The organism is Micromonospora sp. BS32, from assembly GCF_059089345.1.
Map to the genome: position 1 here is coordinate 57,084 of NZ_JBSSHR010000012.1, position 56,509 is coordinate 113,592.

Genomic DNA, 56,509 nt, shown 5'->3' on the forward strand with positions numbered 1-56,509 from the left:
TCGGTGGCCAGCACCTCCGCCGCGAGCTGTGCGAACATCGGCGCGGCCGGATGCGGCGAGCGGTCCGGCCAGGCCGCCGCGGTCCGCCGGAGCAGGGGCTGCCCGGCGATCGGTCGCCAGCCGATCCGGGGTTCCCGTCGGGCCAGCGCCGCCGGCTCCAACGCCACCGCGCCGCCGGCGAGCAGCAGACCGAAGATGAACTCCGGATTACGGGCGGGTCGGATCCGACCGGGGGTGAACCCGTACCGGCCGCAGGTCCTGAGGACATGGTCGTACCAGCCGGGGGCGGTGGAGCGGGGCGCGGCCACCAGGTCCAGCCCGGACAGGTCGGCCAGCGCCACCTCGCGCGGCCGGGCCAGCGGCGACGCGCGCGGCAGCAACACCCCCACGGGTACGGCCACCGGCGGCCCGAACCGCAGCCCGGACTCCGGCGCCGGATGGTGCAGCAGCCCCACGTCGAGCCGCCCCTCGGCGAGCATCCGCACCTGCTCGGCGCTGGTCAGCTCGTGCAGGTCCACGTCCAGGCCGGGCGCGGTGGCGGCGAGCCGGTCCAGCAGGGCGCGCAGGATCACCGCCGGGGTCTCCGGCGGCACCCCGGCCCGGAACACCCCCAGCGCCCCCTCGCGGGCCTGGCGCATCAGATGTCGAGCCCGCCGCTCGGCGGCGAGCAGCTCGTCGGCCGCGCCGAGCAGCAGCTGACCGGCGGTGGTCAGCCGGACCTGGCGGCGCGAACGGTCGAACAGCTCCACGGCGAGCTCCCGCTCCAGCCGCCGGATCGACTGGCTAAGCGGCGGCTGTGCCATGCCCAGCGCCTCGGCCGCCCGGCCGAAGTGCAGCTCGCGGGCGACCACCACGAAGTGCCGCAGGTGGCGGAGCAGGTCCACGCCCGGACCCTACGGCAGCCGCCGGTTACGGTGCCGGGGTGGCAGTGCAGGAGCGGATCGCGGAGATCTTCGAACGGGCCGGCGTCACCGGGAGCATGCACGTCGTACCCGTGGACGTTGGCGACGGCCGGGACGTCGCGGTCGCGGCCGACCGCCAGACGGTGATCGCGTCGGTGTTCAAGATCCTCCTGGTGCTGGAGTTCGCCCGGCAGGTCGCGGACGGCCAGCTCGACCCGACCGAGCGGGTCCTGGTGACCGCCGGCGACCGGCTCGGCGGCTGGGGGGTGGCCGGCTGCGCCGACGACGTGGAGATCTCCCTGCGTGACCTGGCCTACCTCAGCATGTCGGTGAGCGACAACACCGCCGCGGACGTGCTGCTGCGCCGGGTGGGCGCGGACGTGCTGCCGATGCTCGCCGCCGAGCTGGAACTACCGCGCACCCGGATCGTGGGCGGACCCCGGCAGCTGGTCGAGACGATGCTCGCCGACGTGGGCGCCCCCACCGAGGCCGACTTCGCGCGGATCTTCCCCACCCTGTCCGACGAGCGGGTCCGGGCCATGCGGGTGCTCGACCCAGGGGCGACCACGTCCAGCACCGCCCGGGAGATCACCCGACTGCTCGGGTTGATCTGGCGGGACGAGGCCGGCCCGGCCACCGCCTGCGCCACCGTCCGCGAGCTGATGTCCCGGCAGCTCTCCTGGACCCGGCTGGCCTCCGGCTTCCCGCCGGGCGTCCGGGTGGCCGCGAAGAGCGGCACGCTGCCCGGGCTGCACCTGGAGGCCGGGGTGGCCGAGTACCCCGACGGTGGGCGGTACGCGATGGCGGTCTTCGCGCGCTCCCGACGGCTCTCCACTCGGCGCATCGACGTCGACCTGGCCATGGGTGAGGCCGCCCGGACCGCGGTGGAGGCCCTGCGGGCCCAATGAATTTCCGCCCGCCCCACCCGTCGGACGGCGGCGCTGAGCTGGCCTGATATCCGGACCGATATCGTCCGTCGACCCGTCCGATCTTGGACGCCCGGCGGCGCGCGGTGGTGGGCTGGGAGCCGTCCAGGTACCACCCATGACGGGGAGGATCCACCATGTCCACACCTCAGCTCGACCGCCGCCGCTTCCTGCGGGACACGGCCGCCGCCACCGCCGCGGTGACCGCCGGCGGGCTCGTCGCCGCCGCCCCGGCACAGGCCGCGCCGGTGCGCGCCGCCGCGCCCGCCGCTCGGCGGCCGGGCGTGGTCAGCTTCCGCTGGTGGGGCACCTCCGGCTGGCGGATCGACATCGGCGGGCGGACCGTGCTGGTCGACCCGTACCTCAGTCGCTTCGACACCGGGCTGTTCCGGGGGGCGTTCGACCCGGCCACCCCGTTGACCGTGGACACCGCCGTGGTCGACCGGTACGCCGACCGGGCCGCCACCGTCCTGGTCACCCACACCCACTGGGACCACTTCGCCGACGTGCCGCACATCGCCGCGCGGACCGGCGCGCGGGTCTTCGGCACGCTCACCGCGTACCACCTGGGGCTGGCGTACGGGATCCCGGCGGGGCAGCTCAGCCCGGTCAGGGGCGGCGAGGTGCTGGAGTTCGGCGACCACACCATCGAGGTGGTCGCCGGCCTGCACAGCCGCAACGCCTCGTACTCGGTCGCCTTCCCCGGGGTGCGGGTCAGCCCGCCGGAGCGGCCGGCCACCATCGCCGACCTGCCGGAGGGGGACACCCTGTCCTACCAGGTCCGGGTGGACGGCGGACCGTCGGTGTTCCTCATGGGGGCCAGCGACTTCGTCGAGCGCAACCTGACCGGCCTGGCGCCCGACGTGGCGATGGTGGCGTTGCCGGCGACCGGCTCCACCGCCGACTACGTGCCCCGGCTGATGGCGGCGCTGGACCACCCGAGGGTCGTGGTGCCGGTGCACTGGGACAACTTCGAGACGCCGCTGGCCAACCCGCCGACCGTCGCGCCCGCCGATCGGAAGCGGCTGGACGACCTGGTGGCCGCCGTACGCCAGGTGTCCCCACGCAGCCGGGTGCTGCTGCCCGAGTACGGCACGGCGTACCACTTCTGACGCCACGGCGGCGGGGCCGGGGTCAGCTGACCCCGGCCCCGCCGTGACGCCGCCTCACTTGGCGAGCGGCTGACCCTGCTTGTCCTTGAAGGAGCCGACCAGGATCAGGATGAAGTCGATCAGCGTCCAGATGCCGAGCCCGCCGAGGGTGATCAGCTGGAGAATGCCGGTGCCGACCTTCCCGGTGTAGAACCGGTGCACGCCGAGCGTGCCGAGGAAGATGCAGAGCACCAGGGTGACGACCCAGGACTTCTGGGTGGTGACGGGAGCAGTCACGACGGTCCTTTCTCAGTGGAGACAGCCGCGGGAGCGTATCGGCGGCCGCCCACCGGAGGCAAGATCGCCCGGGAGACGGTCAGCCCGCGGCCAGGTCCCGCAACGCGCACACCGACTTCCAGTTCCGCGTCGTGGCCACCACGCCGAGTTGCTTCTCCAGGTAGGCGTTGGTGAACTTCGAGCGACCGTACCCGCCGTCGGGGAAGTGCAGGTGGACCTCCCGACCGGCCACGGTGAACTCAACGTTCTCCCCACCCGGCACGGCCAGCGCGGCCACCTTCGACTTCGCCGGCCGCTCCGCCAGGAACGCCACCAGCAGCCGCGTCGGGTCGTCCTGCCGCCCGGCGTACGGGCTGACGTCGATCACCGCGGCCAGCTCGTCGGCCGTACGCACCAGCACCGGCACGGTCAGCCCCAGCTCGTCGGCGATCGCCCGCTCGATCCCCGTCGCCAGCGCGCCCGCGTCGGCCTTGGTGCTGCCGAAGACCACGTTGCCGGACTGGAGGTAGGTGCGTACGTCGTCGTGGCCCAGATCGGCGACCAGGCGGCGCAGGTCGGCCATGGCGATCCGGGTGGTGCCGACGTTCACCCCGCGCAACAGCCCCACGTACCGGTTCACGCCGCCTCCTCAATCAGGTACCGGTCGAAGAAGGTGACGATCCGCCGCCGGGCGTCCGTCGCGGACGGCTCGTGCGGCCCGCCGGTCACCCGCACCAGCGCGTGTCCCAGCCGGGTCAGCTCGCCCGGCCGGTGGTCGTTGAGGAACCCGTGCGCCGCCTCCGGATAGACGGTGACCTCGTGCGGGACGTCGTTGACGGTCAGCGCCGCCGCCAGCTCCGTCGGCGCCGTGCGCAGGCTGCGGTCGCGGGCGCCGAAGCTGCCCACCACCGGGCACGCCCCGGCCAGCAGCCGCTCGGCGTCGCGCGGCAGCCGGCCGTAGTTGACGCTCGACGCGGCGTACCCGCCGGTCGGCGCGAGCTGGAGCGCGAAGCTGCCGCCCATGCAGAACCCGATCACGCCGATCCGGCCGGTGCAGTCGGGTCGCCCGGCGAGCCAGGCCCGGGTCGCGTCCAGCTCGTCGAAGGCCGGGCCGTGCCCCTTCATCAGCGTCCGCAGGGTCGCCGGCACACACCGGGCCAGACCGCCCCGGGAGTACAGGTCCGGCGCCACCGCCAGGTAACCCTCGGCCGCCAGCCAGTCGGCCTGCCGGCGGATGTCCGGCGTCAACCCGAACACGTCCTGCACGACGACCACGCCGGGCCGTGGCCGGTCACCGTCCGGTTCGCTCAGGTACGCGGGCAGCGTCCCCCGAGCCGTCGGGATCTGCACGTCGGGCACGGGGGCCTCCTCGCCGGTCGACGTCAGTCCCCGTCAGCCTAGGTACCCGGGGCCGCCCCCGGAAGCGCCGGGCAGCACCGGCCGCCGTTGCGGATGCCGGTCAGAGCCGGCGGATCGCGGTGGAGTTCAGCCGGAAGCCGATGGTCCGGTCGACGATCCGGTCGACCAGCTCGGCCTTGCGCAGACTCGTCACACCGCGCATCTCCAGGGCCGCCGCGAGGGCCTTCAGGTCCTTGGCGCCCCACGGCGACAGGTACGCCGTACCCTCGTCGCGGTTGTCCATGGTGGCCAGGGCCGCGCGGGCCGCGTCCAGGTCGACCGCCGGCGCGGCGGCCCGGCGGGCGGTCGCGGCCCGCGCCGGGGCCGGTCGGGCCGCGGGGACCCGGGGCGTGTCCGCGCCGAACGGCACCACCGCCAGCCGGGCGCGGCCCTCGGCGAGGTCGGTGACGTCGGCCTCCGGCAGCTCCTGGAGGAACTCGGCGACCCGGGCCAGTACGGCGAGGGAGAGCTTCGCGTCGGTCATGCCGCCGCCCTTTCCGGCTGAAGGAGGTCGAGGAACTCGGTGGTGAGCTGGCGCAGCTCGTCGCGGACCACGGGCACGGTGACCCGGTCGCGCAGCACCACCGGTACCCCGCGCGGGGTGTTGCTGGCGAAGAGGCTGACGTTCTCCCGCAGTGCGGTGGGAAAGACCGGCAGGCCGAGGGCGCGGACGTTGTCCATGTAGCCCTGGTGGGCGCTGATCGGCCGCTGCGACATCAGCTGAATCATGGTGAACACCACCCCGGCGATGTCCGGGGCGACCTTGTGGTGCCGGCGGCTGGTGGCGAACCGCCGGGCGTCGGCGTTGTACTGCTCGACCAGCTCCTGCACGTTGCCGTAGAGGTAGTCGATGCCCAGGGTGGACAGGTAGTCGGCCTTCGCGGGGATGACCAGGTGGTCGCTGGCGATGATCGCCGACTGGGTGACCACGTTGAAGTTGGGCGGGCAGTCGATCAGCACCAGGTCGTAGCTGTCCAGCGCGTCGTCGTGCAGTCCCTCGGCCAGCGAGCCGCGGACCCGGAACAGCTCCGCGTCGTACTCGTCGCCGTTGGCCACGCCGCGGGCCAGCGCCAGGTCGATGTCGATCAGTTGCAGGTGGGAGGCGATCAGGTCGAGCCGGCCGGGGCCGCTCAGGTGCGCGTTGACCGGGCCGGGGGTGACCACCAGCTCGCCGAGGCGCACCGCCGGGGCGTCCCCGCGCAGGCCGTCGTACCAGCGCTTCACGGTCCGCTCGTCGCGCAGCCGCTCGCGCCAGTCGTCCGGGTCGTAGAAGCTGAACGTCAGGCTGGTCTGCGGATCGAGGTCGATCAGCAGCACCTTCATCCCCCGGTTCGCCAGCTCGGCGCCGAGGTTGGCGGTCACGGTGGTCTTGCCCACCCCGCCCTTGTAGTTGATCACCGACACGACGTACACCGACGGCACCTCCCCAGACCGGGAACGGTAGCGGTCGCCGCCCCCGCGCGTCAGCCCGGTCGCGGTCCGTCCGGCGGCGACGGGACGGCCGGATTCCGGCCGGCGTGATAGCAAGTCCGGATGCTGCCGCTCGAAGAACTCGCCGCCGGCGCCGCCGTGACGGGCATCGTCCCCGATGGACCGGCGGAGCTGATCGCGGTCACCGCGATCGGTGCGGACACCGTCCGGGTGGTCTACCGCACCGCCGGCGGGCAGCTCGGCGAGCAGATCCTGATGCGCGGCAACGAACCGGCCCTCGACCTGGTGGTCGCCGAGCGGACCCCGTTCGACGCCGACGCCGAGGAGTTCAAGCTGGCCGCCGAGGCGCTGCGGCTGCGCGCCGCCGCACACATCGACCCGATGCTCGCCGTCACCAGCAGCGATCTGGAGCCGCTGCCGCACCAGATCGAGGCGGTCTACGGCCACCTGCTGGACCGGGTGCCGCTGCGTTTCCTGCTCGCCGACGACCCGGGCGCCGGCAAGACCGTGATGGCCGGCCTCTACGCCAAGGAGCTGATGCTCCGCGGCGACCTGTCCCGCTGCCTGATCGTGGCCCCCGGCGGCCTGGTCGAGCAGTGGCAGGACGAGCTGTACGACAAGTTCGCCCTACGCTTCCAGCTCCTCACCACCGAGCTGGCCCAGGCGGTGCCGCGCGGCGAGAACCTCTTCGCCGGCCACCCGCTGCTGATCGCCCGGATGGACCAGCTCGCCCGCAGCGAGCGCTGGCTGGCCGCCCTCGCCGAGAGCCGCTGGGACCTGGTGGTGGTCGACGAGGCGCACCGGATGTCCGCGCACTACTACGGCCGGGAGGTCTCCGCGACCCGCCGCTACCAGCTCGGCGAGCGGCTCGGCGAGGTCGCCGACAACCTGCTGCTGATGACCGCCACCCCGCACGCCGGCAAGGAACGCGACTTCCAGCTCTTCCTCAACCTGCTCGACCCGGACCGGTTCGAGGGGCGCTACCGGGAGGGCGAGCACGACACCGGCGCCGACGGGCTGATGCTGCGCCGGGTCAAGGAGGAGCTGCTCACCCTCTCCGGCACGCCGCTCTTCCCGCCCCGGCGGGCGTACACCGTGCCGTACCAGCTCTCCGCCGCCGAGGCGGAACTGTACGAGGCGGTCACCGCGTACGTGCGGCAGGAGTTCAACCGTGCCGACACGCTCAGCGGGGCGCGGGGCAACACTGTCGGCTTCGCGCTGACCGTGCTGCAACGCCGGCTCGCCTCCAGCCCCGAGGCGATCCTGCGCTCGCTGCGCCGCCGGGCCGCCCGGCTGGCGGAGCGGCTGCGCGAGGCCGAGACCCGGCCGGCCGCGCTGGGCGGCGCCGCCGGCGGCCCGGTCGACCTCGACGAGGCGTACGACGACTTCCCGAGCGCCGAGCGCGAGCAGCGGGAGGAGGAGGTGGTCGACGCCGCCACCGCCGCCCGCTCGGCCGAGGAGCTGCGGCACGAGATCGGGGTGCTGCATCAGCTGGTGGCGCTCGCCGAGCGGGTCCGGCAGTCGGGCACCGACCGGAAGTGGACCGAGCTGGCCGGACTGCTGCGCGGGGCTCCGGAGATCGCCACCCCGGAGGGGCCGCGCAAGCTCATCGTCTTCACCGAGCACCGGGACACCCTCGGCTACCTCTGCGACCGCATCGGCGAGCTGCTGGGCCGCCCCGACGCGGTGGTCGCCATCCACGGCGGGATGGGCCGGGACGCCCGGCGGGCCGTCCGGGCCCGGTTCGCCGGCGAGCCGGACTGCCTGGTGCTGGTCGCCACCGACGCGGCGGGGGAGGGGCTCAACCTCCAGCAGGCCCACCTGATGGTCAACTACGACCTGCCGTGGAACCCGAACCGGCTGGAGCAGCGCTTCGGCCGGATCCACCGCATCGGCCAGCGGGAGATGTGCCACCTGTGGAACCTGGTCGCCGCGAACACCCGGGAGGGCGAGGTGTTCCAGCGGCTGCTGGCGAAGCTGGAGGAGCAGCACGCCGCCCTGCGCGGGAAGGTCTTCGACGTGCTCGGCGAGGCGTTCGAGGGCGAGCCGCTGCACCGGCTGCTGCTCGACGCGGTCCGGCACGGCGAACGGCCCGAGATTCGTGACCACCTGCGCCAGGTGATCGACGCGCGGGTCGGTGAGGCGGCCGCGCGACTGCTCGACGAGCGGGCCCTGCACGCCGACCTGCGCGGCGGCGCCGACGCCCGGCGTACCCGGGTGGACCTGGAGGAGGCGCGGGCCCGCCGGTTGCAGCCGTACTACGTGGAGGGCTTCTTCCGGGACGCGTTCGCCCGGGCCGGCGGGCGGCTGGCGGTCCGGGAGGCCGGCCGGTACGCCGTCCCCGACGTGCCCCGGGCGGTGCGCGAGCGGCGCACCCGGACCGCGCCGATCCCGCTGCGCTACGAGCGGGTCTGCTTCGACCGGGCGGCCACCCGGCTCGACGGCCGGCCGACCGCCGAGCTGCTCGCCCCCGGCCACCCGCTGCTCGACGCGGTGGTCGCCCACACCCTCGACCGGTACGCCCCGGCGCTGGAGCGCGGCGCGGTGCTGGTCGACCGGCTCGACCGGGGCGAGGAGCACCGGCTGCTCGTCGCGGTGGGCGAGGAGGTGGTGGACAGCCGCGACCGGGTGGTGGCCCGGCGGTTCGGCTACCTGGAGCTCTGGCCCGACGGCCGGCACCGGGACGGCGCGGCGCCCTTCCTCGACTACGCCGCCCCGGAGGCCGCCGAGCAAGGCGTGGTGGCGCATGTGCGCGGCTCGGGCTGGCCGGCCGACGCCCGCGAGGTGGCCGAACGCTGGGCCACCGGCCAACACCTGCCCGACTGGTACGCCTCGGTCAGCGCCCGCCGCCGGGAGCTGGTCGAGCGGACCCGGGGGCAGGTGCGCGACCGGCTCGACCGGGAGATCGCCCACTGGCGCGCCGAGGCCGACCGGCTCGCCGGGCAGCTCGTGCCGGACGCCAGCGTCCGGGAGAAGCGCCGGCACGCCGAGCAGCGGGTCGGCGAGCTGACCGGCCGCCGGGAGCGGCGGCTGGCCGAGCTGACCGCCGAGGCGCACACCCAGGCCCGGCCGCCGTCGGTGGCGGCGCTGGCGCTGGTGCTGCCGCAGGGGCTGGTCGACCGCCTCCTCGGCCGGACGGTGAGCGTCCCGGACACCACCGAGGCGGAGCGCCGGGCGGTCGAGGCGGTGCTGCGGGCGGAGCGCGCGCTGGGCCGGGAGCCGGAGCTGATGGCGCACCACAATCCGGGCTACGACATCCGCTCCACCGACCCGGACGGGCACCTGGTGCACATCGAGGTGAAGGGGCGGGAGCCGGGCGCGGCGGACTTCTTCGTCACCAACCGGGAGATCCGGGTGGGCCAGAACGCCGGTGACTACCGGCTGGCCCTGGTCGAGGTGGACCCCGACCGGCGCCCCGGCTCCGAGGAGGTGCGCTACCTGCGCCGGCCCTTCGCCGACGAGAAGGTTTCCGCGCTGGTGAGCCGGGTGCAGTTCAAGTGGGCCGACATGTGGCAGCGCGGCGGCGTGCCGTCCTGATCCCCGTCCGGGACGGACTGTGTCTCGCGTTCGTGACAAACCTGTGACCCGGCAGGGGGTTCGCATCCACTGTCGCAAGTGGTTGCCTGAAGGCAACATTCCCCTGATCAGCGACCGTATGGCCGCAGTGTCCAGGGCGCGAGAGTGTTACACCGACGGCGGTGGCCGGAGCTGATCACCGCCCTCCTTCAGGAGGCATCCGCGTGCGAATGAGACGACCGAGTCGGATCGCGGCCATGGTGGCGAGCGTGACCGCGCTCGCCTTCACGGCCTCGGCCCCGGCGAGCGCCAACGACCACGAGAACCTTCCCGGCGAACCGACCATCACGCTGCCGATCAACGACAGCGCAGCCGGCGGCACGTACCAGCAGGACTTCACCCGGGTGTACGCCAACACCACCCCCGACGGCACCCCGGTCTACATCTACGTCCCGGTCGGCACCCCGCTCAACGGCACCGCGCCGACCGGCGTGGCCAGCCTCGACCCGCAGTTCGACCACAACCCGGCCGACGAGTTCACCCCGTGCGCCACCGCCACGGCGGCGCAGTTCACGCTCACCCAGGCGCAGATCAACTACGTCGGCGACAAGCTGGCGAACCAGATCGTCGCGGTGGACGAGGAACACTTCGGCCCGATGGACGCCGCCGACCCGGACGAGCCGGCCAGCGACTCGCTGGTGATGGTGCTCTACAACATCCAGGACGACGCGTACTACGACTGCGCGGTCAACTCGTACACCGCCGGGTACTTCGCGCCCGACTTCATCGAGACCAACGGCATGAACGTGATCGTGGTCGACGCCCTCGACTGGGCCAACCGGGTCGGCCCGAACACGTCGCCGTGGCGCGACGCCAACCCGGCCAACGACCGCCCCGAGCTGTACGAGGGCACGGTCGCCCACGAGCTGGAGCACCTGCTGCACAACTACAGCGACCCGGGCGAGCTCTCCTGGGTCGACGAGGGGCTGGCCGACTTCGCCATCTTCCTCAACGGCCTGGACGCCGGCGGCTCCCACCTCAGCAATCACCAGGTCTTCTACGAGGAGACGTCGCTGACCCGCTGGGGCGGCAGCCTGGCCAACTACGGCGCCGCGTTCACCTACTTCCAGTACCTGTGGGAGCAGGCCGGCGGCAACGGCGACGGCACCTACACGCCGGACAAGCAGTACGACGGTAGGGCCGGTGACCTGCTGATCAAGATGATCTTCGAGGAGCAGGCCGACGGCATGACCGGTGTGCAGAACGCCATCGACGACTTCAACGCGCTGCCCGGCCCGGACCTGCGCAGCGCGGCGGACCTGTTCCGCGACTGGTCGGTGGCGGTCTACCTGGACGACGAGGACTCGCCGATCTACGACATCAAGGCCTTCGACTTCGGCAACCCGGCCGACACGTCGTGGACCATCGACATCGCCGACGACGTGTTCTGGGGCGGCCGGGGCAGCTACAACGGCGCCACCCCGGACGCCAAGTGGGCCCGGCTGAAGAACCGGCCGGACACCACCGCGGTGCCGTTCGGCATGTCGGTCGAGCGGTTCCGCAACCCCGGCCCGACCGTCGCGCTGACCTTCGCCGGCGACGCGCAGACCGTCATCGCCCCGCACAGCGCCCCCGACCACTGGTACGCCGGCTACGAGAGCCAGTCCGACAACATCCTCAACGTCGACACCGCCGCCCCGGTCACCTCGCTGGACTTCTGGAGCTGGAACTTCATCGAGGAGGGCTGGGACTACGGCTTCGTCGAGGCCCAGGTCGGCGGCAACTGGGTCACCGTGCCGCTGCGCAACGACGCCGGACAGGTCGTCACGACCAACGAGGACCCGCACGGCAACAACACCGAGGGCAACGGCCTGACCGGCACCTCGGGCGGCGAGTACTTCGTGGACGACCCGGAGTACGTGCACCTCACCGCGGTCCTGCCGACCAACACGACGGACGTGCGGTTCCGGTACTCCACCGACGCCGCGTACCTGGACACCGGCTGGTTCGTGGACGACGTCCGGGTCAACGGCGCCGCCGCGACGCTCTCCTCCCCGGCCGGGGACTGGTTCCTTACCGACGGTGTGCAGGACAACAACTGGACCGTGCAGATCGTGGCCCACTGCGACCTGACGCCGGGCACCACCTCGGCGGGGGAGACCACCGACGGTGCGGGCAACTGGGTCTACCGGTTCACCGGGGACCAGTTCGCCCGCAGCGGCTTCAACACGAAGTGTGCCAACGGCAACCAGGACGACTTCGCCGTCCTGATCTCCAACCTGCCGACCGGTGACCTCACCTACCTGGACGCGGACTACACGTTCCGGGTGACGAACACCGGCAACAAGAAGTAGGTCGTACCACCACCGGGTGGGCCCGCGCCGCACGTCGGCGCGGGCCCACCGCCCGTACGCCTCAGGACCGGCGCCCGCCGCGGTCGGCCAGCGCCGAGCGCCGGTAGCCGTAGAGCGCGTAGATCGCCGCGCCGATCACGAACCAGACCGCGAACCGCAGCCAGGTCACCCGGTCGAGGTAGGTGATCAGCCAGACCGAGAAGACCGCGCCCAGCGCCGGCACCACCGGCATGCCGGGCAGCCGGAACGTGCGAGGCGTCTCGGGGTGGCGGTAGCGCAGCACGATCACCGCGATGCAGACCACCACGAAGGCCAGCAGGATGCCGATGTTGGTCAGCTCCGCCGCCTGCCGGATCGGCAGGAAGCCGGCGATCAGCGCCGAGCCCGCTCCGACGATCCAGGTGACCCGGGTCGGCACCCGCCGCACCGGGTGGACCTTCGCGAACCAGGCCGGCAGCAGGCCGTCCCGGCTCATCGAGAACCAGACCCGGGTCACCCCGAGCATGAAGGTGAACATCACCGTCAGGATCCCGATGATCGCGCCGACCGCGATCACGCTGGCCAGCCCGGAGAGCCCCACCGAGGCGAACGCGGAGGAGAAGCCGCTCTCCGGGTCGATCTCCCGGTAGTTCTGCATGCCGGTGAGGACCAGGGTGGCCAGCACGTACAGCACCATCGAGATGACCAGCGACCAGATGATCGCCTTGGGCATGTGCCGGCGGGCGTCCTTCGACTCCTCGGCGGCGGTGCTCATCGCGTCGTACCCGAAGACGGCGAAGAAGACGGTGGCCGCGCCGGTGAACGCCCCGCTGAGGCCGAACGGGAAGAACGGCGAGTAGTTCGCCGTCTTCACGTGGAAGAAGCCGACCACGATGACCAGCAGCACCACCGCCACCTTCAGCCCGACCACGAACGTCTCGAACCGGGCCGCGGTTTTGATGCCCAGCGTCAGCAGGAACGCGATGAGCAGGCAGAGCACCACGGCGAAGAGGTCGACCACGTGCCCGTCGCCGGTGCCGGGGGCGCCGAGCATCCAGGCCGGCAGCTCCGCGCCGAGCTCGCCGACGAGGAAGCTGAAGTAGCCGGAGATACCGATGGCCACCACCGCGACGATCGCGGTGTACTCCAGCAGCAGGTCCCAGCCGATGAACCAGCCCACCGCCTCGCCGAGCACCGCGTAGCCGTAGGTGTAGGCCGAGCCGGCCTTCGGGATCATGCCGGCGAACTCGGCGTACGACAGCGCGGCGGCCGCGCTGGCCAAACCGGCGATGAGGAACGACACCAGTACGGCCGGCCCGGCCGTCTCGTTGGCCACCGCCCCGGCCAGGGCGAAGATGCCGGCGCCGATGATGCCGCCCACGCCGATCGCGGTGAGCTGCCACAGCCCGAGCGAGCGGGACAGCCCCTCCTCGGTCTCGTCCTCGATGGCCTCGACAGGTTTCCGGCGGAACATCCCGCTCATCGAGGACCCCCTTCTCCTCGGCCGGTCACTCGACGACCGGGAGCACCACCTCGTTGTGGCGCAGGAACCAGGGCTTCCAGGGTGGGTCGAAGCGGGCGTACCGGATCGCGCCGGTCGGTTGCAGGCCGACGGCGGTGACCGCCCGGCCCAGCGCGGTGGCCCGCTCGCCGAACGACCTCTCGGTCCACCGGCCGGAGAAGCGCATCGCCGCGGCGAGCTGATCGGGAATCTCCCGGACGGTGATCCGTGGGTCCTCCGGCTCGGGCGCGGTGGCCGCGGTGAGCTCCGCCGGCAGCACGAAGCGGACCAGCCAGCAGTCGATCTGGTCGGCCTCTTCCTGCACGACCGGCGCGGTCATCGCGATCTTCTCCGGCCGGGCCGGCTCCTGGACCACCGGCGCGGTCATGTTCACCCGACGTCGGGACCGGTTGGCGCCGGAAATGTACGCGGCCAGCGGCCGGAACGCGGCGTTGCCCGCCCCGACCAGGTCCCCGGCGACCCGCAGCTCGGCGACCAGGTGGGCCGGATACCGGCGCAGCTCGAAACCGGGGTGCCGGTCCACCACCCGGTACGGCTGCTGCTCGGTCATCGGCACGCTCCCCGGCGAGTGGACTCTTCTCCTCACGCTACCGCCCGGCACCGGTTTCCTCCCCGGGAAGCGGATCGTCCGGGTCCTGGACGCTCAAGCGAGGGGTACAATCATTTCTGGTTGTATCGCGAATGAAAGTATCGGCGGTGAGCGCGTGGACGGATTCGTCGGCCGTGCCCGAGAGCTGGCCAGCCTCGACGGCATGCTGAGCAAGGTGAGACGGGGTGGCCGGGCCGGGCGACCCGGGCGCGCCCTCTTGATGCGCGGACGGCGGCGGGTCGGCAAGTCCCGGCTGGTGGAGGAGTTCGTCGCGCGGGCGGGGGTGCCACATCTGTTTTTCACCGCGTCCGCGCAGCCCACGGTCGCCGCCGACCTCGCCCTCTTCGTCGAGGCGGCCGCCGGCTCGGACCTGCCTGGCGCCCACCTCTTCGCCGGCCAACGCCCGGCGACCTGGGACGCCGCCCTCACCCTGCTCGCCGGCGCGCTGCCGACCGACCGGCCCAGCGTGGTCGTCCTCGACGAGCTGCCGTACCTGATCGCCACCGATCCCGGCTTCGAGGGCACCCTGCAGAAGGTGTTCGACCGGGAGCTGTCCCGGCTGCCGGTGCTGCTCGTCTGCGTCGGCTCCGACCTGGCCATGATGGAGGCGCTGAACGACTACGGCCGACCGTTCCACCAGCGGGCCACCGAGATGGTGATTCCGCCGCTCAGCCCGGCCGACGTGCGGGACATGCTGGGCGTCTCCGCCGCCGACGCGTTCGACGCCTACCTGGTCTCGGGTGGTCTGCCGTTGGTCCTCGACGAGTGGCCCACCGGCGCGTCGGTGCCCGACTACCTCGCCGACGCCGTCACCGACCCGACCTCGGCCCTGCTGGTCAGCGCGGAACGGGCGCTCGCGGCCGAGTTTCCCCCGCAGTCCCAGGCCGGGCTGGTGCTGCGGGCCATCGGCTCCGGGGAGCGGACCTTCACCCTCGTCGCGCGGGCCGCCGGCGATCTGCCACAGGCCTCCCTCAATCGTGCGCTGCGGCTGCTGGTCGCCAAGCGCATCGTCGAGGTGGCCACCCCGCTCTCCACCCGGCCGTCCCGCGAGACGCGCTACACGGTCGCCGACCCCTACCTGCGGTTCTGGCTGTCGTTCCTCGGCCCCCACCTGCCCGAGATCGAGCGGGGGCGGGGCGACCTCACCCTGGCCCGGATCATGACGTCGTGGACGTCCTGGCGGGGACGGGCGGTCGAGCCGGTGGTGCGGGAGTCGCTGCGTCGGCTGCCCGCCGGCGACCTGCCCGCCGACACGAACGTCGTCGGCGGCTACTGGACGCGTACCAATGATCCGGAGATCGACCTGGTCGGCGCCGACCGATCCCCGGTCGCCCGCCGGATCACCTTCGTCGGGTCGGTGAAGTGGTTGGAGAGTCGGCCGTTCGGCGCCCACGACCTGGGGCGGCTCGCCGTGCACCGCGCGTTGCTGCCCGGCACCGACGAGCGCACCGACCTGGTCGTGGTGTCCCGCAGCGGCACCGCCGTGGACGGTGTGCGGGTCGTGGGGCCGGAGGAGCTGCTCACCGCCTGGCGGGATTGAACTTCTGCCGGTCACGGTCCGTACCAATGCCTGAGGATGCGCTGCGGCGATTCCGCCGCTGACGCTGCCGAGCTGCGGGAGGCCTACCGTGCGAGTTGGTGAGCAGTCGACGGATCCCATCGATCAGATTCTTGGCGAGGTGCCGGTGCCGGCGCCGTTGACGCCCGAGGACGTCCGGCTCGCGGTCCGGGCGGTGGTGGTGCACGCCGCCGAGGAGTGGCCCAACGGGCCGCTGTGCCGCAACGACGGCGCGACGTACCCGTGCCGGCTGCACCGCTGGGGCCGGCGGGTGCTCGAGACGCACGGGCTCAACGAGCGCCAGATCGACGCGCTGGTCCGGCACGGCAACCCGTTCGTGCACGTGCCGTTCCCCTTCACGTACACCAGCGCCGCTGCCCCGGCGCGGACCGACCGGCCCACCGTCTATCCGACCCGCGGCCAGACCGGCCGGGCCGCCGCACCGGGGATCCGGCCCGCCATCCGGCCCGGCGGTCCCGGACGGCCGGTGGCGCCCCCCGCCACCGTGCCGCGCTGGCCCCGGGCGAGCTGAGCGGAGGTACGACCGCCGGCGTCGCCCGGGTGCCACGAGGTCGGCCCGGCCCCGGGATTCCCCTCCCCGGGCCGGGCCGGCACCGACGCTCCCCGGTTCACCCGCCGGAGGCCACCCCGCAGTCCGGGGCGGACCAGCTGGTCCGGTTCGCCGTGCGGTCGTTGTTGTTCTCCCGCCGGGAGTCCACGTGCACGTGGTCGTCGTGGCCGGGGTAGCCCGGGCCGTAGATGCCGCTGAACCCGTGGCTGCGCGCGCTGCCGGCGATCTGGCACAGCGACCGCGACGGGGAGGTCACGTCCGCGGCGGTGCCGTAGAGGTGCTGGCTGTCCGACGCGCCGCCGACCTGCCGGTTGCAGGCCGAGCTGCGGAAGCCGCTGTTGACGTAGAGCGGCCGGTCGCCCAGCCCGCGCCGGAGCGCCTCCAGCTTCCACATGGTGCGTACCGCGTTGGCCTTCGTCTGGCTCGCCGTGAGCGGGCCCCCGCTCCACCCGCCCTGGCCGCAGCCGCCGTCCAGCTCGCCGTAGTTGAAGTGCGCCGGCGTGCAGTCGTTGTCCTGGAGCTGGTAGAGCTTGTTGAACGTCTGCGGCCCGGCGACGCCGTCGCCGCTGAGCCCGTATGCGGCCTGGAACCGGCGTACGGCGGCGGCGGTCTCCGGTCCGTAGACCCCGTCGATCCGGACGATCCCGCCGGTGCCGGCCCAGCCGGCGACCCGGATCTGCAACTGGCGGACGTCCGCCCCGGAGCGCCCCTGGTAGAGGTTGCGCTGCCAGGTGTAGCAGCCGTCGGCGTGGGCCGCTGGTGCGGCGACCACCGTCGCGATCGCGGCCCCGGGCAGTGCCAGGGCGAACGCGACGAGTGCCCGTTTCAGGGTATGTACGCGCACAGAAGTCCTCCCGATAGGAGAGCGATTGGGGTGGGACCGGGACATCGACCGGGACGTCCCGCGGTTTCCACCCTGACACCTTCGGGACGGGTTGGTGACGATAAAAGAGAATTGTCCTCGCGATTGACGGTGGCTGGGCATCGCCTGTGAATTAGGGCGAATTGCGAGACGCCCATCCGTGACAGGAAGAACGTCGGCCCGCAGTCGGGCACGGAATTCGTGAAATGGCGACAAAGGGCTGGCCAGGGCCCCGGGGTGTGTCGCTCGGCCGTCCCGTACCGGTAACGTCGGCGCGGGTACGGGGGAGGTGGACGTGGCGCGTGGTGGCGTCTTCTGCGTCGAGGGGCAGTGGCACCGGGATCTCAACGAGCGCGGCTCGGTGCTGCCCACGCTGGAACTCCTCGAACGGCTCGGTCGGATCCGGTTCATCCACAAGGACGCCGCGACCCGTGACGAGCTCTTCTACTTCCTCGACCGCTGGCTGCTCAAGCAGTACGCCGACTACCGCGTCGGGTTCTTCGCCATGCACGGCGAACCGAGCCGGCTCTGCCTCACCGACTGGGATTCGGTGGAACTCGCCGACGTGGCCGAACGGATGGCCGGCCGCTGTGAGGGCCGCCGGCTCTATTTCGGCAGCTGCTCGGTGCTGCGCGCCCCGGACGCCGCGCTGCGCCACTTCCTCGACGTGACCGGAGCGGCCCTGATCTGCGGTTTCACCCGCGAAGTCGACTGGGTCGAATCGGCCGCCTTCGAAACCGTGCTGCTCGACGTGCTCGCCAACGGCCAGCGTCACAACGCCGCCGAGCTGCGCATGGGCTCGGCGCACTGGGCGCCGCTGGCGGCGTACCTCGGCTTCCGGGTGATCTACGCCAACGGCCGCGCCTGGCGGCCGACCGCCCGGCCCCGGGTCCCCGCCCAGACCGACGCCGGCCGGGTCGCGGGCCGGGCGGCCCGGTGAGCGCCGCCGCGGCCCACCGTCCGGCGGCGGCCCGACGGCCTGGTAGAACCGTGGCATGGCACGCAGCATCGCGAGCAACACCCGGGTCGACCGGGACGCCCTGATCGACTTCATCCGGCCCCGGCACAAGGTCCTGCTCATCACCACCCGGGCCGACGGTCGCCCGCAGACCTCACCGGTCTCCTGCGGCGTCGACGCGGCGGGCCGACTGGTGATCTCCACCTACCCGGAGCGGGCCAAGGTGGCCAACATCCGGCGCGATCCACGGGTCTCCGCCTGCGTGCTCTCCGACGACTGGAACGGTCCCTGGGTGCAGGTCGACGGCACCGCCGAGGTGCTCGACCTGCCGGCGGCGTTGGAGCCGCTGGTGGAGTACTTCCGCAGCATCTCCGGCGAGCACCCCGACTGGGACGAGTACCGGGAGGCGATGACCCGGCAGGGCAAGTCGTTGATCCGGGTCACCGTCGAGCGGTGGGGCCCGATCGCCACCGGCGGCTTCCCGGCCCGGCTGGCGGACTGACCCTCAGTACGCCGCGGTGAAGCGCATGTTCTCGAAGCGCGGGTCCTCGATCTCGTCCACGATCGCCACGGCCAGGTCCTCGTAGGTCAGCACCGAGCGCCCCTGGTCGTCGGCGACCGGGTGCTCGGTGCCCGTGCGGTAGCTGCCCGTGCGCTCGCCCGGGTGGAACTCCACCGGCGGCGGCGAGAGGTACGTCCAGGTCACCCCGTCGGCCGAGGAGCGGTAGAGGGCCAGCGCGTCGGCCTGGCCCAGCGCCGAGTCCCGGTACTCGTCGGGGAACTCCGGCTCGTCCAGGAACCGGGTGTCCTTCGACGTCAGCAGGGTGGCGCCGCCGCCCACGTGGATGATCCGGGGTGGGTTCGGCAGGTCCCGCAGCACGGTCACCAGGTTCTCCGCCGCGTCCCGCCAGAGCGCCCGCTCGCCGCCGCCGATCGCCACCACGATCACGTCGGTTTCCGGGGCCAGCTCCCGTACGCTCTGCGCCGACGTCGCGTCCCCGGTCACCACCTTCACCCCGGTGGGCAGCCAGGTGACCGACTCCGGGCGGCGGACCGCCGCGGTGACCCGGTGCCCCCGACCGGCCGCCTCGGCGACGATCCGCGCGCCCGCGGTGCCGCCGGCGCCGTACACCACCACGTTGCTCATGCCGGCACTCCGCTGCGCTCCGTGCCGCCATGAGGCACCACCGCGCTGAGCCTGACGGTTCGCTCGCTGCGCTCGCTCATGCCGTCCAGGCTATGGACCGGCCGCGCCGCCCGTCGCCGGAACGGCTCAGTCGATCAGGGCCGAGTAGACCAGCTGCCGCAGCTGGGAGCGGAGCGGATAGGTGCTCGACGGCATGAGCTGGGTGAACAGCAGTGCGGTGACCTCCTCCACCGGGTCCACCCAGAAGGCGGTGGAAGCCAGCCCGCCCCAGTAGAACTCGCCGACGCTGCTCGGCACCCGGGCCGGCACCGGGTCCTGCACGACGGCGAAGCCCAGGCCGAAGCCGATGCCGTCGAGCACGGTCTCGGCGAACCCCTCCGGGTGGAACGAGGCCAGGTCGCCGCCGCCGGGCAGGTGGTTGCGGGTCATGAAGCGCACCGTGCGGGGGGAGAGCAGGCGGACGCCGCCCAGCTCGCCGCCGCGCAGCAGCAGCTGGGTGAACAGGTGGTAGTCGGCCGCCGTGGAGACCAGCCCGCCGCCGCCGGAGAACCAGCCCGGTCGGGCCAGCGCGGCGGCCCCGATCCGGTCGGCGCGAACCGCCTGGCCGGTGGCCGGGTGCGGGGTGTAGAGGGCGGCCAGCCGCTTGGCGTCCGGCTCGTCGACCCACCAGCGGGTGTCGGTCATCCCCAGCGGGGTGAAGATCCGCTCGGTGAAGAACTCGTCGAGGCTCTGCCCGGAGACCACCTCGACCAGCCGGCCCAGCACGTCGGTGGAGACGCCGTAGTTCCAGCCGGTGCCGGGCTGGAACAGCAGCGGCAGCTTCGCCAGCCCGGCGGAGGCGCCCGCCAGGTCCAACCCCGGGGGTACGCCGAGGTCGTAGCCGGCGGCCCGGTAGAGCGCGTCGACCACCGAGGTCTGCGCGAAGCCGTACGTCAGGCCGGAGGTGTGGGTGAGCAGGTGCCAGACCCGGATCGGCTCGACCGCCGGCACCGTGTACGGCTTGAGGGCCGAGCCCTTGTCGAAGACCCGCACGTCGGCGTACTCCGGCAGCCAGCGGCTGATCGGGTCGGTCAGCTCGAACCGGCCCTCCTCCCAGAGCATCATCGCCGCGACGGTGGTGATCGGCTTGGTCATCGAGTAGATGCGCCAGAGCGTGTCCTGCTCCACCGGTGCGCCGGCCTCGACGTCGCGCAGCCCGTACGTCGAGGAGTGCGCGATCTCGCCGCGCCGGGTAACCACGACCTGCCAGCCGGCCAGCCGTCCGTCGTCGACGTAACGGCCGAAGTGTGCGTCGATCCGCGCCAGCCGGGCGGGGTCGAAGCCGATCAGGTCCGGGTCGGTGCTGCGTGCCACGCTCACGCCGCCGAACCTACTAGCCGGTACGCCAGGGCGGAAGGGTGGTCGGCCACCGTCGGTGGGGCCACATAGTGTGGGCCGATGCCGGAGACCATCGAGGACGTCACGTTCCGCCACGACGACTGGTACGCGGAGGAGCTGGTCGACCGGCACTTCGTGAACTGCGTCTTCCACGACGTGGACCTCACCGAGGCGACCAGCCGGGGTGCCTCCTTCACCGGGTGCACCTTCGGCACGGTGCGGTTCAACGCGTCCCGGCACGTCGACTCGGCCTTCACCCGCTGCGTGTTCAAGCGGTGCAACTTCTTCGAGGCCGAGTTCACCGGCTGCAAACTGGTCGGCAGCACCTTCGCCCAGTGCGAGTTGCGACCCCTGCGGGTCGACGGCGGCGACTGGTCCTTCGTCGCGCTCCCCGGCGCCGACCTGCGCGGAGTGAGCTTCACCGACGTGCGGATGCGCGAGACGGACCTGACCGGCGCGAACCTGACCGGCGCCACGGTGACCCGGGTCGACCTCTCCGGGGCCCAGCTGCACGCGGTCCGGCTGACCCGGGCCGACCTGCGGGGCAGTGACCTGACCGCGCTGGACCCGACGACCGTCGAGCGGGCGGGTGCGCGGATCGACGCCGAGCAGGCCGTCGTGCTGGCCCAGGCGCTCGGCTTCGAGCTCGGCTGACCTAACTGAACGGAAACATTCCATCACTACCGCTTGGTAACGAACTGGAAACGCCCACCCGCTCGCATATGGCGCATCCCGTCGCACGATGGAAACGTGAAGCCGCTCACGCCGCGCCCCCGACTCCCCGCGCGGTCCCGGCGTAGAGCGGGGGAGTGACATCGTGACGGACGACGGGATCGTGCGGATCGGGCCGGGTCCGAGCCGCCGCACGGCGCGCCGGGTGGCCCGCTCGCGGCAGCGGCGGCGCTGGGCCCTGGGCGGGGCCGCCGCCCTGGGCTGCCTGGTCGGGCTGGCGGCGTACGTCGGGTCCGGCCCGCAGGCCCCGCCGCCCGACGCGGACGTGCTGCCGGCCGCCCTGCCCACGCCCGTGTCGACACCGACCGCGGTGACCGGGGTGGGCCAGCCGACCGAGGCGGGCTTCGCCTCACCGGGGCTGCGGCCCCGGGAGCGCACACCCTCGCCCACCGCCACCCCGTCGCCCGCCTCGCCGTCGGCGACACCCAGCCCCACGCCGACCATCCCGACCCTCGACGTCGGCGCCGCCGACGTGCCGGCCGTGGTCGACCTGACCGGGCTCGGCGGCCGGGACTGGGTGCACTGGGGACTGCGCGGCACCGACCAGGTGGTCCGCAAGGGGGGCGGCACCGGCGAGATCCGGGACGAGGGCGGCCGGGGCGAGCGCGGCAGCTACGACACCAACCCCGAGTTCTTCCGCTGGCACGACGGCACCCCGGACGAGACGGTCGAGGGGACGGCCACCGGCGTGCACGTCTGCGGCGTGGGCAACGGCTTCGCCCTCTCGGTCGCCGGCAGCGGGCAGGACCGCACGGTTGACCTCTTCACCGGCGTCTGGATGGCCCGCGGCCGGCTGGACGTCCGGCTCTCCACCGGCGGGCCGACCCGCAGCCTGCGACTGGAGGACCCGCACACCACCCACACCGCCCGGTTCGTCATCCGGTTCCGCGCCCAGCCGGGGACGAAGCTGCTGGTCAACTGGACGGTGGAGGAGACCTTCGGCGGCTGCGGCAACGTCGACCTCTCCGCGGCCGCGCTGCGCTGACAGTTCGCCCGGTCGCCGACACCCCGCCGGAGTAGCGTGGGCGCGACGGTGCCCCACGATCGCGGGAGGTAGGCGGATGTCGACGAGCGAGCAGGTGCTGGACAGCCCCGAGGGTTGGGTGGCCGACCACATCCGCCGGTACGTCGAAACCGACGGCGCCGAGGGGCACGAGTGGCGTCCCGGCGTCTTCACGCTGCTGCTCACCACCCGGGGCCGCAAGAGCGGCAAGCTGCGCCGGACCGCGCTGATCTACGGCCGGGACGGCAACGACTACCTGGTGGTCGCCTCGCAGGGCGGTGCGCCGCAGCACCCCGCCTGGTATCTCAACCTGCTCGCCGACCCCGAGGTCGAGGTGCAGGTGGGCGCGGAGAGGTTCACCGCCCGCGCCCGTACCGCCGGGCCGGAGGAGAAGCCCCGGATGTGGCAGACGATGATCGCCGCCTGGCCGGCGTACGACGAGTACCAGACCAAGACCGACCGGGAGATCCCGGTGGTGGTGCTGGAACGGGTCTGACCCCTACCCGGCAGGTAATCGACGCGCGTCGGCGGCCGGCGCAGACTCGTCCCCAGCGGCCCGCAGGCGACGGGCCGGCCGACCACAGGGGAGGACCCGTGCCCGCCTTCGCGCTCGCCCACCTGCGTACCCCGCAGATCAACGAGGACGTGCTGGAGTACATCGAGCGGATCCAGTCCACGTTGGACCCGTACCAGGGACGGTTCCGGGTGCACGGGGCCGAGGTCGAGGTCATCGAGGGGGAGTGGCCCGGCACCGTGGTGATCGTCGAGTTCCCCGACGTGGAGAGCGCCCGCGCCTGGTACGCCTCCTCGGCGTACCAGGAGATCCTGCCCCTGCGGACCCGGCACATCGAGGGTTCGACGCTGATCGTCCAAGGGGTCGGGCCGGACTACGACGCCGGCCGCACCGCCGCCCGGCTGCGCCAGGCCATCGGCTGACCGGACGCGCCGGCCCCCGCGTCCCACGGGGGGACGCGGAGGCCGGCGCGGTCTCAGCAGACGATCGGCTTCACCCAGGAGCACTCGACGCCCTCCGGGACGCGCGGCGTCTCCGGCGCGGCCGGCGGCGCCAGCCGCGCGGTGGTCACGCTCTTCTCGGTGTACGAGGCCAGCGCGATCGCAATCTGGTCCTCCAACCCCTTCACCGAGGAGGCCAGGTAGTTGTTGAGCACGATGGAGAAGGCCAGCACCCGGCCGTCGGCGTCGGTGACGTAGCCGGAGAGCCCGGACACCCCGGTCAGGCTGCCGGTCTTGGCGTGCACGTTGTTCGCCGCCGGGGTGCCGCGCATCCGGCTGCGCAGCGTCCCGCCGACGAAGCGCTCGGCGTTGCCGGCGATGGGCAGGGCCGCGTACCAGGTGTCGAACCAGGGTTCCTGGCGGACCGCGGCGAGCAGGGCGGTGAACTCGCCCGGCGGGATCAGGTTGCGCCGGGACAGACCGGAGCCGTCGCGCTGGCGCAGCCGGCCGGTGTCCATCCCGGCGTTCGCGACGTACTGGCTGATCGCGGTGAGCCCGGCCGTCCAGGTGCCGGAGCCGGAGATGACGCGGCCGATCTCCTTGGTCAGCACTTCGGCGTGGCCGTTGTTGGAGAGCTTGAGGAACGGCACCATCAGCTCGGCGAGGGTCATCGAGTCGTGCCGGGCCACCGTGGCGGCGCCCTCCGGGGTCGCCTCGCCGAGCACCGTACGGCCCAGCACCCGGACCCCGTGCCGGCGCAGCGCGGCACGGAAGATGTCGGCGGCGTACCCGGCCGGCTCCCAGACGGTCATCCAGTCGCTGGACGGCTCGTCGCCGACCGCGATCTGCCCGGTGACCACGACGGTGTTGCCGCCGTGCTCCCGTTCGAAGGAGATGGTGGTCCTGCCCTCGGCGACCGTCTCGGCCCGGTTGTCGATCCGGACGTAACCGTTGGGCGGGGTCATGGTGACCACCGGCGGCGCGCCCGCGGTGCTGGCCGGGGCGGCGTGCACGATCACGTTGCCGGCGTCGTAGTCGGTGTCCGGCGCCACGGTCAGCGCGGAGACCTGTGCGGCGTAGTAGTACGACTCGTCGTCCCAGGTCCAGTCCGGACCGAGGCGGGTGCGGTCGTACCGGGTGTCGTCGGCGACCAGGTTGCCGGTCACCACCCGTACGCCGTCCGCGGCGACCTGGGCGGCGAGCGTGTCGTAGTCGGCGGCGAGCATCGTCGGGTCACCGCCGCCACGCAGGTAGAGGTCACCGGAGACCAGGCCGGCCCGGCGGGTGCCGCCGGTGTGCACGTCGGTGGTGAACCGGTGGCCCGGGCCGAGCAGTTCCAGCGCGGCGGTCGAGGTGAGCAGCTTGGTGTTGGAGGCGGGCACCAGGCGGCGGTCGCCGTTGCGGTCGTAGAGGGTTTCTCCGGTGGCGGTGTCCATGACGACCACGCCGGCCTGCGCCCCGTCGAGCCGGGCGTCGGCGAGGATCGCGTCGATGGTGGCGTGCAGCCGGGTCGCGGCCGGGGTCGGCGACTCGGCGGTGGCGGGGAGCGCGCCGGCGGCGGCCGCGGTGGCGACCAGCGTGACCAGCGCGACCGTCCGGGAAAAGAGACGACGATGCATGCGTCGACGCTGCCATGGAGATTTCCGCCAGGCAAGACTCTGGAGCGAAGGTTTTTTCCGCAAGCTGCGGTCTGGCCAGGACCGACGACCACAGCGGAGCCCGTCGGCACCAGCGGCACCACGGGCCACCCGGGGTGCCGAGCGGCATCGTCCACGCCTCCAGCGTATGGACGGTCACGACGCTGAGAAGCGGAAACGGCGAAGGCGCCCGCCGGTGTCGACAGATCCCGCTCTATTTGACGGACGCCCCGACAGGGGGCACCGTGGGTGATGAGGGCGGTACCAGGCGCCCGGATTCGCCCGGCGATGACCGATTCGCTGTCAGGCGCGCGCCGCCGACATGAGCGCGACGTCCCGATCCCGAGAAATCCACGAGGAGTTCCGCCATGCTCACCATGACCGACAACGCCGTGCTCGTGATCCGCGACCTCGCCGTCCAGCAGGACGTCGCCGAGGACGGCGGGCTGCGCATCGCGGCCGACACCGACGCTGGTTCGCTCACCATCGAACTGGTGCCCGAGCCGACGCAGGGCGACCAGGTGGTCGACGCCCAGGGCGCGCGCATCTTCCTCGACCCCGACGCGGCGGAGCTGCTCAATGACACCTCCGTCGACGCGGTCGTCGACGACGAGGGCGTGGTGCAGTTCGGCTTCACCGAGAAGGAGTGACTCAGCCGGCCCGCCGGGTCTCGCCGCCCCGGTGCGGCCGCGCGGGTCGCCCGCGCTCGGGGCCCTCCGGCCACGACCCGCGCCCCGGGTCGTGCGCCGTACGCCTCAGCGTTCCCAGCACGTACGCCAGGTGGTGGGAGGTGCTCCACGCCGTCCAGTTCGTCGGGGAGCCGACGCCGGCCGCCCGTCGGGCCCGGCGCAGCAGCTCGTGGTCGCCCCAGGAGAAGCCCGCCCCGTCCGACGGCCAGTACGGCGCGGCGACCAGCGTGCGGCACAGGTCGGCGAAGCGCTCGTCGCCCCGGCCGCCCCGCCGCGACCAGCGATAGACCCACCAGGCGCCGTCGGCCGTGTACCGCACGGTGGGCAGCCGGTCGCCCGGCGGATCACCACCGGGCACGGCCGGGGCGACGCCGTAGTCGCCGTACCCGACGCCCAGCTCCGCCAGGCGTCGCCAGAGCAGCCAGTCCCAGCGGTCCAGGCGTACCGGCTCGTCGGTGGGGAGCCGGGACACCGCCGGTGGCATCCCACCGGCGGCCACGGTGACCGTGCGCCAGCTGTGCCGGCGCGCCCAGTCCACCAGCCGCCGCAGCCGGGGCTCGGCGACCCGCAGGTCCGCCGGGCAGCACACGTCCGCGGCGTCGACGATCAGGTCGCACTGCTCCGGAACCAGCCGGGCGTACCGCCAGATCCGCTCCACCGCCGTGGTGGTCGCGTGCGGACCCGCCCGGTCCTGGCCGGCCCGCAGCCGGACGACCGCCCGCCCGGCGTACGCCCGCGCCGCCGTCCCGTGTGCCACCAGCCGCTCGTCGCTGTCGGCCAGCCCGATCACCGGCACCACCGGTACGCCCCACCGGGCCAGCTCGGTCTCGGTCGCGTCGGGCAGGGCGGAAACGTCCACGGCCGGCAGCAGCCCGGCCGGCAGCCGGCCCAGCAGGTCGACCACGCCGGCGTCGACGACTGCGAGGTCGAGCACCGGAGCGAGCAACGGGGCCGTGGCACTGTCGAGGTGACCCAGCGCCTCCAGCTCGCCCCGACGGCAGGCGAGGATGGGGCGGTAGACCGGTCCCGCCACCCGACCCCCGTGGGTGGGCACCATACTTCAATCTAGCCAGACATTCGTCACCGTCACAGGGTCCAACGGCCCCCACGGCACGCAATCGGTGCTGGGGAGCCGATTCGTCCCGCTCCCACCCGCCGGTCGGGGCCTGGTCGGCATTGGCCGGGGTCGACGTCGCGGACCGGCCGTTCCACCTGGCGGTACTGGCCCTGAGGGGCCCGACCGTACCCGGAGACGAGCGCACGGCGCCGCCCGACCCAGGGGTCGTCACGTCGCCGCGCTCCGGCCGTCTCCCACCACCGCAGCCATCCGGCGGTACGCCAGCGGGGACCTGGCTCAACCGGCGTTGTCGCGCCGGTTGGAGTACCCGATCCCCGTTACCACCGGGACCAAACCTCCACCCGGTGGGGAATTCCACCATCTGCCAGTCCCGGCGTGATCCGGGTCCACGGCGGGTATGAGCGCGCCATGGAGCATTTCACGATCGCGACCGTGGCCCAGAAGAGTCCGGACTTCCGCCGGGTGCTCTGGACCGGTGAGAAGACCCAACTGGTGATCATGACCATTCCGCCGGGCGGCGAGATCGGTGAGGAGGTCCACGAGGGCATCGACCAGATCCTGACCTTCGTCAGCGGCACCGGTGAGGCACGGGTCGCGGGCGAGAAGAAGGAGGTCGCCCAGGGCGACCTGGTGGTCGTGCCCGCGGGGACGAAGCACAACTTCGTCAACACCGGGCCGAACCCGCTGGTGCTCTACACCGTCTACGGGCCGCCGGAGCACGCCGACCAGGTGGTGCACCGCACCAAGGAGGAGGCCGACGCGGCGGAGGCGGCCGGCGAGGACGAGCCCCCGACGTCCTGACCCGGGAGCGGCCCGGTCTGATCCGGGTCGCGCCGGGTACCCGGCGCCGGTGGACCAGCCGGCGATCTCCGACTACGCGTTCCTCTCCGACAGCCGCTCCGGCGCGCTGGTCGGGCGGGACGGCGGGATCGACTGGTGGTGCCCGGACCGCTTCGACGCGCCGTCGGTCTTCGGCCGGCTGCTCGACCCGGACGCCGGCCACTGGCGGCTCGCCCCGCTGGGCCCGGCCCGGGTCGAGCGGTCGTACCTGCCGGACACGCTGGTGCTGCGCACCGTCCACCACACTCCCGAGGGGAGCGTCGCGGTCACCGACGCGCTCGCCGCCGAGCTGGGCGCCCGGGGGCACGAGTTGGGCATGAACTCGCCGGCGGTGCTGCTGCGGGTGGTGGAGGGGCTGAGCGGGCGGGTCCGGGTCGGTCTGGACTTCGCGCCGCGCCCCGAGTACGGCCTGCTCACGCCGTACCTGCACGAGCAGCCGGACGGGGCGGTGCTGGCGGCGGCCGGCCCGGTCACGCTGACCCTGCGCAGCACCGGGTTGGCCCTGCGGGCCGGGCGTGACCGGGTCCGGCACGAGTTCGAGGTGGACGCCGGGGAGCGGGTCGGCTTCGACCTGGCGTACGCGCCCGCCTACGGCGCCCCGCCGGCCCGGATGGACCCGCTCGTCGCCATCGCCGAGACCGTGCAGGCCTGGGAGGCGTACCGGGAGAGCCACCGGTACGACGGCGAATTCGCCGCCCAGGTCCGGCACAGTGCGACCGTCCTCACCGGCCTGACGTACGCGCGCAGCGGCGCGGTCGCCGCGGCGCTGACCACCTCGCTGCCGGAGCGGATGGGCGGGGACCCCAACTACGACTACCGCTACTTCTGGCTGCGCGACTTCTCGATGACCATGCGCGCGCTCTGGGTGGCGGCCTGCCCCGACGAGGCCGACCGGCTCTTCGCCTGGGCGGCCCGGTCGATCGGGCGGATCGGCGACCAGCCGGTGCCGGTGCTGTTCGGGCTGGAGGGGGAGCGCGACCTCTCCGAGCACGAGTGCGTCCACCTGCGCGGGTACGCCGACAGCCGGCCGGTGCGGATCGGCAACGACGCCTGGCGGCAGCGGCAGCTCGACGTGCCCGGGGAGGTGATCTCGGCGGTCTGGCGGCTGCACGACTACCTGGGCGACACCTTCGCCGAGGAGCTCCGGGAAATGGTGGTCGGGCTGGCCGAGCAGGTGGCCGCGACGTGGCGGCAGCCGGACCGGGGGATGTGGGAGACCCGGGACACCGAGCGGCACTACCTGTCGTCCAAGGTGCTCTGCTGGGTGGCGCTGAACCGGGCGGTGCAGCTGGCGCCCCGGCTCGGGGAGCGGGCCGACGTGCCGCGCTGGGCGGCGATCCGGGACGAGATCCGCGAGACCGTGCTGCGGGAGGGCTGGAACGAGCGGATCGGCGCGTTCACCGGGGCCTTCGGGTCGGCGGAGCTGGACGCCTCGGCGCTCTTCCTGCCGGTGGTGCACTTCCTGCCGGCGACCGATCCCCTGATGCGGTCGACCATCGAGGTGGTGGAGCGGGAGCTGGGCACCGACGAGGGCCTGGTGCGCCGCTGGAACACCGACCCGGCCGGCTTCGTGCTCTGCTCGTTCTGGCTGGTGGAGTGTCTGGTGCTGGCCGGGGAGCGGGAGCGCGCCCGGCGCCTGTTCGAGAAGGTGCTCGGGTACGCCAACGACGTGGGGCTCTTCGCCGAGCAGATCGACCTGGGCAGCGGCGTCCAGTTGGGCAACACCCCGCAGGCGCTGTCCCACATCGGGTTGATCAACGCGGCCTGGCGGTTGACCGATCCCACCACGGACTGAGTGGCCGGCGGGACCCGGCAACACCACCACCGGCGCCCCGCGGACCGGCCGCGCCGAACCTCAGATCACCGGTACGCCGGAGACGTCCACCGTCTCCGGGTACTTCAGCCCCGCTCCGGTGTTCAGCACCACCACCCGCTCGCCGGCCCGGATCCACCCGCCGGCCCGCAGCTGCCGGGCGGCGGTCAGGCAGGCCGCCCCCTCCGGGCAGAGCAGCAGCCCCTCCCGGGCGGCGAAGTCCCGCAGGTCGGTCAGGATCTCCTCGTCGTCGACCGCGAGCGCCGTCCCACTGCTCTCCCGCAGCGCGTCCAGGATCAGCTCGTCGCCGAGCGGGGACGGCACGGTGATCCCGAAGGCCACGGTGTCGGCGTCCTGCCACGGGGTCGCCCGCGGCTCGCCGGCGGCGAACGCCCGGACGATCGGGGCGCAGCCGGTGGACTGCACCGCCACCAGCCGGGGCAGCTTGTCCTCGATCCAGCCCAGCTCGCGCAGCTCGTGCATTGCCTTGTGGATGCCGATCAGCCCGACCCCGCCGCCGGTGGGATAGATGATCACGTCGGGCACCTGCCAGCCGAGCTGCTCGACGATCTCGTACCCCATGGTCTTCTTGCCCTCGAGGCGGTACGGCTCGCGCAGCGTGCCGGCGTCGAAGACCGCGCCGTCCGAGCCGGCGACCAGCTCCGCCACCCACTTCCCGGCGTCGCTGATCAGCCCGTCCACCAGCCGCAGGTCCGCCCCGGCGGCCAGGCACTCCCGACGGCAGATGGTCGGCGCGTCCAGTGGCATGGCGATGGTGGCGCCCATCCCGGCCCGGGCCGCGTACGTCGCCCAGGCCGCCCCCGCGTTGCCGTTGGTGGGCATGGCGATCCGCTGCACGCCCAGCTCGCGGGCCCGGCTCACGCCCACCGCCGCGCCGCGTGCCTTGAACGAGCCGGTCGGCATGAGGCCCTCGTCCTTGACGATCAGGTCGGGGATGCCGATCTCCTGCCCGTACGCCGGGGCGCGCAGCAGCGGCGTCCAGCCCTCGCCCAACGTGGTGACGTGCCGCTCGTCGGCCACCGGCAGCAGCTCGCGGTAGCGCCACAGGTCGGCCGGGCGCAGCCCGAACTGCTCCGGGGTGACCGTGGCGGCCACCGCGTCGAGGTCGTAGCGGGCCAGCAGCGGCGAGCCGCACCCACAGAGGTTGGTCAGCCGGCCGGCGTCGTGCTTGCGGCCGCAGCGCGGACATTCCAGGTGGGTCAGGTTCACGTCGCTCCTCGCCGTCAGCTCACGTCGATGGTCAGCCACCGCCGGCTGGCCCGGCCCGGCTCGTAGACCGAGTCCAACCGCTTGGCGATCACCCCGGGCAGGCCCTGCTGCCGGGCGGTCTCCAGCGCCTCGGCGCCGGTACCTGGGAACCACGGCGGAGTCTGCCAGTGCGGCCCGGCGGGCGCCAGATCGTCGAGCAGCTCACGGCGCTGCGCGTACGGCACGTCGACGCTGGTCACGCCCTCCAGCCAGAGCAGGTCCACGATCAGGAACTGGGCGTCCGGCGCGGCCTTCCCGGCGCGCGCCGGGCGGACCCGGCCGGCGCCGTCGAACCGCACCAGCACGCCGTCCAGCACGGCCTCCGTCGGCGCCAGCGCCTCGGCCAGCTCCCGCAGCCACGGGTACGCCCCGGTGACGTCGGCGTCGTCCGCGTCGCGCAGTCGCAGCCGGCCGCCGGAGACGTACGCCATCGCGCGGACGCCGTCCCAGCGCAGCTCGTACCCCCAGTCGGCCTGGTCCCGGGGGAGCCGGGCGGCCGGGGTGGGACGCATCGGGCGGATCAGCTCCGGCATGCTCGTCCAGCCGGGCGGGGGTGGGTCGGTGCGCCGGACCATCCAGTCCCGGCCGTCCTTGCCGCCGGTGGCGAAGAGGATGTACCGGCCGCTGGTCCGCTCCCCGTCGAGCACCACGACCACCTCGTCGTCCTGCCACTTCTCGCAGGCGTAGGTGCCCCGGTCGTGGATCGTCATCCGGCCGCCGCCGTACTCGCCGGCCGGGATCTCGCCGTGGAAGTCGAGGTACTGCATCGGGTGGTCCTCGGTGTGCACGGCGAGGTGGTTGCGGCCGGTGTCCCGGGGTAGCCCGCGCGGCACCGCCCAGGAGGCGAGCACCCCCTCGTGCTCCAGCCGCAGGTCCCAGTGCAGCGAGCGGGCGTGGTGCTGCTGGATCACGAACCGGGCCTCGCCGGCCCGGCGGCGCCCGCGCGGCGGTTTCCGCGGTACGGGCTCCGGGGTGCGGGCCGCGTCCCGCTTGCGCCGGTACTCCTCCAGCCGGTCAGCCACACCGGCATTCTCCGGCAATCCGCCTGCCTCCGCCGGTTGCCCGGTTCCGGGGCATGTCGTGGGCGATCACGGGTAGAACGGTCGGTATGGACCACGACCAGCCCACCGTCACGCTCCCGGGCGACGTGCGGATGCCCCTGCTCGGCTTCGGCACCTGGCAGGCCACCGGCCAGGCCGGGTACGACGCTGTGCTGGCCGCCCTGGACGCCGGCTACCGCCACCTCGACACCGCCACCATGTACGGCAACGAGAAGGAGGTGGGTCGGGCGGTCCAGGAGAGCGGGCTGCGCCGGGAGGACCTCTTCGTCACCACCAAGCTGCCTCCGGACCGGGTGGGCCGGGAACGGGAGACGATCGAGGCGAGCCTGCGCGCCCTCGACATGGAGTACGTCGACCTGTGGCTGATCCACTGGCCGCCGTCGTCACCGGCGGACAGCATCCCGATGTGGCGGGAGCTGCTCGCCGCCCGGGACGAGAACCTGGTCCGTGCGGTCGGGGTGAGCAACTACAGCACCTCCCAGATCGACGAGCTGATCCAGGCGACCGAGGAGAACCCGGCGGTGAACCAGATCCGCTGGAGCCCGTCGCTCTACGACCGGCAGCGGCACGTCGAGCACCGGGACCGGGGCGTGGTGCTGGAGGGTTACAGCCCGTTCAAGACCAGCGACCTCGCCGACCCGGTGCTGACCCGGATCGCGGCCGCGCACGACGTCTCGCCGGCCCAGGTGGTGCTGCGCTGGCACATCGACCACGAGATCGTCGTCATCCCCAAGTCGGTGACCCCGGAGCGGATTCGCGTCAACTTCGACATCTGGCGCTTCTCGCTGACCGCGGAGGAGATGCGCGACATCGACGCCCTCGGCGGCTGAGTGACCTGGAGGGGAAGGGGCGTGACCGAGCTGGTCGCGCCCCTTCCCTCTGGCGTGGTCGTCAGACACGCGAGCAGGCCACGCCGTTGAGCGAGAAACTGGTCGGCGGCGTGTACGCCCCGCTCAGCGTCGCCTGGTACCCGAAGCTCGTCGACGCCCCCGGCGACAACGTCCCGTTGAAGCTGACGTTCTTCGCGCTGACCGCGGACCCGCTCTGCGTCACGGTCGCGTTCCAGGCGTTGGTGACCTGCTGCCCGGACGGCAGGTTGTAGGTCAGGTTCCAGCCGTTGATCGTCCCGGAACCCTTGTTGGTGATCACCACATCGGCGGTGAAGCCGTTGTTCCACACGCTGGTCGGCGTGTACTTCACCGTGCAGGCCGCACCCGAGGGCGGGGGAGTGGTCGACGGCGACGAGGTGGGCGTCGGCGTCGGCGAGGAGGTCGCGGGCGGGGTGGTCGGCGGGGTGGTGGAGCCGCCGGTGTTGACGCTCTGCGAGAAGGAGTTCACCGCCAGGCCGGCACCGCCCTGCCAGGGCTCGAAGCCGGCCTGGATGCTGCTCAGGTACCAGTCGTTGGTGATCGCACCCCGGTTGCGGGTGTCGTTGATGAACTCCATGACGTCGAAGCTCATGCTCTGGATCGGCGACGGCGCCAGGTAGGAGATGACGTTGTTCTGGCCGTTGCTGCCGCGCCAGACCGCCCAGCTGCGGCCGGCGAGGGTGGTGTTGCCCACCGGCGAGCCGATCGGCTGGATCGAGCCCTGCCGGTTGAACCAGATCATGATCTCCATCTGGTTGACCCCGTCCTTCTTCGGCGTCGGGTCGAGCCAGATGTCGTACGCGGCGTCGTAGCTGGCGCCGCTGACGTAGTTGTAGGAGATGCTGCTCGGCGCGCTGCTGATCGACTTCACCTGGATGGGCATGTTCGTGCCGGGGGAGCAGTTGGTGTAGTGGCAGCCTGCGAAGATCGACGGGTACGACACCGGCGCGCCGTTGGTCGGCGACGAGCCGTCCTGACGGGTGATGCTGAAGCCGGTGCTGGTGACGTTGATGCACTGTTGGGCGGTGGTGCCCCAGCGGTTGTTCTGCACCACGTACCGGTTGCCGATGACCGTCGAGCCGAACTGCTCGCAGATCTGGGTGTCGGCGGAGGCGTTGCCGCCGAGCGCGACGGCGACCAGCGATCCGGCGGCCAGCAGGCCGGCTGTCGCGATGGCCCGGAGTGAACGTTTCATGATGCTCCTTGGACTTCGGCGCGGGGGTGCCGACGTGACGGGGGATACGGGCGGGAGCGCTCCCAAGTTCAGTCGATACATTTACATGTCTGCAACAGGGATGCAACCGAACCGGTTCAGCGAAATCGCGCCGATGGGCCGGCGCTCAGCCGTGTGGAAGTTCTGCGAAAGCCGAACAGCCTCCGGATGGGCCGGGTGAAGCCGCAGCTCAGCCGGGGGTTCAGGGTTTATCGGCGGCATGGACGAGGGCTGGTCGGCCGCGCGGGATGGGAATCCCGTACGTGAATAACCACGACGATCCGAGGATCGTGCGTACAGGGCCGATAGGGCCTTCCGGGCGTCGAACGCGGGGAGTAGTGTCTTGCCTCCAACGCGTGCCGAACCCCTCCGGAGGCGTACACCACCATGGGTGGCTCCCCCCTGCGCATCCTCGTCGTCGGCGCGGGCATCGCCGGCCTGGCCGTGGCCCGGGCGCTGCGGATGGCAGGCTTCCGGCCGGACGTCACCGAGAAGCTCCCGACGAACGAACTCGTCGACACCGGTCTCTACCTGCCCGGCAACGCCGACCGCGCGCTGCGCCGGCTCGACCTGGACGGCCCGGTCCACCGGCTCGGGCAGGTGATCCACCGCCAGCGCTTCCTGGACGCCGCGGGCGACCCGCTCTGTGAGGTGGATCTCGACGCTCTCTGGGGCGGCGTCGGCGAGTGCCGGGCGCTGCCCCGCCGGGACCTGTACCAGGTGCTGCTCAGCGGCGCGGGCGGTGCGGTCCGGCACGGCGCGGAGGTCAGCACGGTGGAATTGCTGCCCGCCGGGGTCGCGGTCACCTTCACCGACGGCACCGGCGACGAGTACGACCTGGTCATCGGCGCCGACGGCCCGCGCTCGGCGGTCCGCGCCCTGGCCGCGCTCGGCGGCCCGCCCCGCCCCGCCGGCCAGGTCGTCTACCGCGGCGTGGTCCGCGACGGCCCCGACGTCACCGACTGGACGGCGCTGCTCGGGCAGCGCGCCGGCTTCCTGGTCGTACCGCTCGGCGCCGGGCGGCTGTACTGCTACGCCGACGAGGCGGGCACGGTCGCCCCGGCCGACCCGGTGGCCCGGCTCGGCGAACTCTTCGGCGACTACGGCGGCCCGGTGCCGGCGGTGCTGGAGTCACTGCGCGACGTGCAGGTCGGCGTCACCGACGAGGTCGAGCTGGGCCGCTGGTACCGGGGCCGGGTGCTGCTGGTCGGCGACGCCGCCCACGCCACCGCGCCGACCCTGAGTCAGGGCGCGGCGATGGCCCTGGAGGACGCGGTGGTGCTCGCCGAGTCGCTCCGGGCGGCCGGCAGCGTCGAGGCAGCGCTGGTGGCGTACGAGAGTCGCCGTCGCCCGCGTACCCGATGGGTGCGGGACCGGACCCGGGACCGCAACCGCACCCGGGACGTGCCGCCGGCGCTGCGCGACCCGCTGCTGCGCGGACGCGGCGGACGAATATTCCGGGAGCACTACCGGCTGCTCGTCGACCCGCTGTAGGGCGGCCGTCCATCCTGCCCCACCACCCCGATCGGCGGTGCCACCTTCCGGGGACTATCCTCCTTGCGGATGACGGCCCGCCGATAACCAGCGCGTGCCGAGCGGGACAACCGAGAACCGGAGGCCATTCGTGACCACCGTCGCACCCAAGCCGGTCGTGACCCGGCCATGGCCGGTCCGAGAGCCGGTCAAGGGGTCGGCCATCGCGCGGCTGCTGCGCACCACGGACGCGAAGCAGATCGGGATCATGTACATGGTCACCGCGTTCGTGTTCTTCATGATCGGTGGCCTGATGGCCCTGATCATGCGTGCCGAGCTCGCGCGGCCCGGGCTGCAGTTCCTGTCGCCCGAGCAGTACAACCAGCTCTTCACCATGCACGGCACGATCATGCTGCTGTTCTTCGCGACGCCGATCGTGTTCGCCTTCGGCAACTACGTCGTGCCGCTGCAGATCGGCGCGCCCGACGTCTCGTTCCCCCGGCTGAACGCCTTCGCGTACTGGCTGTACCTCTTCGGCGGGACGATGGCCACCGCGGGCTTCATCGCCCCGGGCGGCGCCGCCGACTTCGGCTGGTTCGCCTACGTGCCGCTGAGCACCGTTGAGCACTCGCCCGGCGTCGGCGCCAACATGTGGATCGTCGGCCTGGCCATCTCCGGTCTGGGCACGATCCTCGGCGCGGTCAACATGATCACCACGATCCTGACCCTCCGCGCGCCCGGCATGACCATGTTCCGGATGCCGATCTTCACGTGGAACCTGCTGGTCACGAGCCTGCTCGCGATCCTGGTCTTCCCGCTGCTCGCCGCGGCCCTCTTCGCGCTCGCCGCGGACCGGCTGATCGGCGCGCACGTGTACGACGCGGCCACCGGCGGCCCGATGCTCTGGCAGCACCTCTTCTGGTTCTTCGGGCACCCCGAGGTGTACATCATCGCGCTGCCGTTCTTCGGCATCATCAGCGAGGTCATCCCGGTCTTCTCCCGGAAGCCGATCTTCGGCTACAAGGGCCTGGTCGCCGCGACCGTCGGCATCGCCGCGCTGTCGATGAGCGTCTGGGCGCACCACATGTTCGCCACCGGCCAGGTGCTGCTGCCGTTCTTCAGCTTCCTCAGCTACCTGATCGCCGTGCCGACCGGTATGAAGTTCTTCAACTGGATCGGCACCATGTGGCGGGGCCAGATCAGCTTCGAGACGCCGATGCTCTTCGCGGTCGGCTTCCTGGTGACGTTCCTCTTCGGTGGTCTCACCGGTGTGCTGCTGGCCAGCCCGCCGCTGGACTTCCACGTCTCCGACTCGTACTTCGTGGTGGCGCACTTCCACTACGTGCTCTTCGGCACCATCGTGTTCGCCGTCTTCTCCGGCATCTACTTCTGGTTCCCGAAGATGTTCGGCCGAATGCTCGACGAGCGGCTCGGCAAGATTCACTTCTGGCTGACCATGATCGGCTTCCACACCACGTTCCTGATCCAGCACTGGCTCGGTAACGAGGGCATGCCCCGTCGGTACGCCGACTACCTGCCCGGTGACGGCTTCACCACGCTGAACACGATCTCCACCATCGGCGCGTTCATCACCGGTATCTCGACCCTGCCGTTCCTCTGGAACTGCTGGAAGTCGTACAAGACCGGCCCGGTGGTCGAGGTCGAGGACCCGTGGGGCCACGGCAACTCGCTCGAGTGGGCGACCAGCTCCCCGCCCCCGCTGCGGAACTTCGACCGGATGCCGCGGATCCGCTCCGAGCGGCCCGCCTTCGACTACAAGTTCCCGGAGCTGGCCGCTGGCGGCCAGAGCCTGGCCGGCCCGCCCGAGGGTGGCGCCAAGCCGCTGACCAGCGAGTCCAACGGTGGCGCCAGCTACCAGGAGGACACCGCCGGCAACCTCGACCAGCGCTGACCCACCGCGACACGTCCGACGGGCGCCGCACCCCACCAGGGGTACGGCGCCCGTCGCCGTTCTGCCGGTCCGCGCCGCCCCGCTGCTGGTCCACTCCGCCCGGCTGCCGTTCCTCGACGGGGTCGGTCCTTTCCTCCGGCCGCTCGTCGCCGGCCTGACCCGTCATGAGGGCTGAGCCGTCGGCAGGGCCGGCCCCCCGCAGGGCCCCCCCGGCAGGCCCCCCGCAGGGCCGGCCCCTCGGCAGGGCTGAGCCGTTGGCGGGCCCTTGGGCGCGTGCGGGTTCGTGCGCTTTCCACCGACCCAGCGACGACCACTGCATCCGGCACCGGGTTTGTCCCTCCCGCAGGGCGTGATCACGTGGAGCAACGTCCGACGGAGCGAATCCGCTCATGAGCGGTATGACTCTCCGTCATATTTATGACGGAGAGTCATACCGCTGTTGGGGGATACGTTGCCCGGGCGGTCGGGCGAGTAAGTCGGGCTCGGCGCCCGGTCGGCCACCATCGATCCCAATGGGCCCGCTGGCCGCTGGCCCGCTGGCCCGGGAAGGCCGCTGGTCCGGAGGCCCGGAAGGCACGCAGGCCCGGAAGGCACGCAGGCCCGGAAGGCACGTAGGCCCGGAAGGCACGCAGGCACGCAGGCCCGGAAGGCACGCAGGCACGCAGGCCCGGGGGCCCGGGGGCCCGGAGGCCCGCAGGTCCACAGGCCCGGAGGATCCCGTCGGCTCGTGGGGCCGGCGGGGCCGGCCGGTGGGTGTCGTCAGTGGGTGGCGGGGGCCAGGTCGGCGACGGTGGGCTCGACCGGGATGGCGTGCACAAGGTCGGGCCGGGTGGCGGCCTGCCGTCGGTGACGCAGCTCGACAGGCAATACCACGAGGGCCACCAGCAGCCCGAGCGCGCCGGTCACCGCGAAGCCCCACGGCGGCGCGCTCGCGTCGATCACCGCGCCGGCCAGCGGCGCGCCCAGCGCGATGCCGACCGTCACGGCGGAGCCGTGCAGGCCCATCGCCTCGCCGCGTACCCCGGCGGGGGCCAACCGGCTGACCGCGTCGGCGGTGGCGGCGAGCGTCGGGGCGCAGAGCGCGCCGGCCGGGAGCAGTGCCAGGCAGAGCAGCCACCAGTGCCCGCCGCCCAGCCCGACCGGGATGGTGCACGCGGCGAGCGCGGCCACCAGCACCAGCGGGGTGAAGGAGCGGTGGACCGCCCCGTACGCGAACCCGCCGACCAGCGACGCGATCGCCCAGACGGTGAGCACCGCGCCCGTCCAGCCGACCTCGCCGCCGGCCCGCAGCACGGCGACCACGGCGACGTCGGTGCCACCGAGTACCAGGGTCGCGGCGGTGCTCACCGCGAGCACGGCCAGCAGCCGCGGGGTCAGCCACTCCCGCCGGGCAACCCGGGGCCGCGGGCCGGCGGGTTCGGCGGCACCGCGGGTGGGCGGGTTCAGCAGCCAGAACGCGACGCCGGAGGCGACGATGCCGGCGCCGACCAACCAGAGCGTGGTCCGCGCGGAGATGGTGGCGGCCAGGGCCACCGCGACCGCCGGCCCGACCATGAACGACAGCTCCACGGACATCGAGTCCAGCGCGTACGCCGCGCGGCGCTGCTCGGCGGGCACCAGCGCGGCGATCGACTGGCGGACCACCGAGAAGACCGGCAGGGCGAGCAGCCCGGCGAGAAACGCGGCGGGCAGCAGCACCGGGTAGCTCAGCGCCGGGGCGCTGGCCCAGAAGACCGCCTCGGCCACGGTGGTGAGAGCGAGGACCGGGCGTAGGCCGCGCCGGTCGACCAGGCGGCCGAGCAGCGGTGAGCCCACCGCCGCCCCCACGGTCAGCGCGGCGCCGACCAGGCCGGCCGCGCCGTAGCCCCGACCGAGGTCGAGCACGACGAAGAAGGTGAGCGTCACCCCGGTCGCGGTGAGCGGGATGCGGGCCAGCACCGACACCAGCAGCAGGGGGCGGAGCCCGGGCAGCGCGAGCGCGTGCCGGTAAGGCGTCAGGTTCATGATGGTCCGTACCTCCGGCGGTCATCCTCGACCGGAGGTACGACATCGGCAAGCGATTACCGGCTCAAGCGGCCCTGATCACAGGCTTCCCGGAGAGGGTCACCCCGGCCCCGTCCATAGCGCGCAGCGCCACGTCGAGGGTCTGCGCGGCGACGGCGGCGGTCAGGTCGAGCAGCACGGTGGTGGCGAACCGCTCCCGGGCGGCATCCAGCGCGGTGGCCCGGACGCAGTGGTCGGTGGCGATGCCGACCAGGTCGACCCGGTCCACGTCGTGTCGGCGCAGCCAGTCGGCCAGGCATTCGCCGTCGTCGGCGTGCCCCTCGAAGCCGGAGTACGCCGCCGCGTGCTCGCCCTTGTGGAAGATCACCTCGACCCGGTCGGTCTCCAGGTCGGGGTGGAACTCGCTGCCGGCGGTGCCGACCACGCAGTGCCGGGGCCAGGAGTCCACGTAGTCGGGCGGGTTGCCGAAGTGCGCGCCCGGGTCGACGTGGTAGTCCTTCGTGGCGACCACGTGGTCCCAGCGTTCCGGCTCGGCGGCGAGCAGCCGGGAGATGCCGGCCGCGACGCCGGCCCCGCCCGCGACGGCGAGCGAGCCGCCCTCGCAGAAGTCGTTCTGCACGTCCACGATGATCAAGGCGTTGGCCATCGGTCGCTCCTTCGTCAGCTTGCCGGTACCACGGTGACCGGAATGGCCGGGTCACCGCCGGAGAGCTTCAGGCCCTCCCACGGGATGGAGATCAGGCACTGCCGCAGGTGCTCGCGGGACTCGTCCAGGGAGGGCAGCTCGACCGGCTCCCCGTCGATCACGAAGGATCGCTGGAGCAGCCGGTCGTTCGGGCGGCGGTCCGGCACCCCCTGCGGCACGATGACCTCCTCGGTGGCGGTGCCGGTGGGCTTGTGCCGGCGTACCGCCACCTTCCGGCCGCCGATGGTGGCCTTGTGCTCGGAACGCTTGACCACCGGGCGCCCGTCCACCTCGACCAGCTTGTAGACTAGGCCGGCGGTGGGGGCGCCGGAGCCGGTGACCACGGCGGTGCCGGCGCCGTACATGTCGACCGGCTCGGCGGCGAGCGAGGCGATCGCGTACTCGTCGAGGTCACCGGAGACGATGATCTTCGTCTCGGTGGCGCCGAGCGAGTCGAGGAGCTCCCGGGACTGCTGGGCGATCACCGCGAGGTCCCCGGAGTCGATCCGGACGGCCCGCAGCTCCGGCCCGGCCACCTCGATGGCGTTGCGGATGCCCTGGCTGATGTCGTACGTGTCGACGAGCAGCGTGGTGTCCTTGCCCAGCGTGGTGACCTGCGAGGCGAACGCCGCCTTCTCGTCGTCGTGCAGCAGGGTGAAGGCGTGCGCGGCGGTGCCGGCGGTCGGAATGCCGTAGCGCTGCCCGGCGGCGAGATTGGAGGTGAACCGGAAGCCGGCCAGGTACGCCGCCCGGGCCGCGGCCACCGCCGCCTCCTCGTGCGCCCGCCGGGAACCCATCTCGATCAGCGCCCGGCCGCGGGCCGCCGTGACCATCCGGGCGGCGGCCGCCGCGACCGCGCTGTCGTGGTTGAGCACCGACAGCACCAGCGTCTCCAGCACCACGCACTCGGCAAAGCCCCCGGAGACGGTGAGGATCGGGGAGCCGGGGAAGAAGAGCTCACCCTCGGCGTACCCGTCGACGTCGCCGGTGAAGCGATAGCCGGCCAGCCATTCGGCGGCCCGCTCGTCGACCACCCCGGTACGGCGCAGGAAGTCGACCTCCTCGGCGTCGAACCGGAAGTTGCGGATCATCTCCACCAGCCGGCCGGTCCCGGCCACCACGCCGTAACGGCGCCCGGCCGGCAGCCGCCGGCTGAACACCTCGAAGGTGCAGCGGCGGTCGGCGGTGCCGTCGTGCAGGGCGGCGCTGATCATCGTCAGCTCGTAGTGGTCGGTCAGCAGCGCGGGGCGAAGGGTGCTCACCGCCCCAGCCTAGAGTTCACCCTGGCTACCCGCCGTCGTGGCCCGGGATCGACCGCAGGGCCGCGCGCAGCTCGGTCCGCCCGGTGATGCCGAGCTTGCTGTAGACCCGCTGGAGGTGGTTCTCCACGGTGCGGGTGGAGAGGAAGAGCTGTTCGGCGATGGCCCGGCTGGTCACCCCGGCCGCGGCCAGGCCGGCGATCTCGAGTTCCCGCTCGGTCAGCGCCGGCCGCAGCGCGTCCAGCGCCGGGGTGCGTACCCCGTCGCAGCTGCCGAGCAGGGCGCCGAGCCGCTGGTGCGCGGCGGCGGCCGGGGCGGACCGCCCCCGGCGCCGGTCGTGCAGGACGGTCGCGGTCGCCTCGGCCGCCCAGACCGTGAGGTCCAGCGCGGCGAGCCCGTCGGCCACGTCGAGCAGGGCCGGGCCGTCGCCGTCCACGGCGGCGCGGGCGTAGCGGGCGAGCAGCGGCGGCAGCACCCCGTCGACCCGTTCGCAGAGTTCACTCAGCCGCTGCGCCACCGTTCGGCGGCTGCCGTCGGTGCAGGTCGGTCCGACCGGCGCGCTGGCCTGCCCGACCCGGACCAGGTCGTGCAGGACCAGCATCTCGTGCCCGGCGAGCCCGTCGGCGCGCAGCCGGTCGGCCAGCTCGCCGAGGTGCTTGGCGGCCCCGGGCAGGTCGCCGCCGGCCGCCAGCACCGCGCCGCGGGCCTGCTCCAGCCAGGGGTAGAGGACCGCCATGCCGGGGGCGTGGGTCCGGTCGGCCTCGGCCATCGCCTCGGTGGCCTGCCTGGCGTCGCCGCGCAGGGCTGCCGCCTGGGCCCGCTCGGCGTGCGCGAGGCTGGCGTAGACCCGGCTGGTGGCGAGCACCGCGCAGGCGCCGAGGCTGATCGTGAGCGCCTCGCTGCCGCGCCCGCGCAGTCGCGCCGCGTACGCCTGGAGGATCGCCAGGTAGCCGGTGCCCAGCCGGAAGTCGCCGGCGCCGGCGAGGTTCGCGAACTCGTCGGCCACGATCGCGTCGATGCCGGGCAGGTCGCCGGAGAGCGCCAGCCGGGTGCCCCGGGCCAGCTCCATCGCGAGCTGAAGGTAGGGCATGTCGGCGCGCCAGTTCGGTGCCTCCGCCGCCACCCGGTTGATCGCCGCGGCGCTGGACCGGAACCGTCCGCGCGCGGCGTCCAGGTGGGCGATGGTGCAGCGGGCCAGTTCCCGGGCGGCCACCCCGGCCGCCGGGCGGTCCAGCACCGCGCGGCCCAGCCGCAGCGCGGTCTCGGTGTCCAGGCCGTGCAGCCGCATGATCGCCTCGAATGCCCGGACCCGGGCCCGGTCGCCCGGGTCGGCCAGCGTCGCGCCCTGCTCGGCGATCTCCTCCACGGTGGACCGCCGGCTCAGGCCCCAGTAGCTGACCATGCCCCGGGCGGTCAGCCAGCGGCTGCGTCGCCGGTCGTCGTGGACCTCCCCGACGACTGAGTCGAGCACCAGCAGCGCCTCCTCGGGCCGGTCGCCGAACATCAGGATGGTGGCGAGCAGCTCCGCGGCGTCGAAGCCGCCGTCGGCCTCGAGCGCCGCGCGGGCCAGCCGGGTCGCCAGGGGTACGTCGTACCGGGCGAACGCCTGGACGGCCGCGCCGACCAGTTGCCGGGAATCCTGCGCGGTCCCGGAGTCGAGCCGCCACACCGCCACCCGCAGCAGGTCGCCCCGACGTCGGGCGCCCACTTGTTCGAGCAGTTCGGCGAGGCGCGCCTGGAGCCGCCGGGTCCGGGTGACCGGGCAGCGGCGGCGCATCATCTCCCCGTACAGCGGGTGGGCCAGCCGGACGTCGAGCCGCCGGTCGTCGCGGACCACCGAGATGAGGCCGCGCTCCTCGGCGGTCTCCACGTCGGACGGCGCGGCGACCCGGCCGAGCAGGTGCAGGCCGAGGGGTTCGCCGAACGCCACCAGCTCCAGCACCGCCCGCACCCCCGGCTCCAACCGGCCGATCCGGGTGTCGATGAGGTCGGTCAGGCTGGGGGCGAGTTCCAGCCGGCCGGTCCACCGCCAGACGCCGTACCGGCGCTCCAGTTCGCTGCCGCCCGCCGCGGCCAGCACCAGCTCGCGCAGGAGCAGCGGGTTGCCGGCGGAGAGCCGGAACAGCCGGTCGGCGCTGCCGGCGTCGACCGGCCCGTCGAGGATGGCGGCGAGCAGGTCGGTGATGTCGGTCGGACCGAGTGGGGCGAGTTCGGCGTGGTCGACCAGGTCGTCCGTCCAGAGGGCCCGGATCGGCAGCGGGATCTGCTCGCCGTTGCGCAGTGTGCCGAGCACGGTGGTGTTCGGCGCCCGGGCGAGCAGGTGGACCAGCGCGGCCGAGGGCGGGTCGAGCAGGTGCGCGTCGTCGATGGCGAGCACGATCGGCCGCCCGGCGGCCTGTTCCTGGAGCACCTCCACGCCCCAGCGCAGCACGCCGGCGGGGGAGAGGCCCTGGGGCTGGGCGGCGGGGAGGACCTGGGCCAGGCCGCCGAAGGGCAGTGCCGCGGTGGCGGTGCTGGCCGCCACGAACCAGATCGCGTAGCGGTCGGCGGGGAGGGCGGCGACCCCCTCGCGCAGCAGCCGGCTCTTGCCGACGCCGGCGCTGCCGCTGAGGATGAGCCCGCGTCCCTCGGGGCCTTCGACCGCCGACAGCAGACGGTGGAGTTCATCCGTACGGCCGACGAAGCTCCACCGAATCATCGACGCAGCATATCGACGGATTTCCGTCCGCAGGGGCAGCGTTACGCTGCGAAGTTGAGTAATGTGATGGTTACTGGTGAGTATCCGGGGTGCGCTGCTGTTACGGTCACGCCCCGTACTCTTTCCGCATCCGGGTGTCACGGCCCGGACAGTTTCTCGCGGGTGCCTCCACCACCCGCCATCACCGGGAGGCCGCAGCATGAAGCCCGGTCCATTCCCCGGGGTCGACGTGCCCGACGGCGCGCCCCAGGGGCCGGTCGGCCCTGTCGACCTGCCCCGCTGCGGGCCGCTGCCGACCCGGCTCGGGGTCACCGAGCCCGCCCCGGACGAGCCGCTGGCCGTGGTGGCCGCCGGACCGGCCGGCGCCGCCCGGCGGGAGGTGCTCGCCGCCCTGGTGGGCGTCCCGTCCGGCATGCTCGACGTGCCCGTGGGCAGCACCCTGCTGGTCCGGCACGCGCGGGTCGCCACCCGCGCGGCGTACGTGCCGGGCTACCGCCAGCCACACTCCTACGGCGCCGACCAGGCCGCCGCCGGCCCCGCGCTGGCCCGCCCGCCGCGCCGGGTCGAGCTGAGCCTGCCCGAGCCCCTGCTGCGCCACTTCGGGGTGCTGGACACACCCGACACCGACGGCCTGGGCGTGGCCGGTGGCCGGCTGCTTCTCGACGCCGTCGGCCGGGCCGGCGCGCTGCTCTTCGTGATCGGCGCCGACCAGGCCTTCACCGCCGCCGAGCTGGACCTGCTCGCCGAGGTGGCCCGTGCCCCGGTGGCGGTCTTCTTCGTGGTCACCCCGGGCGCGGGCGGCTGGACCGCCCCGGACGGCGCGACGACGACGGAGGACGCGGAGGCCCCGGTGCCGTCGCCCCGGAGCGCGGACCCGACGGTGGACCCGGCCGCGGTCACCGTCGAGGCACACCGGGCGGCGCTGCTCGCCGCCGTGCCGGCCCTCGCCGAGGCCCGCTGGTACCCGGTGCACCGGGCGGGGCATCCCGGCCTGCGCCGGGCGCTGGTCGGCTGGGCCGCCGACGAGGGATTGCGCCGGGCGAGCCTGCAACCGCCCGTGCCGCCCGGGGCGCACGGCCGGGTGGCCGTCCCGCCCGACCTCGACGGCGGGGACTGGTCGGACCGGCTGGAGCGGCAGGTCCGGGCCTGCGCCCGCAGCATCCGCCAGCACCTCGCCCTGGAACTGGCCAACACCCACCTCCGGGTGGTCCAGGAGATCGTCTTCGGGGTGGGCTGTGCGGGGCTGCCGCAGCTGCTCGACCGGGAGATGGAGGCGTTGTCCGTGCTCGCCACCGCCCAGTGCGACCAGGCCGTCCGGGGCATCCTCGACGACGCCGCCGCGCAGGTCTTCGGCGCGCCGCTGGCGGAAGGCGTCCGGCAGCGGATCGCGGCGGCGGTTCGCTGGGGCCTGGGCGACCACCCGGCGGGTCTGGAACTGGATCGGGTGCTCCTGGTCACCAGCACGGCCGGGGTGGCCGGGCTGGCCGGCGCCGGAGCGATCGACGCGCTGGCCGGGCTTCCGGGCGGGGCGCGCGCCGAGGTACTGCCGCCGGTCGGCGTCGCGCTCTCGGGCGGGTGCTGGCAGCACTGGCGCAGCCCCGGCAACGACGACCCGAACGGCGCCCGGTCCTGGGCCCAGCGGGCGCTGCGCGAGGTCGAACTGGAGTTGGCCCGGGAGGTCTCCCGGCGTTTCGAGGTGATCCGTCTCTCGCTCGGCGCGGTGCTCTCCGATGCGCTCGACCACGGCATCCTGCTCGCCTGACCGGGCCGGCGACGCGGTGCCGTCCCGCCCGGTCCGGGCCGCCCAGGAGGGTGATCCGGGTCAGCCCGGCGTTCCGGTTCATCGGTTCGCCGGATCCGGTGGCACGATGGGGGGCATGGCGGCTCCACAGGTAGCACCGGTCGAGACGCCGGACACCGACGAGGTGCCGGTCTCCGACCGGCAATGGGTGACGATCGTCTGGGACGACCCGGTCAACCTCATGACGTACGTGACCTGGGTGTTGCAGAAGCTCTTCGGATACAGCCGGGAGAAGGCCGAGAAGTTGATGCTGGACGTGCACCACAAGGGTCGGGCCGTGGTGTCCAGCGGCGCCCGGGAGCGGATGGAGCACGACGCGTCCCAGCTGCACGCGTACGGGCTGTGGGCGACGGTGGACCGGTCGTGAGCGCGAGGAGTGAGCCGGGGTTGCGAGCCCCGCAGTCGCGAACAGGGCCGGCGCTCGTGAGCGCGAGAAGTGAGCCGGGGTTGCGAGCCCCGCAGTCGCGAACCAGGTCCGCGTCGTGAGCATGTTCCGGCGTCAGAGCGGCCGGTACGTCGCCACCTTCGCGGTCGACGAGGTCCGGGTGCTGCGCAAGGTCGCCACCGAGGTGGTCGGCCTGCTCACCGACGGGTTCGACCACACCGACCCGGTGGTGGGCCGGCTCTTCCCCGACGCGTACCCGGAGGATCCGGCCGGCGCGGCCGAGTTCCGCCGCTACACCGAGGGCGACCTGAAGACCGCCAAGATCGACCAGGCCGGCGCGATACTCGCGGCGCTGCCGGACGAGGCGGGCGGCGAGGTACGGCTGGACGCCGAGGCCGCCGAGGCCTGGCTGCGGGCGCTCAACGACGCCCGGCTGGCGATGGGGGTCCGGCTGGAGATCAAGGACGGCACCGACCTCGGCGAGGAGTTGGACGACGCGGTGGCGGCCGACCCGAGCTCCTCCCGGGTGTTCCAACTGTCGGTCTACGCGTACCTCGGCTATCTGCAGGAATCCCTGCTCAACGCCTTGATCGACTGATTGGTGACGGCCACCACTTCGCAGGTCGTGACCCGGAGAGGTTAGGCTGGTCGGCGTGCTGAGCATCGACCGGTCGATCGTCACGGCGATCGTCGCCCACGCCCGCCGGGACCACCCGGACGAGGCCTGTGGCGTGGTCGCCGGTCCCGCCGGCAGCGACACCCCCACCCGGCACATCCCGATGGACAACGCGGCCCGCTCGATGACGTTCTACGAGTTCGACTCGATGGAGCAGCTGCGGGTGTGGCGGGAGATGGACGACCGCGACGAGGAGCCGGTCGTCATCTACCACTCGCACACCGCGACCGAGGCCTACCCGTCCCGGACGGATATCTCCTTCGCCGGTGAGCCGGGCGCCCACTACCTGCTGGTCTCCACCCGTGAGTCGGACACCGAGGAGATCCGCTCGTTCCGGATCGTCGACGGCGTGGTGACCGAGGAGCCGGTGCGGATCGTGGACGCCGGGGTGGACCCGCACGCCGTGCAGTCGTACATGTTCGGGCAGAGCCCGGCGACGGTCGACTACGAGTGTTCCGGCCGCTGATCCTTCAGCGCCGAACACCCGTTCCGTCCGTCACCGAGGCACACCCGATCAAGGAGTACTACGTCATGGCCATCGAGGTTCGCATCCCCACCATCCTGCGCAGCTACACCGGCGGCGCGAAGGTCGTCGAGGGCGCCGGGGACACCCTGAGCGACCTGCTCAGCGACCTGGACTCCCGGCACGCCGGCCTGAAGGGCCGCCTGGTCACCGAGGCCGGCGCGCTGCACCGCTTCGTGAACGTCTACGTCAACGACGAGGATGTCCGCTTCCTCGGCGCGCTCGACGCCAAGCTCAACGACGGCGACAGCGTCACCATCCTGCCGGCGGTGGCCGGTGGCGCGTTCGGCTTTGCCGCTGCAGCCGCGATCGCCTCGCACGCCGTCGCCCGTCGCGCGGCCGTCGCCGCCCGCTGAGGGCGGTCGTCATGGCGCGGTACGACAGCCTGCTCGACGCCTGTGGCGGCACCCCCCTGGTGGGGCTGCCCCGGCTCTCGCCGACGGTGCCCGAGGGGGCACCGCCGGTGCGGCTCTGGGCGAAGCTCGAGGACCGGAACCCGACCGGCAGCATCAAGGACCGCGCGGCCCTGTTCATGGTGCGCGCGGCCGAGGAGGCCGGCCGGCTCCGGCCCGGTGACACCATCCTGGAGCCGACCAGCGGCAACACCGGCATCTCGCTGGCCATGGTGGCCAAGCTGCGGGGCTACCGGCTGGTCTGCGTGATGCCGGAGAACGTCTCGACCGAGCGGGTCCAGCTGCTCCGGATGTACGGCGCGGAGATCATCTTTTCGCCGGCTGCCGGCGGCTCGAACCAGGCCGTCGCCACCGCGAAGCAGATCTCGGCCGAGCATCCGGACTGGGTGATGCTCTACCAGTACGGCAACGAGGCCAACGCCCGGGCGCACTACGAGACGACCGGGCCGGAGCTGCTGCAGGACCTGCCCACGATCACCCACTTCGTGGCCGGTCTCGGCACCACCGGCACCCTGATGGGCACCGGCCGCTACCTGCGGGAGAAGGTCGACGGCATCCAGGTGGTGGCGGCCGAGCCCCGCTACGGCGAGCTGGTCTACGGGCTGCGCAACATCGACGAGGGGTACGTCCCGGAGCTCTACGACGCCACCGTGCTGAACCGGCGGTTCTCCGTCGGCACCCGGGACGCGGTGCTGCGTACCCGGCAGTTGGTGGAGGTGGAGGGCATCTTCGCCGGCTTCTCCACCGGTGCGATCCTGCACGCCGCCCTCGCGGTGGCGCACGAGGCGGTTCGGGACGGCCGCCGCGCCGACGTCGCCTTCGTGGTCTGCGACGGCGGCTGGAAGTACCTCTCCACCGGCGCCTACGGCGGCACCCTCGCCGACGCCGAGGACGCCCTCGAGGGCCAGCTCTGGGCCTGACGACCGGCTCGGGCCGGCCGGTCTCCGGCCGGCCCGACGGGTGTCACGTTGATGACAACTTCCAGTGGATGATTCTTGCCCCGCCGTCGCTGCGCGTAGGCTGCGCTGCGTGGCGTACGCGTCGGTAGAGATCATCGGCGGGGCTGACACCGGCGTGTCGACTACGGTGGGTTACCACGGGGCAACTCGATGAGACTGACCGTCCTGGGCTGCGCGGGGAGCTTCCCCGGCCCGGAATCCCCCTGTTCGGCCTACCTGGTCGAGGCAGACGGATTCCGGCTCCTGGTCGACTTCGGCTCCGGCTCGCTCTCCACCCTCCAGCGCTACGCCGGCCTGCACACCCCGGACGCCATCCTCCTGACCCACCTGCACTGCGACCACATCCTCGACGCCGTGTCGTACGTGGTGGTCCGCCGCTACGCCCCGGACGGCCCGTACCCGCCCCTGCCGGTCTACGCCCCGCCCGGCGCGCCGGACCGGCTCGCCGCCGCGTACGGCCAGGACGACAGCACCGTCGAGGACGTCTACCAGTTCTACGGCCTCCAGCCCGGCACCTTCCCGATCGGCCCCTTCACCGTCACCGTCGACCGGATGAACCACCCCGTCGAGACGTACGGCGTGCGGCTGGAGCACGGCGGGCGGGTGCTCTGCTACTCGTCCGACACCGCGCCCTGCGACGCGCTGCTGCGGCTGGCCCAGGACGCCGACGTGTTCCTCTGCGAGGCCAGCTACCTCGACGGCATGGAGAACCCGCCGGACCTGCACCTCACCGGGCGGGAAGCCGGCGAGACGGCCACCAAGGCGGCCGTTGGCCGGCTGCTGCTGACCCATCTGGTGGCGGCCTGGGGCAGCGAGGCGCATACCCTGGAGTCGGCCGCCGGCGCGTACGCCGGACCGCTGGAAGTGGTCCGCGCCGGCGCCAGCTACGAGGTCTGACCGGGAGCTCCGCCCCTCCGATACGTCGGCGCGGATTCGTGCGGAAGTGTTCGCCGGTGCGTCAGCGGGCCGTCTTCTGACGCACCGTTGCCGCCCCCACCGTGGGCACCATGCGGATCGCCATCGTGACCGAGTCGTTCCCGCCGGACGTCAACGGCGTCGCGCACTCGGTCGTCCGGACGGCCGAACATCTCGTCGCCCGCGGCCACGAACCGATCGTCATCGCCCCGGCCCCACCGGGCGCACGTCGGCGTCCCGCCGACCGGCTGCCGTACCCGGTGGTCCGGATCCCCAGCGTGCCGCTGCCCCGCTACCAGGGCTTCCGGCTCGGGGTCCCCACCGCCCGGCTCGCCGACGCGCTGCTCGGGCACGCGCCCGACGTGGTGCACCTGGCCAGCCCGTTCGTGCTCGGCGCCCGGGCCGCCACGCTGGCGCGGCGGCACGCGCTGCCCACGGTCGCCGTCTATCAGACCGACGTCGCCTCGTACGCCCGGGCGTACCGGGTCGGCTGGGGTGAGGCGGCGGCCTGGCGGCGGCTCGCCGAGATCCACAACTCGGCGCAGCGCACCCTGGCCCCGTCCACCCGCGCCGCCGCCGACCTGATCGCCAACGGGGTGCAGCGGATCTGGCTCTGGGGCCGCGGCGTGGACGCGGAACGGTTCCACCCGGACAAGCGGTGTGCCGTGCTGCGCCGGTCCCTCGCCCCGGGTGGCGAGGTGCTGGTCGGCTACGTCGGCCGGCTCGCCCCGGAGAAGCGGGTGGACCTGCTGGAGGCGACCTCCCGGTTGCCCGGCGTGCGGGTGGTGGTGGCGGGTGACGGCCCGGCCCGTCGGCAGTTGGAGCGGAGCCTGCCGGGGGTGCGCTTCCTGGGCGTGCAGCAGGGGGAGATGCTGGCCCGCCTCTACGCCAGCCTGGACGTCTTCGTGCACACCGGCCCGCACGAGACCTTCGGCCAAACCGTGCAGGAGGCGGCGGCCAGCGGGCTGCCGGTGGTGGCGCCGGCCAGCGGCGGTCCGGTGGACCTGGTCGAGTCGGGGGCGACCGGGCTGCTGGTCCCGCCCGGCGACGCGGCCGTTCTGGCCGACGCGGTGGCCACCCTCGCCGCCGACCCCGACCGTCGGGCCGCGTACGGGACGGCCGCCCGGGTGGCGGTCGGCCGGCGGAGCTGGACGGCCGTGGGCGACGAACTGATCGGGCACTACGAGGCGGTGCTGGCCGGCGCGTCCGTGTCCGGTCTGACGGCCGCGTGACCGCCGACCTGACCCGGCCGACCCCCGCCGTGGGCACGGGGGCGGCGCGTCCCGGGCGGCAGAGCGGCGCGCGGGGGCTGCGGATCGTCCGGCTGGCCAACTTCGTCACCGCACGCTCCGGCGGGCTGCGCACCGCGCTGCGACACCTCGGCGAGGGGTACCGCGCGGCCGGGCACGACCCGGTGCTGGTCATCCCGGGGAAGCGTGCCGGGGTGAGCCGCCATCCGTGGGGGAGCGTCGTCACCCTGCCCGGGCCGACCGCGCCGGGCACCGGCGGCTACCGGCTGCTGACCGCCCGGCGTCCGGTGGAGCGGCTGCTGACCCGGCTGGCGCCGGACCGGCTGGAGGTCTCCGACCGGTCCACCCTGCGCTGGACCGGTGACTGGGCGCGGGCGCACGGGGTGCCCTCGGTGATGGTGTCCCACGAGTGCCTCACCGGCCTGCTCGGGCAGTGGCGGCTGCCGTCCGGCACCGCACGGGGCGTCGCCGACCGGCTCAACCTGCGCACCGTCGCGTCGTACGACCGGATCGTCTGCACCACCCGCTGGGCGGCCGAGGAGTTCGACCGGATCGACGCCCCGGCCGTGGACCTGGTGCCGCTGGGCGTCGACCTGACCACGTTCCACCCGGACCGGCTCGACCGCGCGCTGCGCGAGCGGTACGCCGACGACACCGAGGTGCTGCTGGTGCACTGCGCCCGACTCTCCACCGAGAAGCGGCCGGAGCTGGCCGTCGACGCACTCGCCGAGCTGCGCCGGGCCGGGGTGCCCGCCGTGCTGGTGATGGCCGGGGACGGCCCGCTGCGCCCCGCGCTGACCCGGCGGGCCGCCGGCCTGCCGGTGCACTTCACCGGCTTCCTGCCCGACCGGGCAGCGGTCGCCGCGCTGCTGGCCAGCGCCGACGTGGTGCTGGCGCCGGGCCCGGTGGAGACCTTCGGGCTGGCCGGGCTGGAGGCGCTCGCCTCCGGTACGCCGGTGGTGGTCAACGCGGCCAGCGCGCTGCCCGAGGTGGTGGGCCGCGCGGGCCTCGCCGCGTACGGCACCGCCGCCTCGATGGCCGGCGCGGTGACCAGGCTGCTGGACCGGCCGGAAAGTGACCGGCGGGTGGCCGCCCGGTCCCGTGCCGAGGAGTTCGGCTGGCCCGCCGCGGTCGCCGGCTTCCTGCGGGTGCACGACGCCGGAGCGGGCCGATCCGGGACCGACGACGGCGCCGCCGTGGCGTGAGGGCACCGGGGGCCGACCGGTACGACCGACCGCATAGGGTGCAGGCATGGCGCGACCTGACGGGCGACAGCCCGACCAACTCCGACCTGTGACCCTCAGCCGGGGCTGGAGCACCCACCCGGAAGGCTCCGTGCTCGTCGAGTTCGGCGGCACCCGGGTGCTCTGCACGGCCAGCGTCACCGAGGGCGTGCCCCGCTGGCGCAAGGGCTCCGGGCTCGGCTGGGTGACCGCCGAGTACGCCATGCTGCCCCGGGCCACCAACACCCGCTCGGACCGGGAGAGCGTGAAGGGCCGGGTCGGTGGGCGTACCCACGAGATCTCCCGGCTGATCGGCCGCAGCCTGCGGGCCAGCATCGATCTGAAGGCGCTGGGCGAGAACTCGATCGTGCTCGACTGCGACGTGCTCCAGGCCGACGGCGGCACCCGGACGGCCGCGATCACCGGCGCGTACGTGGCGCTGCACGACGCGGTCACCTGGCTGGCCGGGCGCAAGGCGCTGGCCGGCAAGCCGGAGAAGGTGATGCACCGGTCGGTGGCGGCGGTCAGCGTCGGCATCATCGCCGGCGAGCCCCGGCTGGACCTCTGCTACGAGGAGGACGTCGCCGCCGAGGTGGACATGAACGTGGTCTGCACCGGTGAGGGCGAGTTCGTCGAGGTGCAGGGGACGGGCGAGGACGGCGTCTTCTCCCGCGCGCAGCTCGACGCCCTGCTCGACCTGGGCGCGTTGGGCTGTATGGAACTGGTCGAGGCGCAGCGGAAGGCACTCGCGTCATGAACAAGGTCCTGCTCGCCACCCGTAACCGCAAGAAGCTCATCGAGCTGCAGCGGATCCTCGACGGCGCGCTCGGCGCGCACCGGATCGCCCTGATCGGGCTGGACGACGTCGAGGCGTACCCGGAGCTGCCGGAGAGCGGCCTCACCTTCGGCGAGAACGCGCTGATCAAGGCCCGAGAGGGCTGCCGGCGCACCGGCCTGCCCACCATCGCCGACGACTCGGGGCTGGCCGTCGACGCCCTGAACGGCATGCCGGGCGTGTTCAGCGCCCGCTGGGCCGGCGCGCACGGCGACGACCGGGCCAACCTTCAGCTGGTGCTGGACCAGATCGCCGACCTGCCCGACGAGCACCGGGGCGCGTCCTTCGTCTGCACGGTCGCGCTGGTGCTGCCCGGCGGCAAGGAGCACCTGGTCGACGGCCGCCAGGCCGGCCGGCTGCTGCGCGCGCCGCGCGGCGAGGGCGGCTTCGGGTACGACCCGATCTTCCTCGGCGACGGCCAGGACCGGACCAACGCGGAGCTGACGCCGGAGGAGAAGGACGCGATCAGCCACCGCGGCAAGGCGCTGCGCGACCTGGCGAAGCTGGTCGCCAAGGTGCTCCCACCGGCCGGCTGACCGGTCACGTACCGGCCGACGGCGGCCCGATCCGTCGCCGGCCGGACGGTCCACCAGCCGGTGTCCCCCTCGACCGGAGAGACGGCCGGCCGCTCAGCGCAGGTTCAGCGTGGTCAGCTCGCCGCCGAGCTCCCGTACAGCCACCCGGTCCTCGATGGCGAGCAGAGTCAGCACCCGTTCCACTTCGGGCAGGGTGGCGTACCGGCCCACCACCAGGCCCGCCTCCGTGTCCAGCTCCTCCACCCAGAGGCCGGCCGGGTTCCAGGTGGTCTGCACGCAGCCGCCGGAGCGGCCGACGCAGGTGAGGAAGTCGTAGCTGAGCGGACGCATGGCTCGCACCAGGGCGAGCAGTTCCGCCAGATCCAGCGGCACCTGCTTGTCCGACCAGCCGGCCTGGTCGCCGGTCACCTCGACGAAGCCGACCGGCTCGGGCGCCGGCTCGCCGGCCGGGGGCAGGCCGCGCAGCCGCCGGACCAGCGCCAGCCCGTCGTGCCGGCCCACGGTCGCCTCCGGCGCACCCGGCTCGGCGTACGCCCCGACGAGCCGGTCCCCTGCCCGCCGGACCGTCACCGACCGGCCCGCCCATTCCAGGCGGACCCGGACAGTGGCCGGCAGCCACGGCAGGTGCAGGGCGGTGAGCCGCCCGGCGGGCACCGGCCCCTCTTTCGGGGCGTGCACCCCGGTCCACTCGCCGAGCAGCTCCACGTCGACCTCAACGTCGCCGTCCACGATGGCCGGTACGGCGGCGAGCCGGCCGGCCCGGCGCCGCCGCCAGTCCAGCGGCACGTGGATCCGGCTGCCGGCGCTGCCGTTCCAGTTGACGGTCAGCCCCTGGGCGCGTAGCGCCGCAGCCACCTCCGCACCGATCTCCACCGCTGAGGTCCCCTCGAACACGCCGTACGCGAGGTACACCCCGGAGCCCTCGGCGCCGCGTTCGGCGTCCTGCTGGTGGTAGAAGGCGTAGCCGCGGGGCTCCACGCTCCGGGGCGCCTCGGCGCCGACCTCGGCGACGCCGCAGTTCTGGCAGCAGGTGAAGTTCTCCCGGGCCATGACGCCGGCCGCGGTGAGGGCCCGGAACGCGGCGGTGAGCCGGTCGCTGTCCGTCACCTCCGGCCAGGTCGCCTGGTCGGCGAGGTGCGCGGTCAGCTCCTCGGCCACCACCGCCCAGGCCAGCTGCTCGATCCGCTCCGGTGCGGCCTCGCCGTCGAGGTATTCCGCCGTCTTCGTGACGATGGCCGCCGCCGGCAGCTCGGCCAGCGCCACCTGCCGGCGGACGAAGGATCGGATCTCGGCGAGCAGGGCGTCGGTGGAGTCCGGGCCGGTCACGTCGTCGGTCACGGGGGCGAACGCTAGCAGCCGGGACCGACGACGCCACCGCTCAGCCCAGCGGGCCGACCTCCCGCTCGATCGCCGCCCGCAGCTCCGGCCCGGCGAGCACCGCCCGGGCCGCCTCCATCACCGGGGCGAGGAAGACGTCCGGCCCGGGCTCGCCGGCGAGCCGGCCGAGCGCCTCGACCGCGGCCCGTCCGGCCGGCGACGGCTCCAGCGGCGCGCGGAGCTGGAGCCCGCGTACGCCGGCGAGCAGCTCCACCGCGAGCAGGCTGGTCAGGTTGTCCAGCACGGTGCGCAGCTTCTTGGCCGCCGCCCAGCCCATCGAGACGTGGTCCTCCTGCATGCCGCTGGTGGGCAGCGAGTCCACCGAGGCGGGCGCGGCGAGGCGGCGGTTCTCCGCGACGATGCCGGCCGCCGTGTACTGCGCGATCATCAGCCCGGAGTTGACCCCGGCGTCGGGGGAGAGGAACGCCGGCAGCTCCCGGTTGCGGGCGACGTCGAGGAGCCGGTCGACCCGGCGCTCGGCGATGGCGCCCACCTCGGCGGCGGCGATTGCCAGGTAGTCGGCGGCGAAGCCGAGCGGCGCCCCGTGGAAGTTCCCGGTCGACTCGACCCGCCCGTCGGGCAGCACCACCGGGTTGTCGACCACCGAGCGCAGCTCCCGCCCGGCGACCGTGTCGACGAAGTCCAGAGTGTCCCGGGCCGCGCCGGCGACCTGCGGCGCGCAGCGCATCGAGTACGCGTCCTGCACCGCGTGCGCCAGGTCGTCGCGGTGCGAGTCCATCACCCGGGAGTCCTGGAGCAGCCGGTGGATGTTCGCCGCCGACGCGGCCTGCCCCGGGTGCGGGCGGATGGCGTGCAACTCCGGCAGGAACGGCCGCTCAGAGCCGAGCATCGCCTCGATGGCCAGCGCGGCGGTCACGTCGGCCATGGTGAACAGGTGCCGGGCGTCGTGGATGGCCAGCAGCAGCATGCCGAGCATGCCGTCGGTGCCGTTGATCAGCGCCAGCCCCTCCTTGGCGGCCAGCGCGATCGGCTCCAGCCCGGCCCCGCGCAGCGCGTCGGCGGCGTCGAGCCGCTCACCGGCCGGGCCGAGCACCCAGCCCTCGCCGAGCAGCACCAGCGCGCAGTGCGCCAGCGGCGCCAGGTCGCCGGACGCGCCGAGCGAGCCGTGCTCCGGCACCCACGGGGTGATGTCGCGGTTGAGCAGGTCGACCAGCGCCTCGGCGACCAGCGGTCGGACCCCGGAGCGGCCGAGGGCCAGCGAGCGGACCCGCAGCAGCATCATCGCCCGGACCACCTCGCGGGGCATCGGCGCGCCCACCCCGGCGGCGTGCGAGCGGATCAGCGCGTGCTGGAGTTCGGCGCGCCGCTCGGGCGCGATGAAGGTGTTGGCCAGCGCCCCGAAGCCGGTGGATACGCCGTAGACGGGGCGGCCGGCGGCCTCGATGCCGTCCACGATGGCCCGGCTGGTCGCCATGGCCTCGACGGTCGCCGGGTCGAGGACGACCTTGGCGCTGCCGCGGGCCACGGCGAGGACGTCGGCGGGGTTGATTCCGGTGGGCTGGATGGTCACGGTCGACATTGCGGCACTCCGTTGTGCAGAACCTGGCGGATCAGGGGAACACCGGGCCGGTAGGCCAGGTGCAGGTGGGTGGGGGCGTCGAGGAGCACGAGGTCGGCCCGGGCGCCGGGCCGCAGCGCCCCGACGTCGTCGCGGCGCAGCGCCGCCGCGCCCCCGGCGGTCGCCGACCAGACGGCCTCCGCCGGAGTCATCCGCATCTCGCGTACGGCGAGGGCGATGCAGAACGGCATCGACGAGGTGTACGACGACCCGGGGTTGCAGTCCGTGGCGAGCGCGACGGTCACGCCGGCGTCGAGCAGCCGGCGGGCGTCCGGGTACGGCGACCGGGTGGAGAACTCGGCACCCGGCAGCAGGGTGGCGACCGTCTCCGAGCCGGCGAGCGCGTCGACGTCGCCGTCGTCCAGGTGGGTGCAGTGGTCGACGCTGGCCG

The 56,509-nt window shown here is 73.3% G+C and carries 52 protein-coding genes (2 of these 52 only partly in view); 29 read left to right on the forward strand and 23 right to left on the reverse strand.

The genetic code is table 11. The features are described 5' to 3' along the window. Positions 1 to 884: the 5' portion of a LysR family transcriptional regulator gene (locus AC5RWQ_RS18820; protein WP_494284013.1), read on the reverse strand. The gene continues 103 nt to the left of window position 1, outside the view; the window shows 884 of its 987 coding nt (coding positions 1–884); the start codon lies at positions 882 to 884; its stop codon lies off the left edge, out of view. Positions 885 to 922: 38 nt separating this feature from the next. Here AC5RWQ_RS18820 and AC5RWQ_RS18825 point away from each other — a divergent pair, with 38 nt between their 5' ends. Both AC5RWQ_RS18825 and AC5RWQ_RS18830 read left to right on the forward strand, forming a co-directional pair. Beyond that, on the forward strand, positions 923 to 1,810 hold the full coding sequence (locus tag AC5RWQ_RS18825; RefSeq protein ID WP_494284014.1) for a serine hydrolase: 888 nt from the start codon (positions 923 to 925) through the stop codon (positions 1,808 to 1,810). Positions 1,811 to 1,965: 155 nt separating this feature from the next. Then, on the forward strand, positions 1,966 to 2,940 hold the full coding sequence (locus tag AC5RWQ_RS18830) for an MBL fold metallo-hydrolase (RefSeq protein ID WP_494284015.1): 975 nt from the start codon (positions 1,966 to 1,968) through the stop codon (positions 2,938 to 2,940). A gap of 54 nt (positions 2,941 to 2,994) precedes the next feature. Here the strand turns inward: AC5RWQ_RS18830 and AC5RWQ_RS18835 are convergent, their stop codons facing one another. From AC5RWQ_RS18835 to AC5RWQ_RS18855, 5 genes are all read right to left on the reverse strand, one after another. Next, positions 2,995 to 3,216, reverse strand: a complete 222-nt coding sequence (locus AC5RWQ_RS18835) for a TM2 domain-containing protein (protein WP_334488012.1) — start codon at positions 3,214 to 3,216, stop codon at positions 2,995 to 2,997. A gap of 79 nt (positions 3,217 to 3,295) precedes the next feature. Further along, positions 3,296 to 3,835 (reverse strand): DUF1697 domain-containing protein, encoded by a 540-nt coding sequence (locus tag AC5RWQ_RS18840; RefSeq protein ID WP_494284016.1) that lies wholly within the window; start codon positions 3,833 to 3,835, stop codon positions 3,296 to 3,298. Beyond that, positions 3,832 to 4,554, reverse strand: a complete 723-nt coding sequence (locus AC5RWQ_RS18845) for a dienelactone hydrolase family protein (RefSeq protein ID WP_494284017.1) — start codon at positions 4,552 to 4,554, stop codon at positions 3,832 to 3,834. Before AC5RWQ_RS18845 ends, AC5RWQ_RS18840 begins: the two co-directional genes overlap by 4 nt. Positions 4,555 to 4,654: 100 nt before the next feature. Next, positions 4,655 to 5,077, reverse strand: a complete 423-nt coding sequence (locus AC5RWQ_RS18850) for a hypothetical protein (RefSeq protein WP_494284018.1) — start codon at positions 5,075 to 5,077, stop codon at positions 4,655 to 4,657. Continuing rightward, positions 5,074 to 6,006: a ParA family protein gene (locus AC5RWQ_RS18855; RefSeq protein ID WP_494284019.1), complete on the reverse strand. Its 933-nt coding sequence runs from the start codon at positions 6,004 to 6,006 to the stop codon at positions 5,074 to 5,076. Before AC5RWQ_RS18855 ends, AC5RWQ_RS18850 begins: the two co-directional genes overlap by 4 nt. 120 nt (positions 6,007 to 6,126) lie before the next feature. Here AC5RWQ_RS18855 and AC5RWQ_RS18860 point away from each other — a divergent pair, with 120 nt between their 5' ends. Both AC5RWQ_RS18860 and AC5RWQ_RS18865 read left to right on the forward strand, forming a co-directional pair. After that, positions 6,127 to 9,561 (forward strand): helicase-related protein, encoded by a 3,435-nt coding sequence (locus AC5RWQ_RS18860; RefSeq protein WP_494284020.1) that lies wholly within the window; start codon positions 6,127 to 6,129, stop codon positions 9,559 to 9,561. A 236-nt stretch (positions 9,562 to 9,797) separates the two neighbouring features. Then, a complete protein-coding gene (locus tag AC5RWQ_RS18865) occupies positions 9,798 to 11,894 on the forward strand; it encodes a hypothetical protein (protein ID WP_494284021.1) in 2,097 nt (698 codons plus the stop codon). A gap of 61 nt (positions 11,895 to 11,955) precedes the next feature. Here AC5RWQ_RS18865 and AC5RWQ_RS18870 read toward each other — a convergent pair whose 3' ends face one another. After that, positions 11,956 to 13,356 carry an amino acid permease gene (locus AC5RWQ_RS18870; protein ID WP_494284022.1) on the reverse strand — a complete coding sequence of 467 codons (1,401 nt, stop codon included), beginning with the start codon at positions 13,354 to 13,356 and terminating at the stop codon, positions 11,956 to 11,958. A gap of 25 nt (positions 13,357 to 13,381) precedes the next feature. Beyond that, complete coding sequence (locus AC5RWQ_RS18875; RefSeq protein WP_494284023.1) at positions 13,382 to 13,945, reverse strand: SOUL family heme-binding protein; 564 nt, start codon at positions 13,943 to 13,945, stop codon at positions 13,382 to 13,384. A gap of 154 nt (positions 13,946 to 14,099) precedes the next feature. Between AC5RWQ_RS18875 and AC5RWQ_RS18880 the strand changes: the two genes are divergently transcribed. Together AC5RWQ_RS18880 and AC5RWQ_RS18885 are read left to right on the forward strand one after the other, a co-directional pair. Further along, positions 14,100 to 15,524: an ATP-binding protein gene (locus tag AC5RWQ_RS18880; protein ID WP_494284024.1), complete on the forward strand. Its 1,425-nt coding sequence runs from the start codon at positions 14,100 to 14,102 to the stop codon at positions 15,522 to 15,524. Between the two features lie 88 nt (positions 15,525 to 15,612). Further along, positions 15,613 to 16,074, forward strand: coding sequence for a hypothetical protein (locus AC5RWQ_RS18885; RefSeq protein WP_494284025.1), 462 nt, complete (start codon positions 15,613 to 15,615; stop codon positions 16,072 to 16,074). Positions 16,075 to 16,171: 97 nt separating this feature from the next. On the opposite strand, the gene AC5RWQ_RS18890 is transcribed toward AC5RWQ_RS18885, so the two are convergent. After that, the gene (locus AC5RWQ_RS18890) at positions 16,172 to 16,957 is read right to left on the reverse strand and encodes a D-Ala-D-Ala carboxypeptidase family metallohydrolase (protein WP_494284026.1); all 786 of its coding nucleotides are present in this window, start codon (positions 16,955 to 16,957) and stop codon (positions 16,172 to 16,174) included. A 313-nt stretch (positions 16,958 to 17,270) separates the two neighbouring features. Between AC5RWQ_RS18890 and AC5RWQ_RS18895 the strand changes: the two genes are divergently transcribed. Next, the gene (locus AC5RWQ_RS18895) at positions 17,271 to 17,915 is read left to right on the forward strand and encodes a DUF6642 family protein (protein ID WP_494284027.1); all 645 of its coding nucleotides are present in this window, start codon (positions 17,271 to 17,273) and stop codon (positions 17,913 to 17,915) included. A 55-nt stretch (positions 17,916 to 17,970) separates the two neighbouring features. Then, a complete protein-coding gene (locus AC5RWQ_RS18900) occupies positions 17,971 to 18,435 on the forward strand; it encodes a PPOX class F420-dependent oxidoreductase (RefSeq protein WP_494284028.1) in 465 nt (154 codons plus the stop codon). Positions 18,436 to 18,438: 3 nt separating this feature from the next. On the opposite strand, the gene AC5RWQ_RS18905 is transcribed toward AC5RWQ_RS18900, so the two are convergent. Together AC5RWQ_RS18905 and AC5RWQ_RS18910 are read right to left on the reverse strand one after the other, a co-directional pair. Then, a complete protein-coding gene (locus AC5RWQ_RS18905; protein WP_494284029.1) occupies positions 18,439 to 19,080 on the reverse strand; it encodes an NAD(P)-dependent oxidoreductase in 642 nt (213 codons plus the stop codon). Positions 19,081 to 19,206: 126 nt separating this feature from the next. Then, positions 19,207 to 20,439, reverse strand: coding sequence for a serine hydrolase domain-containing protein (locus tag AC5RWQ_RS18910; RefSeq protein WP_494284030.1), 1,233 nt, complete (start codon positions 20,437 to 20,439; stop codon positions 19,207 to 19,209). Between the two features lie 78 nt (positions 20,440 to 20,517). Between AC5RWQ_RS18910 and AC5RWQ_RS18915 the strand changes: the two genes are divergently transcribed. The 4 genes from AC5RWQ_RS18915 to AC5RWQ_RS18930 all read left to right on the forward strand — a co-directional run bounded on the left by AC5RWQ_RS18915 (position 20,518) and on the right by AC5RWQ_RS18930 (position 23,128). Next, positions 20,518 to 21,111, forward strand: a complete 594-nt coding sequence (locus AC5RWQ_RS18915) for a pentapeptide repeat-containing protein (RefSeq protein ID WP_494284031.1) — start codon at positions 20,518 to 20,520, stop codon at positions 21,109 to 21,111. Between the two features lie 163 nt (positions 21,112 to 21,274). Further along, complete coding sequence (locus AC5RWQ_RS18920; protein ID WP_494284032.1) at positions 21,275 to 22,174, forward strand: hypothetical protein; 900 nt, start codon at positions 21,275 to 21,277, stop codon at positions 22,172 to 22,174. Positions 22,175 to 22,250: 76 nt separating this feature from the next. Then, positions 22,251 to 22,688 (forward strand): nitroreductase family deazaflavin-dependent oxidoreductase, encoded by a 438-nt coding sequence (locus AC5RWQ_RS18925; RefSeq protein ID WP_494284033.1) that lies wholly within the window; start codon positions 22,251 to 22,253, stop codon positions 22,686 to 22,688. A gap of 98 nt (positions 22,689 to 22,786) precedes the next feature. Beyond that, a complete protein-coding gene (locus tag AC5RWQ_RS18930; protein ID WP_494284034.1) occupies positions 22,787 to 23,128 on the forward strand; it encodes a DUF1330 domain-containing protein in 342 nt (113 codons plus the stop codon). 53 nt (positions 23,129 to 23,181) lie between these two features. Here the strand turns inward: AC5RWQ_RS18930 and dacB are convergent, their stop codons facing one another. Further along, on the reverse strand, positions 23,182 to 24,765 hold the full coding sequence (gene dacB, locus AC5RWQ_RS18935; protein ID WP_494284035.1) for a D-alanyl-D-alanine carboxypeptidase/D-alanyl-D-alanine endopeptidase: 1,584 nt from the start codon (positions 24,763 to 24,765) through the stop codon (positions 23,182 to 23,184). A 386-nt stretch (positions 24,766 to 25,151) separates the two neighbouring features. Here dacB and AC5RWQ_RS18940 point away from each other — a divergent pair, with 386 nt between their 5' ends. Beyond that, on the forward strand, positions 25,152 to 25,433 hold the full coding sequence (locus tag AC5RWQ_RS18940; RefSeq protein WP_334487967.1) for a HesB/IscA family protein: 282 nt from the start codon (positions 25,152 to 25,154) through the stop codon (positions 25,431 to 25,433). 1 nt (position 25,434) lies between these two features. Here AC5RWQ_RS18940 and AC5RWQ_RS18945 read toward each other — a convergent pair whose 3' ends face one another. After that, positions 25,435 to 26,529 (reverse strand): beta family protein, encoded by a 1,095-nt coding sequence (locus AC5RWQ_RS18945; RefSeq protein ID WP_494284036.1) that lies wholly within the window; start codon positions 26,527 to 26,529, stop codon positions 25,435 to 25,437. Positions 26,530 to 26,958: 429 nt separating this feature from the next. Here AC5RWQ_RS18945 and AC5RWQ_RS18950 point away from each other — a divergent pair, with 429 nt between their 5' ends. Further along, the gene (locus AC5RWQ_RS18950) at positions 26,959 to 27,351 is read left to right on the forward strand and encodes a cupin domain-containing protein (RefSeq protein ID WP_334487962.1); all 393 of its coding nucleotides are present in this window, start codon (positions 26,959 to 26,961) and stop codon (positions 27,349 to 27,351) included. A 49-nt stretch (positions 27,352 to 27,400) separates the two neighbouring features. Next, positions 27,401 to 29,185, forward strand: a complete 1,785-nt coding sequence (locus tag AC5RWQ_RS18955) for a glycoside hydrolase family 15 protein (protein WP_494284037.1) — start codon at positions 27,401 to 27,403, stop codon at positions 29,183 to 29,185. Positions 29,186 to 29,245: 60 nt separating this feature from the next. Here AC5RWQ_RS18955 and AC5RWQ_RS18960 read toward each other — a convergent pair whose 3' ends face one another. Further along, on the reverse strand, positions 29,246 to 30,433 hold the full coding sequence (locus tag AC5RWQ_RS18960; protein WP_494284038.1) for a threonine synthase: 1,188 nt from the start codon (positions 30,431 to 30,433) through the stop codon (positions 29,246 to 29,248). Between the two features lie 14 nt (positions 30,434 to 30,447). Next, positions 30,448 to 31,494: a DNA polymerase ligase N-terminal domain-containing protein gene (locus AC5RWQ_RS18965; protein ID WP_494284039.1), complete on the reverse strand. Its 1,047-nt coding sequence runs from the start codon at positions 31,492 to 31,494 to the stop codon at positions 30,448 to 30,450. A gap of 86 nt (positions 31,495 to 31,580) precedes the next feature. Between AC5RWQ_RS18965 and AC5RWQ_RS18970 the strand changes: the two genes are divergently transcribed. After that, complete coding sequence (locus AC5RWQ_RS18970) at positions 31,581 to 32,363, forward strand: aldo/keto reductase (protein ID WP_494284040.1); 783 nt, start codon at positions 31,581 to 31,583, stop codon at positions 32,361 to 32,363. Positions 32,364 to 32,424: 61 nt separating this feature from the next. On the opposite strand, the gene AC5RWQ_RS18975 is transcribed toward AC5RWQ_RS18970, so the two are convergent. Next, complete coding sequence (locus AC5RWQ_RS18975) at positions 32,425 to 33,597, reverse strand: glycoside hydrolase family 12 protein (RefSeq protein ID WP_494284041.1); 1,173 nt, start codon at positions 33,595 to 33,597, stop codon at positions 32,425 to 32,427. A 405-nt stretch (positions 33,598 to 34,002) separates the two neighbouring features. Here AC5RWQ_RS18975 and AC5RWQ_RS18980 point away from each other — a divergent pair, with 405 nt between their 5' ends. Together AC5RWQ_RS18980 and ctaD are read left to right on the forward strand one after the other, a co-directional pair. Next, positions 34,003 to 35,109, forward strand: a complete 1,107-nt coding sequence (locus AC5RWQ_RS18980) for an FAD-dependent monooxygenase (RefSeq protein WP_494284042.1) — start codon at positions 34,003 to 34,005, stop codon at positions 35,107 to 35,109. A 130-nt stretch (positions 35,110 to 35,239) separates the two neighbouring features. Further along, a complete protein-coding gene (ctaD, locus tag AC5RWQ_RS18985) occupies positions 35,240 to 37,000 on the forward strand; it encodes an aa3-type cytochrome oxidase subunit I (protein ID WP_334487940.1) in 1,761 nt (586 codons plus the stop codon). A gap of 759 nt (positions 37,001 to 37,759) precedes the next feature. Here the strand turns inward: ctaD and AC5RWQ_RS18990 are convergent. The 4 genes from AC5RWQ_RS18990 to AC5RWQ_RS19005 all read right to left on the reverse strand — a co-directional run bounded on the left by AC5RWQ_RS18990 (position 37,760) and on the right by AC5RWQ_RS19005 (position 43,646). Next, entirely contained in the window at positions 37,760 to 39,004 is a 1,245-nt protein-coding gene (locus AC5RWQ_RS18990; protein WP_494284043.1) for an MFS transporter, read from the reverse strand. A gap of 64 nt (positions 39,005 to 39,068) precedes the next feature. Beyond that, positions 39,069 to 39,650 (reverse strand): isochorismatase family protein, encoded by a 582-nt coding sequence (locus tag AC5RWQ_RS18995; protein ID WP_494284044.1) that lies wholly within the window; start codon positions 39,648 to 39,650, stop codon positions 39,069 to 39,071. Positions 39,651 to 39,664: 14 nt separating this feature from the next. Continuing rightward, the gene (locus AC5RWQ_RS19000; RefSeq protein WP_494284045.1) at positions 39,665 to 40,951 is read right to left on the reverse strand and encodes a nicotinate phosphoribosyltransferase; all 1,287 of its coding nucleotides are present in this window, start codon (positions 40,949 to 40,951) and stop codon (positions 39,665 to 39,667) included. A gap of 25 nt (positions 40,952 to 40,976) precedes the next feature. After that, positions 40,977 to 43,646, reverse strand: a complete 2,670-nt coding sequence (locus AC5RWQ_RS19005) for a LuxR C-terminal-related transcriptional regulator (protein WP_494284046.1) — start codon at positions 43,644 to 43,646, stop codon at positions 40,977 to 40,979. Between the two features lie 199 nt (positions 43,647 to 43,845). Between AC5RWQ_RS19005 and AC5RWQ_RS19010 the strand changes: the two genes are divergently transcribed. From AC5RWQ_RS19010 to rdgB, 11 genes are all read left to right on the forward strand, one after another. Next, on the forward strand, positions 43,846 to 45,408 hold the full coding sequence (locus AC5RWQ_RS19010; RefSeq protein WP_494284047.1) for a P-loop NTPase family protein: 1,563 nt from the start codon (positions 43,846 to 43,848) through the stop codon (positions 45,406 to 45,408). Between the two features lie 115 nt (positions 45,409 to 45,523). After that, positions 45,524 to 45,814: an ATP-dependent Clp protease adapter ClpS gene (clpS, locus tag AC5RWQ_RS19015; RefSeq protein WP_494284048.1), complete on the forward strand. Its 291-nt coding sequence runs from the start codon at positions 45,524 to 45,526 to the stop codon at positions 45,812 to 45,814. Between the two features lie 121 nt (positions 45,815 to 45,935). Further along, a complete protein-coding gene (locus AC5RWQ_RS19020; protein ID WP_334492756.1) occupies positions 45,936 to 46,430 on the forward strand; it encodes a DUF2017 domain-containing protein in 495 nt (164 codons plus the stop codon). Positions 46,431 to 46,485: 55 nt separating this feature from the next. Then, positions 46,486 to 46,974: a M67 family metallopeptidase gene (locus tag AC5RWQ_RS19025; protein ID WP_494284049.1), complete on the forward strand. Its 489-nt coding sequence runs from the start codon at positions 46,486 to 46,488 to the stop codon at positions 46,972 to 46,974. Between the two features lie 65 nt (positions 46,975 to 47,039). Further along, positions 47,040 to 47,387 carry a MoaD family protein gene (locus tag AC5RWQ_RS19030; RefSeq protein ID WP_494284050.1) on the forward strand — a complete coding sequence of 116 codons (348 nt, stop codon included), beginning with the start codon at positions 47,040 to 47,042 and terminating at the stop codon, positions 47,385 to 47,387. Between the two features lie 11 nt (positions 47,388 to 47,398). Then, the gene (locus AC5RWQ_RS19035) at positions 47,399 to 48,364 is read left to right on the forward strand and encodes a PLP-dependent cysteine synthase family protein (protein ID WP_334492752.1); all 966 of its coding nucleotides are present in this window, start codon (positions 47,399 to 47,401) and stop codon (positions 48,362 to 48,364) included. Between the two features lie 189 nt (positions 48,365 to 48,553). After that, positions 48,554 to 49,300 (forward strand): MBL fold metallo-hydrolase, encoded by a 747-nt coding sequence (locus tag AC5RWQ_RS19040; protein ID WP_494284051.1) that lies wholly within the window; start codon positions 48,554 to 48,556, stop codon positions 49,298 to 49,300. Between the two features lie 110 nt (positions 49,301 to 49,410). Next, complete coding sequence (locus AC5RWQ_RS19045; RefSeq protein WP_494284052.1) at positions 49,411 to 50,550, forward strand: glycosyltransferase family 4 protein; 1,140 nt, start codon at positions 49,411 to 49,413, stop codon at positions 50,548 to 50,550. After that, positions 50,547 to 51,773 carry a glycosyltransferase gene (locus tag AC5RWQ_RS19050; RefSeq protein ID WP_494284053.1) on the forward strand — a complete coding sequence of 409 codons (1,227 nt, stop codon included), beginning with the start codon at positions 50,547 to 50,549 and terminating at the stop codon, positions 51,771 to 51,773. The genes AC5RWQ_RS19045 and AC5RWQ_RS19050 overlap by 4 nt, the downstream gene beginning before the upstream one ends. Positions 51,774 to 51,819: 46 nt before the next feature. Continuing rightward, positions 51,820 to 52,548 carry a ribonuclease PH gene (gene rph / locus AC5RWQ_RS19055; protein WP_334492748.1) on the forward strand — a complete coding sequence of 243 codons (729 nt, stop codon included), beginning with the start codon at positions 51,820 to 51,822 and terminating at the stop codon, positions 52,546 to 52,548. Next, positions 52,545 to 53,162, forward strand: coding sequence for an RdgB/HAM1 family non-canonical purine NTP pyrophosphatase (rdgB, locus tag AC5RWQ_RS19060; protein ID WP_494284054.1), 618 nt, complete (start codon positions 52,545 to 52,547; stop codon positions 53,160 to 53,162). Before rph ends, rdgB begins: the two co-directional genes overlap by 4 nt. 93 nt (positions 53,163 to 53,255) lie before the next feature. Here the strand turns inward: rdgB and AC5RWQ_RS19065 are convergent, their stop codons facing one another. The 3 genes in view from AC5RWQ_RS19065 to hutI are tightly spaced (at most 40 nt apart) and all read right to left on the reverse strand, a layout consistent with a single transcriptional unit that may run on beyond the window. Continuing rightward, positions 53,256 to 54,500: a DUF6891 domain-containing protein gene (locus AC5RWQ_RS19065; RefSeq protein WP_494284055.1), complete on the reverse strand. Its 1,245-nt coding sequence runs from the start codon at positions 54,498 to 54,500 to the stop codon at positions 53,256 to 53,258. 40 nt (positions 54,501 to 54,540) lie between these two features. Beyond that, complete coding sequence (hutH, locus tag AC5RWQ_RS19070) at positions 54,541 to 56,079, reverse strand: histidine ammonia-lyase (protein WP_494284056.1); 1,539 nt, start codon at positions 56,077 to 56,079, stop codon at positions 54,541 to 54,543. Beyond that, positions 56,067 to 56,509: the end of an imidazolonepropionase gene (gene hutI / locus AC5RWQ_RS19075; protein WP_494284057.1), read on the reverse strand. The gene runs 730 nt beyond the window's last position; 443 of the gene's 1,173 nt are visible here — the last part of the coding sequence; its start codon lies beyond the right edge, outside the window; its stop codon occupies positions 56,067 to 56,069. Before hutI ends, hutH begins: the two co-directional genes overlap by 13 nt.

Bases quoted from the DNA above. Each gene is read 5' to 3' on its own strand.
- AC5RWQ_RS18830 (WP_494284015.1), top strand. From the start codon at position 1,966: ATGTCCACACCTCAGCTCGACCGCCGCCGCTTCCTGCGGGACACGGCC.
- AC5RWQ_RS18850 (WP_494284018.1), bottom strand. From the start codon at position 5,077: ATGACCGACGCGAAGCTCTCCCTCGCCGTACTGGCCCGGGTCGCCGAG.
- AC5RWQ_RS18860 (WP_494284020.1), top strand. From the start codon at position 6,127: ATGCTGCCGCTCGAAGAACTCGCCGCCGGCGCCGCCGTGACGGGCATC.
- AC5RWQ_RS18865 (WP_494284021.1), top strand. From the start codon at position 9,798: ATGGTGGCGAGCGTGACCGCGCTCGCCTTCACGGCCTCGGCCCCGGCG.
- AC5RWQ_RS18870 (WP_494284022.1), bottom strand. From the start codon at position 13,356: ATGAGCGGGATGTTCCGCCGGAAACCTGTCGAGGCCATCGAGGACGAG.
- AC5RWQ_RS18875 (WP_494284023.1), bottom strand. From the start codon at position 13,945: ATGACCGAGCAGCAGCCGTACCGGGTGGTGGACCGGCACCCCGGTTTC.
- AC5RWQ_RS18900 (WP_494284028.1), top strand. From the start codon at position 17,971: ATGGCACGCAGCATCGCGAGCAACACCCGGGTCGACCGGGACGCCCTG.
- AC5RWQ_RS18905 (WP_494284029.1), bottom strand. From the start codon at position 19,080: ATGAGCAACGTGGTGGTGTACGGCGCCGGCGGCACCGCGGGCGCGCGG.
- AC5RWQ_RS18915 (WP_494284031.1), top strand. From the start codon at position 20,518: ATGCCGGAGACCATCGAGGACGTCACGTTCCGCCACGACGACTGGTAC.
- AC5RWQ_RS18925 (WP_494284033.1), top strand. From the start codon at position 22,251: ATGTCGACGAGCGAGCAGGTGCTGGACAGCCCCGAGGGTTGGGTGGCC.
- dacB (WP_494284035.1), bottom strand. From the start codon at position 24,765: ATGCATCGTCGTCTCTTTTCCCGGACGGTCGCGCTGGTCACGCTGGTC.
- AC5RWQ_RS18940 (WP_334487967.1), top strand. From the start codon at position 25,152: ATGCTCACCATGACCGACAACGCCGTGCTCGTGATCCGCGACCTCGCC.
- AC5RWQ_RS18945 (WP_494284036.1), bottom strand. From the start codon at position 26,529: ATGGTGCCCACCCACGGGGGTCGGGTGGCGGGACCGGTCTACCGCCCC.
- AC5RWQ_RS18950 (WP_334487962.1), top strand. From the start codon at position 26,959: ATGGAGCATTTCACGATCGCGACCGTGGCCCAGAAGAGTCCGGACTTC.
- AC5RWQ_RS18970 (WP_494284040.1), top strand. From the start codon at position 31,581: ATGGACCACGACCAGCCCACCGTCACGCTCCCGGGCGACGTGCGGATG.
- AC5RWQ_RS18975 (WP_494284041.1), bottom strand. From the start codon at position 33,597: ATGAAACGTTCACTCCGGGCCATCGCGACAGCCGGCCTGCTGGCCGCC.
- AC5RWQ_RS18980 (WP_494284042.1), top strand. From the start codon at position 34,003: ATGGGTGGCTCCCCCCTGCGCATCCTCGTCGTCGGCGCGGGCATCGCC.
- AC5RWQ_RS18990 (WP_494284043.1), bottom strand. From the start codon at position 39,004: ATGAACCTGACGCCTTACCGGCACGCGCTCGCGCTGCCCGGGCTCCGC.
- AC5RWQ_RS18995 (WP_494284044.1), bottom strand. From the start codon at position 39,650: ATGGCCAACGCCTTGATCATCGTGGACGTGCAGAACGACTTCTGCGAG.
- AC5RWQ_RS19005 (WP_494284046.1), bottom strand. From the start codon at position 43,646: ATGATTCGGTGGAGCTTCGTCGGCCGTACGGATGAACTCCACCGTCTG.
- AC5RWQ_RS19010 (WP_494284047.1), top strand. From the start codon at position 43,846: ATGAAGCCCGGTCCATTCCCCGGGGTCGACGTGCCCGACGGCGCGCCC.
- clpS (WP_494284048.1), top strand. From the start codon at position 45,524: ATGGCGGCTCCACAGGTAGCACCGGTCGAGACGCCGGACACCGACGAG.
- AC5RWQ_RS19020 (WP_334492756.1), top strand. From the start codon at position 45,936: ATGTTCCGGCGTCAGAGCGGCCGGTACGTCGCCACCTTCGCGGTCGAC.
- AC5RWQ_RS19030 (WP_494284050.1), top strand. From the start codon at position 47,040: ATGGCCATCGAGGTTCGCATCCCCACCATCCTGCGCAGCTACACCGGC.
- AC5RWQ_RS19035 (WP_334492752.1), top strand. From the start codon at position 47,399: ATGGCGCGGTACGACAGCCTGCTCGACGCCTGTGGCGGCACCCCCCTG.
- AC5RWQ_RS19040 (WP_494284051.1), top strand. From the start codon at position 48,554: ATGAGACTGACCGTCCTGGGCTGCGCGGGGAGCTTCCCCGGCCCGGAA.
- AC5RWQ_RS19045 (WP_494284052.1), top strand. From the start codon at position 49,411: ATGCGGATCGCCATCGTGACCGAGTCGTTCCCGCCGGACGTCAACGGC.
- rph (WP_334492748.1), top strand. From the start codon at position 51,820: ATGGCGCGACCTGACGGGCGACAGCCCGACCAACTCCGACCTGTGACC.
- rdgB (WP_494284054.1), top strand. From the start codon at position 52,545: ATGAACAAGGTCCTGCTCGCCACCCGTAACCGCAAGAAGCTCATCGAG.
- hutH (WP_494284056.1), bottom strand. From the start codon at position 56,079: ATGTCGACCGTGACCATCCAGCCCACCGGAATCAACCCCGCCGACGTC.